Consider the following 57,671-nt stretch of genomic DNA (forward strand, 5'->3'; position numbering starts at 1 on the left):
TTTCACTTTCCCCAATAGTAATTTGTGTACCCTGTGCAGGAACAAACTTTGGTTCTGCAGTCATAATAACAGGACCCGGTGAACTCTGTGGCAGCTCGTCCAGTGCTCTTTTGCGATCTTCTTCATCTACGATATTTGGGAGCACAATTGACTCCATCATTTTTTTCACAAAAGTAGACTTTCCAACTCTGACAGGTCCTACAACACCGATATATACATCCCCATTCGTTCTCTCTGCTATTTGATGAAAGATTTCTTGGCCTATTGTAGCTCCTCCTTTACGTAATTCAGTTTATGAGATAGTGAATAATATCATGAATAAAAATTAGAAAAAGTTGTAACACTTTTTATTTCTCAAGCTCGATTTTATTCTATGTCTGTCACTTTCGAAAAATGTTACAAAAAAACTACTTTCACCCTTTCCTTTTATATTTTTTCAAGAAATTAATAAACACCTTGTCCAGTAACGGTACAAGGTGTTTTATTGGTCGATTTTTTATTTTTCTTTTTTTGTTGGGTCATACATGAAAATTGGCTCATTCTTTTCATTCACAGTATATGGTAACGAATAAGCAGGTACTACTGGATACGCATCGACTAATAGCATACGTATATCTTCACCTGGTTTTGGTGTTAGATTATTTTCCTGTATAAAAATATTTAAGTCGATTGAATAATCAACATAAATATCTCCTTCTGATGAAAGAACAAGAGGAAGTTGATTATTTGTATAGGGACTAGGGACAGTAAGTTCAGTTTTATAGCCTAATTCCTCATAATTAATCGTATAAACAAAATCTGTTATCGCTGTTTTAAACATAGGATATTTGAAAGGCAATAATCGAATGTTTAAATCACGAATTGCTTCTGCTGATCTTAGGTCAACTAATTTTACAGTTGGGTTTTCCTCTGGATCCCAAATAATATATTGAAAAATTCCTCCTTTTTCAAAGGAGTTACCCGGTGTATTCGATAAATATTTTGGGACAAGCTTTTCAAAATCGATTGGGTACTTAATAAAAATATCAGTATCCATATCACGGTTTTTAATCGGTAATACGCCCGTATCCGCTTGGTATTCCTCGATTGCTCTTTGTACCCCGTCTAATTGAACTTGATCGGGTATTTGGTTTTCAACTCTTTGATCAGCTGGATACATACAACCGGATAATAGAATTGAAAATATTATAAGTAATGCACTAACTCTCCATCTATTTTTCAACATTTTTCACCTCGAATTAATTACGCTGGCCATGTAAAGACGACAAGAGCCATTAAATACGAACCAAATAAAAATAGTACAAAAGCGAACAGTTTAAAAATTGCTGCTAGAAATCCATTTTTAATCCATTTTCTTGTCGCTGACAATATCAGTACTGAAAAAATTAATAAACCTATGGACCAAAAGGAAATCCACATTACATCTAAAGCTGGCAAATGTCCAAGTGGGCCCGTTGATGCAGAATTTAAAACAAACATTCCTGGATCAAATATAGAATTTGATTGCATATATCATGACCACCTTTCAAATTTAAAGAGTATGTATATAGTAAAATTGACACCATCAATCATTATACCCGAGAATGTTACAAAAAGAATAGGAGGTACCAATCATACCTCCTACCTTAACTTCATTTTACATTGTTATACAAAATTTTTGCGAGAGTCAAACATGATATGTTTCATAGAATGTGAAAAATTCATGAACTTTTCGACCGAATTATGGAAATTTTTTCACATTTATATTAAATTATCAATTTCTCGCTTCTTCATCCGAATCATCAGCTCATCTACAGCATCTTTCGGAACTTTTTCATTAAATAGCACATCGTACAATGCAGCGGTTAATGGCATTGGCACTTCATATTTTGTGGATAATTGATATGCCGCTTTTGTTGTACGTACACCTTCAACAACCATACCCATCTTTTCTAATACTTCATGAAGCTTCATGCCCTTACCAAGCATGTTACCCGCACGCCAGTTTCGAGAGTGTACACTCGTACAAGTTACAATTAAGTCTCCCATACCGGATAGTCCTGAAAAGGTAAATGGATTCCCACCCATCTTTACGCCTACTCGAGAAATTTCTGCTAAGCCTCTTGTAATAAGTGCGGCTTTTGCATTATCACCATAACCTAATCCATCAGAAATACCCGCAGCTAGGGCAATGACATTTTTTAATGCCCCACCAATTTCAACACCAATGACATCCGTATTTGTATAGACGCGGAAATAGCCATTCATAAATAAATCCTGTGTTTTTTCAGCGGATTTTATATTTTTACAAGCTGCTGTAATCGTAGTTGGATGATGTAATACCACTTCTTCAGCATGACTTGGTCCAGATAATACGACAATATCTTGTACTAGGTCAGAAGGTAAGCTTTGCTCTAATATTTCAGAAATTCTTAGTAATGAATCAGGCTCAATTCCCTTTGAAACATGGATAAATAATGCCTTTTCCGATAAATGATTCACTACATTTCCGCAAACCTCTCGTATTGCTTTTGTAGGCACAGCCATTACATAAATAGAGGCATGGTTCACTGCTTGCTTCATGTCGCTCGTTGCTGTTAGTAGCTCTGGAAGATTTGTTTCGGGTAAATATTTTTTATTTGTATGCTGGTCGTTTATTTCATTTGCTTGATCTTGTCGATGAGTCCAAAGAAGAGTATTGTGACCATTTTCTGCTAGCACAATCGCTAGCGCAGTTCCCCAAGATCCAGCACCAAATACTGTAACATGTTCCATTGAAAAAATCCCCTTCCCTCAATTAGTCCCTAGCGCGTGCAATCATGCGTATAGGTGTTCCTTCAAAATCAAAGGTTTCACGGATTCGGTTTTCTAGGAATCGCTCATAAGAAAAGTGCATTAATTCTGGATCATTTACAAAGGTTACAAATGTTGGCGGCTTAATCGCTACTTGTGTTGTGTAATAGATGCGTAATCGACGTCCTTTATCAGTCGGAGCTGGATTACGCGCAATAGCATCTTCGATTACTTCATTTAAAATAGAAGATTGAATTCGCATCGAATGGTTCTCACTAACTCGTTGAACAAGCGATAATATTTGATGCACCCGTTGCTTTGTTTTCGCAGATACAAAGATAATCGGCGCATAATGTAAATATAAAAAGTGCTCGCGAATTTGCTGGGTAAATAAATTCATTGTTTTATCATCTTTTTCAACAGCATCCCATTTATTTACAACGATAACAATCGCTTTGCCTGCTTCATGGGCATAGCCAGCGATTTTTTTATCCTGTTCTTGAATGCCCTCATCTGCATTAAGTACGACTAAAACAACATCCGAACGTTCAATTGCTCGCATTGCACGTAGAACAGAGTATTTTTCTGTTGATTCGTAAACTTTTCCTCTTTTACGCATCCCTGCAGTATCAATAATGACATATTCTTGCCCATCATAACTATATGGCGTATCAATTGCATCGCGTGTCGTACCAGCAATATCACTCACAATCACTCTATCTTGGCCAAGGAAAGCATTTACTAAAGAAGATTTCCCTACATTTGGTCGACCTATTAAACTAAATTTAATCGTGTCTTCTGAATATTGTTCTTCATCTTCCTTAGGGAAATGTTTAGCACATTCATCTAATAAATCTCCCAGTCCTAAACCGTGTGATCCGGAAATAGGAAATGGTTCTCCAAAACCTAGAGAATAAAAATCATAAATCATTTCCCTCATATCAGGATTATCGATTTTATTGACTGCAAGAACTACTGGTTTTTTTGTTTTGTATAAAATTTTAGCCACTTGTTCATCGGCTAGCGTCACACCTTCACGGCCATTTGTCATAAAAATAATAACATCCGCCTCTTGAATCGCGATTTCCGCTTGTGCTCGAATTTGTTCTAAAAAAGGCTCGTCGCCTATTTCAATACCACCCGTATCAATAATATTGAATTCGTGTGTTAACCAATCTGCCGAACTATAAATACGATCACGTGTTACACCTGGAATATCTTCCACGATGGAAACACGTTCACCAACAATACGGTTAAAAATTGTTGACTTCCCTACGTTCGGACGACCTACGATGGCGATTACTGGTTTTGTCATCTGTACTTCATCCTTCCAATTTCTTATCTTTTGTATTATACACGAATTCGAGTATGATATCACATTATTCACGAGAAACGTCGTGTTCTGCATTGCACTTTATGCCATATATCGATCACATATAGTATTGTCTAACACTATGGGATTATTACCAAAAGTTACATCAATACCTTTCGTTTAAGAAGTATAGGCGCTAAATGCTTCATACCTTGTTACTCAAATATGTATGGATAATAGATAAAATAAATTTAATAAAAATAAAAAAACAGGTGTGCATATTTACACACCTGTCAGATATGAAAATTAATATTATTTATTAGTAAATCCTTTTAGTTGATCTCCAATTACATCGCTTAATGAGAAGCCCGTATTTTCTTCCGGTAATTCATAATCGAATTCTTCAACCTTTTCAGGATTTTCTTGAAGTTCTTTCATACTTAGAGATAAACGTTTCTCTGCCTCGTTTACATCTAATACTTTTACTTCAACCTCTTGTCCTTCTTTTAATACCTCATGAGGAGTATTAATATGTTTATGTGAAATTTGTGATATGTGAACTAACCCCTCAATGCTTGGTAACACTTCAACAAATGCACCAAATGAAACTAAACGTTTTACTGTTCCTTTTAGAACTGAGCCTTTTGCCACACGGTCTTCAATGTTTGTCCAAGGTCCTGGCAAAGTATCTTTAATCGATAAAGAAATTCTTTCATTTGATGGGTCTACTGATAATACCTTCACTTTTACAGCTTGACCTTTCGATAATACTGTAGCAACGTCCTCTACGTGCTCATGAGCTACTTGAGAAATATGCACTAAACCATCAACGCCACCAATATCAATAAAAGCTCCAAATGGCGCGATACGTTGAACAGTACCTTCTAGTATATCGCCTTCTTTGATTCCTCCAAGTACTTGTTTCTTCTTAGAGTTCTTTTGCTCTTCTACTACAGCGCGATGGGATAAAATTAATCGACCTTTTTCTTTATCAAGTTCAGTTATTTTAAATCGTAAAGTTTTACCTTTATAGTCTTCAAAATCTTCTACAAAATAGTCTTCTACTAACGATGCAGGAACGAAGCCACGTACGCCTAAATCAACTACCAGGCCACCCTTCACAACATCCTTTACTTCAGCCTCAAAGCTTTCCCCTGATGCAAATTGTGCCTCAAGCTTATCCCACGCTTTCATTGCATCAACTTTGCGTTTTGATAAAACAAAATTTTCTTCTTCGATTTTCGTGATGACTAATTCTAATTCATCACCTACTGATACAACATCAGAGGCTTTTTCAATATGCAAGCTCGAAAGTTCGCTAATTGGTACAATACCGTCAAACGGTGCACCTTCTATTGAAACAGTTACTGCTTTGTCTTCGACTTTTGCAGCAACACCTTTCACAATATCTCCTTCTCGAAATTCTTGGCCTGCGTTTGCGTTCATTTCTTCAGACATATGTAACCCTCCTTCGCATCTTCCAATTTCTATTTTATTAAAAAACCTTCATAAAAACAAAAAATATTCCTTTTCTTTTAGAAAAACTTGGTTAATTGACGTACTTTTTTGGCGGGTAACCTTTGTTGCCCTTATGAAGATAAGAAAGAATGAATCGTTCTTATCTGCCAAAAAAATTGTATCTATATATTGAAAATACGCATGTATTCTAAAATTATTCCATTTTATCCCTTGCTAATTTTAAAATTACATCTGCAGCTTCAATGATTGATAAATTTGTTGTATCGAGATAGATCGCATCGTCTGCTTGAATGAGAGGTGAAGCTTCTCTTTCACTATCTAATTTATCACGTTTTGTAATTTCCTTTTTCAATGTTTCGATATCTGATAGTATTCCTCGTGACTCATTATCTAGCAAACGTCTTTTTGCTCTTTCCTCTACAGATGCTGACATAAATATTTTTAACTGTGCTTCTTTTAATACTTGTGTACCAATATCTCTACCATCCATTACAATACCACCGCTCGATGCTAAATCTTTTTGCATATTTACTAATATTTTTCTTATGTTCGGATGAGCTGAAACTTGTGATACATTATTTGTAACTTCATTGGAACGAATTAATTGTGATACATCTTCACCATCTACATATACAAGTTGTCCATTTTCAGAAGGCTTTAATTCAATGGAGGTGCCTAGTAACATTTCCTCTAATGCTTTAGCATCATTTAATTTTATGTTTCTCTTTAATGCTTTATACGTTACGGCACGATACATTGCCCCTGTATCGATATATGTATAACCTAGCGCTTCTGCTACGATTTTTGCGATTGTACTTTTGCCAGCCCCTGCAGGACCATCAATTGCGATTTGTATTTTGTTTGTCATAAATATCCCTACTTTCCATCAGTATTTTACCATAGAAGTTATACAGATTTCCTAATGATTGAACTTAAAACCTTATATTAGTTTAACCAATTTAGAACGACACAACTCGACTTAAAATACTTCTTAAAATAAACAAAGAAATTTGACAATATAAAAAAGCCGCTACCCGATCTAAAACCAAATTGTAACAATAAGGTGCAGCTTGGGGTAGGGCTTTTTTAATTAAACATTATTTAATTCTTTTCTGCGAATCATTAATTGTCGTTCGAAGCAGAATCGAACAATATATTGTTTATCCAAATCATCCATATCAATAAATTGAATAGAAGCTAGTCTTAATTTATTTTTGTCAAAGATTCTGACGACTAATGCCTTTGTTTTTACATATTGAATGTCTCCATTGGAGTATGGCAATACCATCGTTAAATTGATATGGTCACCATCTTGAAATGAAACCGGTTTGTTCAAAAGGTTAAGTGCTATTCCACCAGCACTTACATCTTCTGTAACAAATTGATAATATTTACCCTCAAATTCAACGGCAACATCGACTGTAGTGTTGACGCGTACAAATTCTCTTCGTTGAATTTTTATAATTTCCTCTTCCGGTGGTAACAAAAGCATAATCATGGGAATATTAGCGACTTTACGACCAACTACTTGAGTATTAAATGCATAGCTATTTTTATCTTCTGTGCTATATGTGACACGAAATTGTGAACCATCGATTAAATATGCTGTTTTGTTCGTTAATGTATTAACTGGATAATCGATAAAAATGACTCGGTCATTACGATCTACGATTTTGCAATGATATTTTTCCAAGTTTTCTGCAGTAGGAATCGGTTCTAGTGTTAAAATAGTACCTATCTTTAGTTCCAATTTATCCGCCACCTCGTACAATAATATATACTTATTATTGCACGAATTTACTTTTATTTCTATATTATTTATCACAGTATACTATTACGACATATACTCTACTTTTACGACCTCATGGGTATCTGCATCTACTACAACTCTAAATGTTTCATTGTATTTATTATCAAAACGAGCAATGACTTCGTAGCAAAGGCGTAGTTCAAATAGTTCATTTTCTGTATATATCATTTTTTCTTCTTCCACAACAGTACCTGGTCTAAAGAATTCTTTCCAATCGATTTCATTAACAGTTTGCTCTTCTTTAATATTTTCTTTTTGGACATATTCCATTGCATTTAAACCTAAAAGTTCCCCGCTATCCTTTGATACTTTTAATTGAATGCCATCAGGGTATACGAGCGCTTTTTCATCACCAACAACTCGTGCTACTGCAATGTGATATACTTCGTGATTTTCTCGGAATTCTACAAACTCAACATCATCATAGCCAGCACGATCTAAAAATTGCATCGTTAACTCACGAACATCTTGTGCTGATACATTTTTATCTTCCTGAACAGGTCGTTCTGAAAGGAAGGATAAAAGCTGACCGCCTTTAACCGTAATGTCTGCATAACCTACTCGGCTTCCTTTTACAAATTGAATATGATAGAAAGGATATGGGGCATCATCTTTACTTTTCGTTACTGTATACGCTGCATCTTTAATATCAGGTAATATAATCTCTAATGCTTCAATCGCTTGATCCTTAGTTATTTCTTTACCTTCTAGATGCTTTAAATCTCTTTTCTTTTGCCAATCGGATTCACTCGCCGTAAGTGGGAAGTCAGTCTCTGAGTATGTTTTTAAATTTTGAGCAATATTTTTAAACTGACCTTGTTCAGTTTCATTGTTTAAAGTTCTTTGCCATTTTGAATAATCTCCATCATTTTCAAAATACATAGCTGTCGCAATATTCCATTCATCTGACAGGGCTCTTAAATTCGATGACACTGTTTCCATTTTCTTTTGCCATGATTCATAATCTCCATTTTCTGCAGCTAATCTTGCCTCTTCACCGATATTTCCGACATATCTCATCCAGTTATTCGCTACTTCTCTATTTAAAGGCAAGCCACTTATCGATCCTCGTAATTGATCGCTTAGACGCCAAATATTATCTAGTTCTTGATTCAAAGCATTTTTGTCTTGGAAAAGTAATGATTGTGATACTGAAGCTTGAAGGGTCGTTAGCGTTTCAGAAGCACTTGTTAATGCGTTTGTATATTGTGCATGAATTGCTCTTTGTAAATCTTCATTTTCTCTTCTAACTTCGAATGAATAGAGTGCAAGTGCTAGAACTGCTATCGATAACAAATACACTGCATTTTTCATGGTTTCCCCTCCCTTTGTATGTTAATAGCAGAATATATGTTCACCTATTTGCTTAATTTGTGGTCTTGACCAGATCCATTTGCTTGTCGCTGTTTTTGGATTGAAATAGTATAATGCATTTTCAGTAGGATCCCATCCATTCATTGCATCAAGTACTGCTTGTTTTGCTCTTTCATTTGGTGTTAACCAAATTTGTCCATCTGCTACAGCAGTAAATGCACCTGGTTGAAAGATGATTTCAGAAATTGTGTTTGGAAAATCTGGAGATTCTAAACGGTTTAATATTACTGCTGCTACAGCAACTTGTCCTTCATAGGGCTCTCCGCGCGATTCTCCATAGACTGCGTTTGCCATCAGCTGTAAATCTCTTTCAGAATATTTTGTTGGTAATTGCACTGTTGTTGTATTATTTTGACCTGATCCACCGGAGGATCCCCGCCCACTCTTCACTTGCTGATCGAGAGGGGTTCCACCATAATAAGTAAATTCATTACCTTCTCTTATCTGCCTGTGCACCCATTCCCTATCAAATTTACTAGCTCTAACTAATACATCTCTGGATCTTTGACCTAAGATACCATCAATATCAAGTTCAAATGCCTCTTGAAAATTTCGTAATGCCCAATATGTCCCGTAACCGAAAATACCATCTATTTTGCCATTATAGTAACCTAAGTATTGTAGTCTAGCTTGTAATTCGATAACATCATCTCCAGAAGATCCACGTTCGAGAAGTCGACCAGAAAACGCATTTGCTACCTTCGTCTGGTCGATAGACGAAGCGATTCCAAGAACTAATACTGTTGTTATTAATATACTTCTTAACATCCTTTTCACTCCTTTTTCATAGCATGTTAAAAAGTGAATGTTTTATACGTTTATAAATGTAAAAAGGTACATTATTTCAATTCAATGAAACATGTACCTTTAATTGTATTTATTTTGTTCTATTAAATGTTCAACTAAATGCTGATGTGCTAGCTTTACTTTCCTTAAGGCCAGCCACCATAAAAACAACATAAAAGGCGCGACTAGATAAAACCAAACGTTTTGAAAAGATAAAATTGTATTATATGCGAGATGTAATAACAATGGGATAATAAATGCTAAAATCAAGTATTCAGTCGCATGATCATTTTTAGCGAATTTACTTTTCCCAAAATAATAACCCATTACAACACCAAACAAAGCGTGACTCGTTACTGGTAGCATAGCTCTTATAAAGGCTGTATCAATACCAAAAGATAATAAATAAAGAACATTTTCAACTGTCGCAAATCCCAGTGAAATACTAGCGCCATATAAGATTCCATCATATGGATCATCAAATTCTATATGACCATAGATTATGGCAAAAATAACAATCCATTTAAAAAACTCTTCAATTGTACTTGAAAAAACAACGTTTGCCATAAAGGGTTGTGAAAACACACCCTCTTCTTTTAATACAAATTGTATAAACATGATTGGAAACGTAATTAGCGCTCCATAAAGGAATGACTGGAACAATGTTTTGCGAGGTTCAGTTGCCATTTGATTTCTTAAATAAAAGTAACTGAATAAGGCTAAGCCTGGAGCTATCGCAGAGGATAATAATATAAACATGTCGATTTGCTCCCTTTCCAACTTATTGGAATAATTATATCATTTAAAACGCGAAAAATAAAAACAATGTTAAAACATTCCAACAGAATAGAATGTATTGTTTACGTCTTGAAATTCTAACTCATCTCTTTATTATAAGATAATAGTTAGAACATATTATATGATCATAAAATGTAGTTTAAGGAGTCTGAAAATGAAAACTATTTTACTTGTCCACACAGGTGGAACGATTTCAATGCAAATAAATAACGAAACTGGTGCTGTACAACCTTCCGATGCAAACCCATTAGTAGGCTTAAGCCAACAATTAAATCAATATGCAACAATTATTGAAACAGAAGCATTTCATCTACCCTCTCCACATATTACACCTGTAGAAATGCTTTCTTTACGGAATACCATTTTGGATTGCATAAAAAAACAACCAATAGATGGTGTGGTCATAACTCATGGAACTGATACATTAGAAGAAACAGCTTATTTTCTAGATTTAACAACAAATTTAGATATTCCTATTGTATTAACAGGCGCAATGCGTTCATCTAACGAATTAGGTGCTGACGGCGTATATAATATCGTTTCAGCGATTCGAGTAGCTTGTGATGATCAAGCACGAAACAAAGGTGTGCTTGTAGTGATGAATGATGAGGTACATCACGCATTTAATTGTACGAAAACCTCTACTTCTTCAGTTAACACTTTCCAAAGTCCCCAATACGGTCCGCTTGGTCTAATAACGAAAAAGCAAATTCATTTTCATCATACACCGATTAAAAGACGGTTTGTTGAGGTTGAGGCTATTCAAAAACGGGTAGCATTATTTAAAGTATATGCTGGGATGGAAGCAGATCTGATGGAAGCTATCAGCTATTTTAACTATGATGGTGTAGTTCTTGAAGGATTAGGACAAGGCAATGTTCCCCCAAGTGTAGGTAATGGCATAAAAAAACTAATTGAAAAGCAAATCCCAGTAATCATCGTTTCTCGTTGCTATAACGGAATTGCTGAACCAGTATATAACTACGATGGCGGAGGTAAAATGCTAGAAGATTTAGGAGCAATTTTTGCCACAGGAATAAGCGGACAAAAAGCAAGATTAAAATTGTTAATCGGGTTAAATCAAGTAAGTAATAATATTGAATTAAGAGAGTTTTTTAATTAATTTATTAAGATATAAATTAATTAATCTGCTATTCCGATTATGATATATGGAATAGCAGATTATTATTTTTGTGTGTTGTTGTTTTCCACTGAAGCAGGCTACCTAGTAAATTATGCTGTATAAAATCGGTTTGCGACTCACATATTCAATTAGCGATTCTCAATAATATGTTTCGCGATTAACCCACCATGAAATTTACCATTTTCAATAAATATTTCATTTGCATTATTTCCAGCAGCAAGTACACCTGCAATAAATAGATTTTCTACATTCGTTTCCATCGTTTCTTCATTATAAATTGGTCTACCTGTCTCTTGATCAATTTGAACACCCATTGCAGAAATGAAGCTATGGTCTGGGTGATATCCGGTCATCGCAAAAACAAAATCATTTTTCATTACTTGTTCCTTACCATCAACTGAGATAACAATATCAGATTCCCGAATTTCAACGACATGACTATTGAAAATCATGTTTACTTCTCTATTTCTTACAAGTGCTTCAAACTCTGGTAATATCCACGGCTTTACACTTGGGGAATAGGAGCTACCACGATAGGACACGGTCACTCTAGCTCCAGCTTTATTTAATTCAAGTGCTGCATCGACTGCTGAGTTTTTACCTCCAATTACAAGCACATCCGTATCGAAAAAAGGATGGGCTTCTTTAAAATAGTGAAAAACTTTTGATAAGTCTTCTCCAGGTATATTTAAGTAATTCGGGTGGTCATAATAACCAGTCGCCAAAATTACATAAGGTGTCTCATAAACTCCTTTATCTGATTTAACGATAAATTGACCATTTGCTTGTTTTGATACAGACTCTACTTTTTCAAAACGATGTACATTTAAATTTTTCATCTTTACCACTTCACGATAGTAAACGAGCGCCTGATTTCTTCTAGGTTTCCGTTCTTCAATAATAAATGGTACATCTCCAATTGCTAATTTTTCACTTGTACTAAAAAATGTTTGATGTGTCGGGTAATTATAAAGGGCATTGACAACATTCCCTTTTTCAATGATAACCGGCTTTAAACCGATATTTTGTAACTCAATAGCCGCCGATATGCCACAAGGGCCTCCCCCAACAATAATTGCATCTACATTTTGCATATATTTTACATCTCCTTAAAACAACCTATCCATATTATATCGCTAATTTTTAGCAAGTGGTTTTATTTTACATTGTAATCTTTACGTCAATTATGTGACATTGTGGTTTTGCACCAAATCTTAAAGGTAGAAGCGTAGTACCATAGCCATTACTTATTAAAACTGGTACACCTTTTTTATAGGAAAAGGACCCGTGAGGATAAATACCAAATGGACCAAGTCGAATTTGACCACCGTGTAGATGTCCTCCCATTAAAAAATCTACTTTATATTGGGTAAGTACTCCCGAAAAAACTTGCGGATTATGTGAGACGAAAAAAACAAGGTCTTTTGCTTCAGTCTTAGCAAATGTTTTGTCAAAATCGACATTATTAGTAGTTGTATCATCAATGGCATTTATCCAGATGGTATTTTTTCTGTTCGGTAATAAAATGGCATCATTTTCAATTATAGTTACGTTCGAATCAGACAAAATTTTACGAAGTCTTTCCTCCCCTACTTCTCGATCATTATTTCCCCAAATAAAATAAACAGGCCCTAGAGTGGTTAGGAATTGAATATTTTTAATTAATCGTTCAATGGGTGTTCTTTTATCAGCTAAGTCTCCGCCAATAATGACGCCATCAAAATTTCCCTTCTTATCTCCAATTTCTTCTTCTCTAATAATGCGATTATGAATATCCGAGATGAAAAATAGTTTAAACTGTTCTTCACACACACCTTTTAATTCGATGACATGGTGCAAAACATTATGTTCAAAAGCTTCTTTTATCATATATAAAAGTAAGGCAATACAGAAAATTAGTATTATAGACAAAACAATATAAATCATAATCGTCCACCCCTTTTAAGGAAAAAGAAAAAGACGAGGTAGCATTTCACACCTTGCGTCTTTTACAAAATTCAACATATTTTATGTTTTTCATTTTAATGTATTCCTAATTCAATGAAAACAAATTGCTCTTTTATGGTAGACGAATTTCTTGTCCAACATAAATATTTTCTGAGCTTAAATTGTTGATTAACATTACTTGTTCAACAGTTGTATTGTTATCTGTAGCAATACTATAAAGCGTATCCCCTACTTTTACAATATGTACATTTGAATTAGTATTTTCATTGTTATTTTCTTGCTCGCCATTATTAGTTTCAATTGGATTATTTGGGCTTGAAGAATTGTTTGGTGCTTGTCCTACATCATTTTGTTCTTCATTTTGTTGTTGATCGGTACTATCCAAAATACTTTCATTATCAGACTGTTCATTGTTTCCTGTTTGTTCACTATCGCCATTTAAATCATCAACGTTACCTTCTTCATTATTGTTGTCAGTTTCAGGTAAACCATTGTTTTCTTCAAATTCTACTGTTTCATTGCCATTTTGGACCTCTTCAGTTGTCCCTGGAGACCAAATAACTGAAAAATATATTAATACACATAACGGTATTAAAACTAGTATTATAGCTAATGTTGTTAGTAATGGATCTCGACGTTTTTTTCTTTGAACAGTAGTTCTCCCTTTTGAACGTGCTCGTCTGGAGTTCGTCTGATCTTGATCAACTTTAATTGATTGGCGATGTTCTTCAATTTTATCTCTATAGTCTTCCCTACTCATCTTGCCACCTCCGACATTACTGTATATTATGCCGAAATTTATCAAAAAAGTAAATGTCAAAACCTATTTTCGGGGATTTTGTCGAAAACATGAAATCCATCTAAAATTTTATTCATTTCCTAACAATATACTTTCAATTCGTTCTCTCCATGTAATAGGACGATAAGAAGCCTTGTCTTTTTCACGTGGTCGAATAATATCAGAAAAGGTTAGTCCACAGCCTTCACAGCAATTTTCTGGTTTTGATGCTAGTGTTTGTCCAAAATAGTGAACTATTCTTTCTCGCATACATTTTTCAGTGCGAACGATACCCATCATTTCATCAATTTCAAGTAATTTTTCCCTTTTCATTTCCGTTAGAATATGAGCAACTTGTTCCCGAGGCAGTTGGACCATCCAATAGTCTAGTACACGTAGAGCTGTTTCTGAGATTTCACCATTTTGAATCATATTTTTCACATTTTCATTTTGAGATATGTATTGGGCATATCGTTCAATATGATGCTCAGTCGGTAAATCATCTGTTGCAAGCATTCTTGCGACATCTTCATCCCCGTCAGTATATAAAATGATTGCTAACGCATGCTCACCATCGCGGCCCGCTCTTCCAATTTCCTGCATATAGCTGGCCACATTGGAAGGAATTGAAAAATGGATTACTTGTCTAACATCCTGCTTATTTACACCCATTCCAAAAGAATTTGTTGCAACGATCCAATCGAGTGAACCTTCTATGAATTGCTGCTGGATAAATTGTCGATCTAACGCATCTTTACCCGCGTGATAAGAGGCAACTGATATTCCAAGCTGGAGTAATCTTTCACTTATACTTTCCGTTTTCGAGCGAGATTGAGTATAAATAATCCCTGGCCCCTCAGTATCTTGTACGTGTTGTAATATCCATTGTAATTTATCCTCTTGATCTCGAAAGAAACGTTTTCCCAAATGGATATTTGGGCGATCAACTGAATGAATATATTTATATGGAGTCTTCATTTTCAAATATTTTTCAACATCGCCAAGAACCTTGTCTGTGGCAGTAGCTGATAATGCGAGAATAGGTGGGCGATTTTCGCGATCAAATACCTCTCCAATTCGCAAATAATCAGGACGAAAATCAAATCCCCATTGCGATATACAATGGGCTTCATCTATAACAATTAATGATAATGCCATTTGAGATAATCGGTTCTGAACATGAGCTTGTAACAACATTTCAGGTGATATGAAAATAAAGCGATATTGATGAAGATAATTTAAAGCATTTTGCTTTTGTTCTGTAGTTAAAAATGAATTAATCGCAATAACTCGTTTTTCCCCATTTTGTTTCATTTGCGTCACTTGATCCTGCATTAATGAAAGTAATGGAGAAATGATTAGCACTGGTGCTTCAAAAATATATCCGGGTAGTTGATAACATAGAGATTTCCCCATTCCAGTCGGCAATAGAGCAATAACATCCTGCCCTTTAACTAATTGCTCAATTACCTCCTTTTGACCTGGGCGAAATGACGAATAGCCGAAATATTTGTTTAATGTCGCTTCTAATTGCAATACAATCATTCCCCTCTAGCAAGCACAAGTCTAAGCTGAAAATAGCTTAAATGCGGAATTACTTCATGTAAAATTTTAAGCTTTCGTGTGTTGTAATCATGAATGGCATTTAACACTAGCTCTATGTCTGTAGGTGATATAAATTCTTCAATCGAGAAATTCGGTTCATTCATAGCGAGTTCTACAATATGATCTTCAATTGTACTGATTTTTAAGTTTCGAATGGAGCTAATTTGTTCAATCGAATACCCTTTACGAAACAAGTTTGCTGTTTGAAGTGCAGAACCAGTTAATGGAATTTCAATTCTTATATTCATTGCAATTTGATTTAATAAAGGATATTGTTCATTTTTTTGCGCGATTTCATTTAACCAATTATGTAAGCAAGAAATATATGTTAACTGTACATCCATATTCGAAACATTTTCTAACATACTTATTTGTTGCCAAGTATATCCAGGGATTTTGTACCCTGCTAACCTTTGCATAACAAATAGTTTATCTGTTTCATTACAATTAGTATTTTCTAAACTACTAATCATTTCCTCTAGCAAACTATCCTGTAATGTCCCATTTTGATAATGATTTGCTAGTAAAAAGTTTTTCACCCATTGTTGAATTTCTTCGTTTTGTTGTATAGGAATAAACTTCATGATACCTCTTTTTTGATGGGATAAGCTTTGAACAATTAAAGACAATCTTGCAAAAAATAGATGTTCATTTCCCCGATAATGCCAACCATCAAAAGAAATCGGCAGTGGCTCCTGCACTTTTTTTAAGCCCTTTTCCGTTACTTCGTAGTTCGATTCCTGTACAATTGATATGTACTCTTGTTCTATTAATTTATTAATTTCTTCATCAAATATTTTTCTACTTAGCTTAGGTAAAATTCCGAAAAATTTATGCAAGTGGAATATACCTACATCTTGAATTGTCTGCCCTGAACGTTTTCCACGAATTAAATGATAAACCGCAGAAATCGTACGTTCACTATTTAATTTGTGAAGAATTTTTAAGACTATTGATTGAAATATCAATTCAAGCACTCCAATTTCTTAGTATTTATGTTGAAAAGTAGTTTAAACCGTTTTAGAATAGTAAGGTAGCTTCTATGTAAGCTGATCGGAAAAAGGAGAGATAGAAATGCCAAAGTTCACTATTGTAGATAAAGATACATGTATAGCATGCGGTGCTTGTGGTGCGGCTGCCCCTGATATTTATGATTACGACGATGAAGGTATTGCCTTCGTTATTTTAGATGATAACACGGGGACTACAGAAGTTCCAGAAGATCTACTAGAGGATATGCAAGATGCATTTGAAGGCTGTCCAACAGATTCTATCAAAGTTGCCGATGAGTCATTTGATGGAGACCCGTTGAAATACGAATAGTAAAAAGGACATGTCACCCATGTCCTTTTTTACTTCGATTCTCTTGATTTTTTTAATATATAACTTGCTAATAAAAAGAAGCTTCCTAAACCAATCGGTGTAAAATAGGTCACTTCAAAAGCTATGCCAAATGGAGGCACTACTAGTTGAACAAGGATACTTCCTACAAAAAGTAAACCTACAATAACCCCAAATGTAATAATCGTTTTATTTGAATTTCCATTGTTCTCAAAAGCACTTTTCTTTAACACTCCCATAATCAAGAAAAGAATGAAAGATAATGATACTAATAATAGTGCAAGTGATACTGAAAATGATCCAAGATAAACGATTGGATTTTCATTTTTAATAAGTGGCACGATTCCCCAAATAACTAAAAACCATCCAAATAGAGTTAATCCTATTTCAAGTCCAAATTCCATTTTCTCTTTAAATGATGCTTCAGGTATAGATTGAACGATATCCTCCGCAAGATCTTTTGCTGATTTTCTAACTAAATCTTCAGCTCTTTCCCCTTCATTTTGCCCTTCTATTAATTGTTTCAATATTTCTAACAGCTTTTCTTCCATAGCTTTTTCATTTTTAAAGCCACTGGATCTTATATAAACAAGTAGATTACTATAATATTTTTCATTTTCAGAAGTTAATAATTGACGTTTTTTATTATTTAAATCAATCAATTGTTTTACAGAAATGCGCATAAGATTACCTCCCACAAACAAAGGGTACTATAATTCTGTTGATATTTACAGAAATAACTGTTAAAATCTTTTTAGTAGTTGGTACTAATAACTGATATTATAAAAAAGTTAAAGGGGTATCTATAATAATGGACATTTTACAATTAAAAGATAAGAATATTGTGGTAATGGGTGTAGCTAACGAGCGCAGTATCGCGTGGGGAATCGCTAAAAAATTATTAGAAGTTGGCGCAAATGTAATTTTTACATATAGAAAAGAACGTTCTAAAGGTAAAATCGAGAAGGTTTTAAATGATTACCAAGATTATAATACCGCTGTTGTAGAATGCGATGTAAATAGTGATGAAAGTATTGCAGCTGCTTTCCAACAAATTGGTGAACAGTTTGGAGTTGTGCACGGAATTGTACATTCAGTTGCATTTGCAAATGCAGAAGATTTACATAACCGTTTCGTTGAAACAACACGTGATGGCTATGCATTCGCACAGGATACAAGTGCCTATTCATTAATTGCTGTTGCAAAAGCTGCTTTACCATACATGACTGAAGGTGGCTCTATCGTAACGATGTCTTATCTAGGTGCAGAACGCGTTCTTGACGGATACAACGTTATGGGTGTTGCAAAAGCTGCTCTTGAAGCTTCAACACGTTATTTAGCAGCTGACTTAGGTGCTAAAGGAATTCGCGTCAATGCTATTTCTGCTGGTGCAATCCGTACATTAGCTGCGAAAGGTGTCCCAAGCTTTAACACGATCCTTCACCAAATTGAAGAAAAATCTCCATTAAAACGTAACATCACTCAAGAAGAAGTTGCAAACATGACAATGGTAATGTTAAGTAACCTTTCAAGTGGTGTAACAGGGGAAACAATCTATGTTGACTCTGGATATCATATTATGGGGTAAATACAGAAATAAACTGACGACACGTTTAAAAAGCACGCTCCTTCTTGGAACGTGCTTTTCATATTACTTGACTTACTATTTTAGTTAAGGATATTGTACTTCAATTTAATACGTTTTAACTTCTCACCAATAGGTTTAGTTAAAATGAGTAAGAAAATTACATTAGAAATAGCATACATTACTGTAAACGGTAACGCAGTCGTCAATGCTAATAGATAGGCTTCTAGAGAAAACAACCCTGTAATGGATAAGACGCTCCAAACATCCATTCCGATTGAATAAAACACTCCCGTTGCAACACCGAATACTATTAATGCGACCTTCCCTTCCATTTTCCCAGTCTTCCCGAGTAAGCCCGCAAAAAATCCTATCAATCCCCAAGTAAACATTTGAAATGGTGTCCAAGGTCCTTGGCCAAAAAACATATTTGAAACAATGGCACTTAAAGCACCTGTTAAAAAGCCAGCCTCTGCCCCTAAATATATACCTGTAATTGCAGTTATAGCCGCAACAGGTTTGAACCCGGGTGTTACAGCAAATAATACACGACCTGCTACAGAAATTGCTGCCATAACAGCAATCAATAAAATTTCTCTAGGCTGCGGCTTTCGCATCTCAAATCTTAAAATGAATGGTATACAAGCTAATAATATTAAAATAACTGAAATAACATAGTATTTTCGATCTTCTAATAATACGACACCACCATATAGCACCAATGGCATGAAGATAAATATAATAATTACCGTAAAAGTTAACCGGAAGCGACTTTGTCTGCTTTTTTGCATAACTTAACCACATCCTCACAGGTAATTGCATTATCAAATATCTTTCTTGTCATTCGATGGGCTGCTGTTGTATAGAAAGTATTTCCACTGTAAAATTTACGAGGAGGATCATTCGATATAATTTGACCATCAAAAAATAATGCACAACGATCGCTATATTGTGCTGAAAATTCAATATCGTGTGTAACCATTAAAATTGTGACACCATGTTTTTGCAATACTTGTAGAGTCTCTGCTAAGGATTGCTTTGCATGTGCATCTAGACCTTTTGTCGGTTCATCAAGTAATAAAATTCGTGGATTAAGTAATAATAGTTTGGCTATTGCAAGCTTCTGTTGTTCACCACCGCTTAAATCAAAAGGATGTCGCTCTAATAATCCTCCTAATCCAAATAATTCAATAATCTGCTCAATTTTCGATATAGATCCCGCCATTTTCGCCGTCGTCTGTAATTCCTGACTCACCTTTTTTTCAACAAATAACACAGTTGGGTCTTGTGGTAAAACTGCCATATTTTTTTGATATAATTCTGTATTTGTATACTTATTTATCTTTCTACCATTTAAAAAAACTTGTCCACGATATGGCTTTAATAGTCCCGATAGCACTTTTAAAGCTGTAGACTTCCCGGTTCCGTTACCACCAATGACTGATAGAAATTCACCCTCATAAACTTTTATATTGAAATACCTTAGAATATCTTGTCCATCTTTCACATACCTGAATGCTACATCCTTTGCTTCAAGAACGATTTCCTGTTTTTCGTGTAGTACTTCGTCTTCAATTCTATCATTCTCAATATCCATTTCCTGCAAATATTGTCTTCCCTCTTTAATCGTTAAAGGAGAGTCTATCATCCCCCCCAATGAATGATAAATTCTCATTGCCGAGGGTAACGCTTTAATCATCGCATGTCCATGCGGCAATCCTTGTAATAGATTTCGTGGTTTTCCATTGTAAATGACAGTACCTTTCTCCATAACAATAACGCGACTTGCCATTGGTAAAACTTCTTCTAAACGATGCTCTGCAATGAGGATTGTCAACCCAAGTTCTTCATTTAGTTTCCGGAGCATTGTCATAAATTCAGAAGCCGCTATGGGATTTAATTGGGACGTTGGTTCGTCAAGTAATAAAAGGCTTGGTTGCATTACCATAACGGATGCCAAATTTAATAGCTGCTTTTGCCCTCCAGATAAATCGATTGTACTTTGACGAAACCATTGCTGAATTCCAAAAAAGTTTGCCATTTCAGCAACACGTCTACGAATAGTATGTGTTTCTAGACCTAAGTTTTCTAATCCAAAGGCTAATTCATGCCAAACTTTATCGGTTACAATTTGGTTTTCTGGATTTTGTAGTACAATCCCAATCTCTGAGGATTTCAATTGTGCTTCTATTAAATGTATAGGTGTATCCCTATAGAAAATTTCACCTATCAATTGGCCATGTGGCGCAATTTCTCGTTTTATTTGCTTAAGTAATGTACTTTTTCCACATCCTGATTGACCTAAAAGAACGACGAATTCACCTTCATCAATTTCAAGATTAATAGAGTGTAGGGCATTATCCTTCTCTTCTGGATATGAAAAACTCAAATCTTTGATTGTAAGTACCGCCATTTGATGCCCTCCTTAACATTCGTCATAATTGGAATAGACAATAAGATCAGATAGTCAAAATAAAATAGTAAATGATCCATAGACCAATAAAGTTTCATAAATGTAGGATAATAATAATAGGTCATATAACCAGTAAAAACACCATATAAACATACTGAGATTAAAATAGTAATGTAAACGAGCATCTTGACATCTCGTTTCTCTAAGACAAACAAAGAAAAAGTAGAACGTTTTTTCACCCCATATCCCCTTGCTCTCATCGAATCTGCTGTTTCTATCGCGTTTTCTAATGCCCAGGTTATGAGTATAGACAAAATATTCATGCAACTCTTCACACGATGCAAAGGTGAACCGACTGTAAAATCCATCCCAATTGTTTTTTGTGCCTCAGAAATGACACGCAGTTGATGTTTAAAGCGTGGAATTAGCCTCATCGTGATAGAAATCGTTAAAGCCAATACGGGCGATACTTTACCAAAAAGATATAGAAACTTATCAGATGTCATGGCTATGTTATAACAACTAAACCAAAACATTATTGCAACAATTAGTAAGGCAATAGCAAACCCATATACAATTGCTTCAATCGTAATTGGATTGTCATTGATATATAAAATGACAAGCTTACCATTGTGACTAATTAGCGGGTTCACAACTGCCATTCCCAATAACAATGGGACATAATACCAGCTAGACTTCCAAAATTGACCCCTTAACCAAATCAATCGTAATATCGTTGCAAGGAAAAAGGTACTTACAATATAAACTGGATGCATAAAAAACATCGTCATACAAATTACAGAAGAAAAATAACAAAATATTACAATCGGATGATACGTTTCAAATGCTTTCATTGGTCTCCATTCCAATCATCACCTAAATCTCGACCTAAATCTACAGTATAATGCCATTCAATGACATCTCCGTCCTTTAGTATATATTGACTGCTTCCGTAATTAGGAAAATCGCCATTCACACTATACATCCAACCGCTTAATTCACCAGCGCTAAATTCATAAAGATGGTTTATACCTTCAATATAGACACTGTTGTAAATATTTTGATCTGCGCCTTGGTATTCCATTTGGATGTTATGTTCTTTTGTGGCGCGAACAAGAATATCCCATACCGTTTCATTATCACTGAGTAATTCGTATCGAGTTGGACCTAATATAATACCATTTCTCGGTACATATTGATCGCTACGTAAAGAAGGATGAAGTAAATCCATATTGTTCAAAAGTGATTTCACATAAATCCCAATCGTTACGTATCTTTTCGGTACAGCAGATTCGGTTATTTCTTTATCTTTATCTGTTTCTAAGGTATTTGCATCTTCTTTTGTCGTTGCAGAATCTTGTTTTACTAGAGTATCTTCTGTTTTTGGTACTACTGTTTCTACTGGTTTCTTTTCATTATTAGTCTCTAGATTACTAGTTTCTTTAGAGTCCTCTTTAGGTTTCTCTTCCTCGTCACTCTTTTTTTCTTCTATTTCGATTTCATCTTCCGGTTCAACCGTTAAATTATTTTCTTCTTTACTTTCCAGTTCTTCACTTTTTTCTACCTGCTCTACATCGATACTTTGCTCCTCCGATGCAAGCTTTTGGTGCTCTTCAACCGTTTCAATTTTACATCCTGCTAATATACAACTGAAAAGGATTACAATGATTAGAGGTAGCCATTTACGTATCACAAATAATTTCCTCACTTTCATTGAAACTGCTCATAAAAGTTCACAAACATTACAGATGCATGAGCACGTGTTGTATGATTCGTAGGGTTGAATAAACCGTTAGAACCTGTTGCAATTTTCAAATCATATAATAAGGTAATAGAGTTCTTTGTTTCTTTATTGTATTGTTGAATATCTGAATATGGAGCTAACTGTTTTGGTATATAAGTAGAGCCCGTTTTATATGTGTAAGCTCGACCTAACATTTGAGCTAGTTCAACTCTTGTGATTTTTTCGTTTGGATAAAATTTATCATTTTCATAGAATATAATTCCTGCTTCATAAGCAGCCGCAATCCTTCTTTGGGCGCCTTCATCTAAAGAGGTAATATCTTTATATGGTGCATCCTGAGTTGCTGTTAAATTTAGAATTTGTACTATAATTGAAGTTGCTTGTAAACGTGTCATAAATTGATTTGGTTTGAAACTTCCATCTGGGAAACCATTGAGTAAACCTAAATTTGACGCATCTTCAATGAATTGTTTTGCCCAATGGTTTGTTATGTCATTAAATTTTGTTTTGTTTTGATCATTCGGTATTTGATTATCTTCAGATTGAGACACAGTTTTTGTATCTGACATATCATAAAGTTTTGTTTTGTTTGCAATTAGGCGATGATAGGCGGCTAGTGCATAACTTGCTTGTTCTGTCGCCATACCATCAGTTTCCTGATCTAATACATGTTTAAAGCCACCAGTTGTCTTATCAAAGTAAGTTAGTAGTTGAGGTACGACATTTCTAAATCGAGCGTCCTCTAATGGATCAATACCAACACTTGTTAAAGCAACAATCACTTGAGCAACACTTTCAGAATTTGTAACACCCCAGCTTGCATAACTACCTTCAGAACCTTGAATACTTACTAATGTTTCAAGCGCACTATCAATTGCTACTTTCACTTTTGGCTCGTGACTATATGTCGATAAAGCTTGGACAGCCATACTCGTTATATCAGGATCTGCCTTTGTACCTGAGAGGGCGAATCCACCATCATCTAACTGCTTACTTAAAATATAATCAATCATCTTCTTGCGACTGTTTGAAGCCGTCGTAGGAATTTTATATCCCCAACTATCTAGAGCAATTAGTGCAAAAATAGGACCATTTATTCCTTGCAAAATCACACGATCGAAATCATATAGTTTTTCTACTAAGTTATAACTACCGACATCCGTTGCATCTTTCCCGATAGCAGATAAAGCTAACACTACCCTTGCATACTCTGTGTATTTTCTACTATGAAGATTTCCATTCATTTCTTTTACAACGTTTACTAGATTGTTATAGTATGTGTCATAGTAATTTGTAGGAACTTTATAATTTCCTCTTGCCAAAGCGATAATAAACCACTCATGTCCAAACTTTGGGTTAGGTACCGCATTGACCATATAATTTGCAACCTGATCGTAAGCCTCTTCTGAACTTATTGTGGTAGCATTAGAAGTTTCTACCGATACTGAGCTCGTTATCACTACCACTAACAGCAAACAAGTAATCCATTGTTTGAATACACGCATTTTTCCACTCCCTTTTATGGTAAAGGGGGACGCCCCATCATTTTTGAGACGACCCCTCTTCACTGAGTCAGAGCTAGGTTATCTAGCAATCAAAGTAAATTAGAAAAAATTATTCGATAACGAATCATTCGTTACTATAAACTCATTTACATTAGGTCGCCAATTTTTAAGGTACGCGTTAAAATTTTAGCCATTTGTCCGCGCGTTAACTCACCTTGCGGATCAAATGTACCATCCGCTTTCCCATTCATTATGCCTAAGCTATTTAATAAAGAGATACTTTCAGCGAATGACTCGTAGACTTGATCACTATCTTTAAATGTAAGTTCACTTGTCGTTTCTGACTTAAATGAAACATATTCTAAAACTTTTGCCATCAGTGCTGCCGCTTGTTGGCGTGTAATTTTATCTTCCGGACTAAATGTTGTTTTAGAAGTTCCTGCAGTGATTCCCGCTTCATATAAAGCTTGTATATCCTGTTCATACCATTTTCCTTCTGTATCAACGAATTGCCCTGAATTTTCAGCGTATAACCCAAGCGCATTAGAAATTAAAGCTGCAAAATGAGCGCGTGTAATTGGTTCATTTGGTGAGAATGTTCCATCTTCTCGACCTGCAACAATTCCTCGTTTTGCTAAAAACTCTACTTCTTCTTTATATGGTGAATTTGTTAGATCGCTAAACGTAACATCATCTGTTCGAACCACAAATGTCCCACCAGATTTCGTTAAAATGATTACTTGTCCATTTTCGATTTTATGTGGAACTGCACGATATTCGCCATCTTCTATTTGAAGAATGACTGCACCTTTAGGTAAGTCTGAAATAGGAGTCGTCACTTTCAAGTATTCTTTTCCTGTTTTAATAGACTCAGGAGTACTATTACGATGTTTCACTTCTAGTTCAACTATAAATGCTACAGCATCGTTTACTGCTGTGTGTTTTGCCCCTATTACAATTGTTGAATCACTTGGTAATGATAAGATATCCAAAGATGTTGGTACTTCAATTTTTGTTCCTGTTTCATCTGTGATGATAAGGTTTCCACCTTTTAAATTTTGTGTTTTTACTATCCAATCACTCAATGTAAGCTGTACTTTTGTTTCGCCATTTTGATTTTTAACTGTAATGGTTGATTCATGAGGATCTGTTTCATTTTGTTCTTCTGGAGTTTTTGAGCCACCGCCAGATCCAGAGCCTCCTCCTCCACTACTTCCATTGTTTCCAGGATTGGTTTTTGAATCATCGAACCCACCACCAATGTCATTACCTAAATCGGTTGTATATAACCATTCGATTCGATCTCCAGGTTTTACTTTAAATTTACTTGCACTAATATTCGGAAAATCCCCGTTAACTCGGTACATCCAACCACTTTTTGGACCTTTATCAAATTCATAAAGGCCGGCAATCCCCTCAACATATACGCCCATATCCGTATTGCGCGCGCTTAATTCAATATCATATTTTTTTGTCGCACGTTTTAACACTTCATATACTGTGTCACCATTCTTCACTTCAATTTCAGTAGTAGGAAGTGGTTTATTAGAGCTTGAAATGATTATAGATAATTTAACTTTTTCTATAGGTTGCGGACTACTTCCACCTGGGTTTGGATTCGATGGAACATCGTCATCTGTATCATTTCCGTTTCCAGGATTCGGATTTTCTGTTGGTTCTTCTTCTGAATTATTGAAATCTGACGGTTTTACATCCGACATATTATATAAGGCATTTTGACCATTTAATAATCGATTATATGCAGTTAATGCATATGCGGCTTGCTGTGTTGCCATACCATTTGTCGGGCCATCCTTCGGATGTGCAAATCCCCCGTCAGCTGTATAGTATTCTAGAATCGCTGTTACAATTGTCGAGCCATTTTCTTGAACAAATCTTTCATCTTTAGTTGCATCAATTCCGAGTGTTGATAACGCTACTAAAACTTGGGCTGCACTTTGAACATTTTCAGTACCCCATGATTCATAACCACCGTTATTCAACTGCATATCAGCTAATTTTACAATTGCGCGATCAATAACAGCTTTCACATCAGGTTGATTTTGATATGGTACTAATGCTTGTATCGCCATCGCAGTTATGTCAGGATCAGGAGTTTTGCCCGATAATGCAAAACCACCAGCATCTGGCTCACCGCGCTTAATTTCCTTATCTAAAATATAATTAATTAGATTTTCTCTTGTCGCTTGTACTTCGATATCATCTATCTGTGGAATTTCATACCCAAATGTATCTATAGCTATTAAAGCAAATATAGCTCCATTAATCCCTTGTCTAGTAACCTTATTAAAGTCTGCTAGTTTTTCAATTAGATTATATCCACCGACATCTCGGGAATCCTTCCCAATAGAACTCAGAGCAATAATTAAACGTGAATATTCTGTATAGGTGTTTCTAGTTAGTTCTCCATTTTTCAATTGGAGTTCAGATACTACGTTATTGTAATAAGTTTCATAGTAATCGTTTGGTATTGAATAATTAGAACGAGCTAACGTTAGGATACTCCATTCGGATCCAAATTTAGGCTCAGCACTAATTGATGCCAAATACGAAGAAGCTGTGTTTATTGCTTCGGAAATAGTTGGTGTTGTTTCATTTGAATCTTGTATAACTTTAACAGTGATAGTGGTAACAACATCTCCAGCTTTAGCTGAAATTGTAGCGCTACCTGTTGCTATTGCTGTTATTTTTCCGTTATCAACTTTTATAATGTCATTATCGCTAGAGCTCCATAAAATGGCCTTATCTTCTGTCGTATTCTCAGGTAATACAGTTGCTGTTAATTGAAGATTTTCACCAACATGAAGAGTTATTGGACTTGACTCACTTAACTCTATTTTATTAATTGGAATGTTGACTTTTTTATCTTCTTTAACCTCAACTTTTACAGAAACAGGTCGAATTATATTGTTATTGTATGTTAAATCTGAAGGGTCACTTTCATATCGATTCGCAGTGATTTCGTAGATTCCTTCTTCAGAAAAAGAAATAAAGGCTTTACCATCACTATCTGTTTTATAATCCGTTGCTTTTCCATTGATATAAATGGTAGCTCCTTCGACACTATTTGTAGCTACACCCGTGTTTATATCTATTTCATTTAATGTAAATGTAACATTTTCGTCAGTACTAACTTTTGCAGTGTCTACACTTAATTCGGTAAAGACTGTTTCTAAGTAATTAGCTGCATAGTAAATATCTATACGATCTCCAACTTCTAATGGCTCAGAAGACATACCCTCTGGTGCCCAAGTAAGGTTTTTCGTATACAACCAGCCGTCCAAACCTGATTCCATTGTAAAAGAACCGTAATCACCTATACGTTCAATAAAGATTGTTCCATTACTACCATTCTCAAAATCATCCAAAGTAATTTTACTGTTTTCTGCTTTTTCTATGGCTTGTAAGAAAGCATGTCCTACAACTGGAGTTTCTTCTTCTAACCCATACTCATCACTATCAAAAGTTTCTACGCAAATCGTTTGCAACGGGATTAATGTTTCTAACCAGCTTTCAATCCGTATCTCAATTGGTAAACAGCCGACTTCTTCCGTTTCACTTATCACATCGTTTGTTTTTACATCGGTTTCGGTTTCTTCTATTATTACGGTGTCTTGAGTAGTACTAATAGTCGGATCAGTTAATGATTCATTGTTGTCATTAACCACCATCTCATTTTCTGTTGATGTATAACTATTTCCCTTTGTTTCCACAGCTTGCACAGCTGCTGGTGCAAATAATGAAAACGTTAACAAAAATGCCAAAAATACGTTAAGCCATTTTTTCAATAAATCCACTATTTTTCCCCCTTGTATTAAATCTCTTAATTTAGTGAATTTCATGCAAGAAATAAAGGCAATAAAAATACCGCTATCTCTAAAATGAGAAATAGCGGTAAATAGGTAAGAAAAGTATAAAAGAAGTTAAAATATACCCGTTCGTCTATTTGCCGTAAATTCTCCTAACTTCCGAAGAGAGTCGTACGATCAGAGAAAGGTAGGTCTCCTGGCTTGTGCATCAGTTTACTCTAAGAGCCTTCCCATCTACTAAAAGCCTTCGCTTCATTTGACAGTGGCAAATTCTTATTTCATCAGCACTTACAGTTGCGGAAACAGCTTCGGTTTTTCACCGAATTCCCTTTTAAGCTAATTCATTAGCACCTTAATCCTGCAATTCTATTCACTTACAATAGAGTATAATCAATAATATTTCCAGAATCAAGAAGTCTTTCTACTCTTTAACACACTTAATCAAGAAAAGATGTCCCGTGTGTCTTTCTGGAAAAAAGTAAATTTCTTTGTCATACTAAACACCCTACTTAATACTCGTACGAGTTGTTTGAAGTGGGGGTCTTCTTTCAGGAAATGATAAAATTTAATCCTCCAATACATCATTCAACATTTCCTCAGTTAGTGGTCCTAATATTTGTTTCTCAAAATTTCCATTTTCATCAATAATATAGGTTGTTGGAATCGTTAATATATCATAGCTTAACGATATATCCCCTGTTTCATCTAGTAAGATTGGATAAGTGATACCATAATAATCTCTAAAATCATGAATCACATCAATTTCATAATCTTGATCGGTAATGTTTAATCCAACTAATACAACATTATGACTACTAGCTAAGTTTTCGTAGAATTTTTGTAATTCCGGAATCTCTTCCTGGCAAGGTGGGCACCAAGTTGTCCAAAAATTAATGATCACTTTTTTTCCTAAAAAATCTGTAAGTCTAACCGTTTCTCCATCCAAAGTCTTTGTTACAAATTCGGGTGCTTTCTCTTGAACTTCCATAACCTCAGTATTATTGAGAATGGGTGAATGCCCTTGCCATACATGCCCAATACCATTATTTATATTTGGAGAATTTTCTTCATCTTTAATTTGCCCTTGTTCCATTGCTTGTTGTTCGTCATCATTACGCCCTTCGTTAACATCACCAGCGACATAACTATGTTCTTCCGATTCCACAGATAACTCTTCCTCATCAAGTTCGATATCATTACTTCCTATTACAACACCTGTTTTATTAGCATTGTTTGAAAAGAATATTCCCGTGTAAATTGTCCAGCTAAAGGTACATATCACAATAGCTAAAAGACAATACGTAACCCATTTTTTTTGCACACCATCTCTCCTTTTCAAAATAAAGACTATATTCAACTCTTTATCAATATATGTTTCTATACTTTTATCATGAAGAATCAATATAGAATATGTACTATCTTGAAAGAGAACAAGTTAAATATTATATGTCTATTAACATGAGGAAGATTTTGTAAAAAAACAAGTTTATATATCATCAACCACAAAAAAAGACGCTAGAGCCTAAAGCTCTAGCATCTTAGTATTCAATCATACGTTATGATATATTAATACATTTGTAAATATTGATCGCGTTCCCATGGGTGAACTGCGATACGGAACATATCAAACTCAATTTCTTTCGCTTCTTTGTAGTTAGAGTAAATGTGATCACCTAATGCACCTTTAATTACTGCATCATTCTCTAATTCTACTAAAGCTTCCGCTAAAGAACCTGGTAAACTTTCAATACCATTTTCTTTTAATTCAGCATTGCTCATTACATAGATATTGCGATCTACTGGAGCTGGCGGTGTTAATCCGTTACGAATTCCATCTAAACCAGCTTCTAATAATACAGCCATAGCTAAGTATGGGTTAGCAGCAGGGTCAACAGAACGTACTTCGATACGAGTAGATAAACCACGTGATGCCGGAATACGGATTAATGGTGAACGGTTGCGAGCTGACCAAGCGATGTAACATGGAGCTTCATAACCAGGTACTAAACGTTTATAAGAGTTTACTAATGGGTTAGTAACAGCCGTAAATGCTTTTGCATGCTTCATGATACCAGCCATGAATTGAAGAGCAGTTTCTGATAATTGTAAATCTGCACTTTCATCCCAGAATGCATTTTTATCACCACTGAATAATGATAAGTTAGAGTGCATACCTGAACCGTTTACACCGAATAAAGGTTTTGGCATAAATGTTGCATGTAAGCCATGTTTACGTGCGATTGTTTTAACAACTAATTTAAATGTTTGAATGTTATCACATGCTTCAACTGCGTTAGCATATTTAAAGTCAATTTCGTGTTGACCAGGTGCAACCTCATGGTGAGAAGCTTCGATTTCAAAGCCCATTTCTTCAAGCTCTAGCACGATATCACGACGGCAGTTTTCTCCAAGGTCAGTTGGTGCTAGGTCGAAATAACCACCAGAATCATTTAATTCTAATGTTGGCCCGCCTTTTTCATCTAATTTGAATAAGAAGAATTCCGGCTCAGGTCCTAAGTTAAAGCTTGTAAATCCAAGATCCTCCATGTTTTTAAGAACACGTTTTAAGTTTGAACGTGGATCACCATCAAATGGTGTACCATCAGGATTTGTAATGTCACAAATAAGACGTGCAACTTTCCCTTTTTCAGCTGTCCAAGGGAAAATTACGAATGTATCTAAATCCGGTTTTAAGTACATGTCAGATTCTTCGATACGTACGAAACCTTCGATTGAAGATCCATCAAACATCATTTTGTCGTCTAATGCTTTATCTAATTGGCTTAAAGGAATTTCTACGTTTTTAATAGTCCCTAAAATGTCAGTAAATTGTAAACGAATATACTTTACATTTTCTTCTTGCACGATTCTTTTAATATCTTCTTTTGTGTACTTACTCATTTTTTTCCACACTCCTAAAAATTTTTTAGAAAATAGTTTAAAAAATATAATCTACTCACTTTTCATAGGAAAAAAGCGAGATAAATCCCCCTGTCGTAATGATGATTTTTGCATAATTTGCGCTTGTTGCATTTCTTCTCTTAATATTGATCTAAGTTCAGCATCTGATATCGATAAGTTGTTAGAACTCTTTACATTGTTTGTTTTTCGCATATCAAATACTTTTTTGATTCCTGCCATGTTAATACCTTGGTCAAGAAGTTCACGAATTTCTAACAATGCATCAACATCATCTAAGGAAAACATTCTACGATTGCCTTCCGATCTTGCTGGCTCTATTAGTTTATGCTCTTCATAGTATCGAATTTGTCTTGCAGTTAGCTCCGTTAATTGCATTACCATGCTAATAGGGAGTAACGGCATAGCTCTTCGAAACTCTCGACTCATCGACATCTCCTCCCTTTCATAGCCTTATTTTAAACTATGTAACCTCTAATAGCAATACCATGTTAGAAAAAATAACATACACATTTTAGATATTATTAATCTCAAAAAAAGATGAAAAAACAATTTCTTTAGGATATAAAAAAAGCCAACACCCTTTAAAGTGTTGGCTTTTCTAACATTTATATTAAATATTGTGATCTTTGATTTTCAATCCATGTTTTCATTGTTCTGAATAAGACAATCGCAATAGCCATTAATAAAATTCCTTTAATAACATTGAATGGTAATATACCTAGTACGATTGTTTCATACATATCAAATGTTCCCCAACCTAATAAATAAGTGTACATTGGAAGGAAAGCAAAGTAATTTAACACGCTCATTCCAACTGACATAATAATTGTACCAATTACTAGGCCAACAGCTAGACCTTTTAACGTGTTGAATTTTTTATAAATATAGTACGCAGGTAAAATAAATAAGATTCCGGTTGCAAAATTTGCCATATGTCCAACAGGCACTCCCGTTGGTGCACCGGAGAAAATCCAGTCTAATATATTTTTAACCAATTCTACTAATATACCTGCTACTGGTCCCATTGTAATGGCAGCAATTAATGCCGGAACATCACTAAAATCAATTTGTAAAAATGTAGGGAACCATGGTAGTGGGAAATTTAATAGCATTAATAAGAAAGAAATGCTACTTAGCATGGCGATCGTTACGAAAGAACGTAACTTCAAGTTTTGCTTACGCATAAATGAATCTCTCCTCTTTGCTGATTCAAACTCGCAAGAAGAAAGGACAGTCCTAAATTCGTTTACTAAAATGAAAACCCCCTATGCAATAGAAGCATAAGGGGAGAATAGGCACAATTAAATAAGCGTCTATTTACTAAAGAATTGTACGTTAAATGAGAGTAATTCAATTAAGAATACTCAAATAAAGGTTTCTATGCTTTACATTAAAACCTTTAAACGCACAAGTCCGTTTCATTACGTAAAACGAAGACGACCGTACCTTCACCTTCTCCCATCCAGACTATACTGTCGGCTTTGGAATCGCACCAAATCCTGCTCAAAAATCAAGCTCGCGGGCTAAAGAAGCTTTTTACAACATCCTCCAAAAAATGGTCAGAAATTGCAACTTCTATCACCGCCGATCGGGAATTTCACCCTGCCCCGAAGATGAATCAATATTTAATTTTAATTACGATTTCATTATATCTTTTGTACGAATTAATGTAAAGATAGTTGCTTGGATTTAATTTTAGCAGTTTTAAATTTCAGATGCTTATGTTTTACCTTTATAAAAAAAGAACCCGCCATCATTTTAGCGGATTCTTCATAAAAATCGAATGTTTATTGAGTTAGAATCAACGGAACCTTATTTGCGCCAACTGGAATTGGTAGTGGATTTGCAAAGTTGAATCCTCCCCATTGTTCCTGAACAATGTTTTCAAACTTAACTTGCATATCAAATCTTGCAGCTGTTAATAACATACCTTCAATCATTTGCATCGCATCCATTTGATCTTCATTCATTAAATCAACCTGTGTCGTAAATTGGACAGTTACTGTGTTACCATCGACAGAAGTTGTATAGTCAATATTTGGTAAAATAACCGATTTATAAATATCATTAGTTTCTATTTTCATCGCGTCCAATGCTTCTTCCACAGTAGCAAATGTTTCTCTATTATTCGGCGCTAAATACTCTGACCCATCATTTTGTGCAATTAAGAAATAGCTATAGTGGGTAGTTTCACCTTGTAATGCTAAAGGTTTTCTTTCCATCCCCTCTTCGTCAAATATAATTGGTGTACCTTCTTCAGTAAGAAATACTGCTTCATCGTATGAAGGGAAGGTATCTATTAATGAATCATCATAAATTTCTCGCGTTGCAGATGACATATCGTAGGGATGATTATTCGCAATCCTGTGAATGACTTGATTTCCTTCTTCTGTAATCGTTCCAACATATGGATGATAATCTGTAAAACCGAGGGCACTTTCATCAATTCGCGGTGCATAGTAGTTATATAATTCAACACTTGAAGGGTTTGATTTCCCCAAATCTTCTACAATTTGTTCATTCGGAATTAATAACGTTACTGGAATGCTCGTTGCCATATCACTTTCAAGACCAAGCGTAAAGAGTGTATACCCTTCTAAATCTTCAGGATAAACAGCTGTTTTTCCATTACCTAGCCGTTGATCACCCATTAAGCTCATATTTGACTGATCATTTGCACTGTTTTCACTTTCTTCTATGTTAAAAAGGCTCATTTCAGCAGCTTCTTCGGTACCTGAAGTACTCATAGCTGCTTCCTCATTATTGTGGTTCATTTGATTCATCAACGAAGGAATCATAATCGCCAATAACGCAATTGCAGCAATTGTAATGAGTGGAGGCATCCAATTATATTTCTTTTTCTTTTTTGGCTGTTGCTGTTTAGGTGTATCAGAAGGCTCTTCATCAAAAACGCCGTCATCTTTTAATCTTTGCAGGATATCTTCTTTCGAACGAGTGTCTTTTACTTTAGGGAAATTTGATAATAGTTCTTCGATTTTATTTTCATCCCACTTATCGTGACTCATAATGACTTCGCCTCCTTTTCGTTATTATTAGTTAGTATATCCCGTAAATGTTTTATTGCTCTATGCTGGGTCGTTTTTACTTTCCCTTCCGTCCAGTTTAATATTTCAGCAGTTTCAGCAATAGATAATTCTTGAAAATATCTCATAATAATGACCATCTTTTGATCGCCAGTACATTTCTCTAATGCTTCTAACAACTGCTTCATATCATCATTTAACTCGATTAATGCTTCTGGTGACTTCGTTGGGGAAACGAGCTGATTTGTCTCCCAATCAAAAGCAGTAAAAGTATGTGATGAACGTACGGAATTTTTACGAAAATAATCAATCGCCACATTTTTTGCAATGGCGAATAGCCAAGTCTTTTCAGAGCTTTTCCCTTCAAAGCGTTCATAAGATTTTAGTACTCGAACATACACTTCATGTGATAAATCTTCAGCTACAGACCTATTTTTGACTAAGTAGATCAAAAATTGAAAAACGTCCTGATGGTAAGTATCATATAAACGATGGAAAATGGATTCATTCATCCATATCACTCCCATTTCTAATAAATTTGTCGTTTCAAATTCAAAATAGTTTCACATAACATTATTTTGTTAAAAAGGCAGGGAAAATTACTCCCTGCCTATTGTAAACTATTTACTTATAATGGTAAATAAAAAGTAAATGTTGTTCCTTCACCTACGACGCTATCTACTTTAATATTTCCTTTATGTGCTTCTACAATGTTTTTTGCAATGGCAAGTCCAAGGCCTGTACCACCTTTTGAGCGAGTTCTTGCTTTATCTGCTTTATAAAAACGTTCAAACACAAATGGTAAATCTTCTTTAGGAATTCCTTCTCCAGTGTCGGAAACTGTAATTTTTGCATAGGACAGCTCATTATCTAGTGAAACTGTTACATTTCCCTCTTCTGGAGTATGGCGGATTGCATTATCGATTAAATTCGTTAATACTTGCTCAATTCGATCTTCATCTAAACTCATGATTAAATCGTCTGATAAAGTACATTTGAATTCTAAGTGTACATGTTTTTCCTTGGCAACTTGTGCAAACTTCTGAGTAATTCGTTCAATTACGTGAACAATTGGTAGATCATCCTTGAACAACGTCATATGACCAGATTCCATTCGAGCTAAATCTAATAGGTCTGTTACTAGTCTACCCATTCGTTGCGATTCATCATAAATAATCCGAATCATTTCTTTTCTTTCTTCTTCACTTGAAACAACGTCATCTAGAATGGCTTCTGAATAACCTTGAAGCATCGCAATTGGTGTTCTTAATTCATGGGATACATTAGCTATAAAATCAGAACGTAATTTATCTAATCTTTTTTGTTCAGTCATATCGCGAATTACTGCAACGGCACCACGTATTGATTGGCCACTATTCTTCAAAGGACTTATCGTTAAACTATAGTCGGATCCATTAATTTCTAAATCCTCTTCAATTTTATCTTCAAATTCAAGAACATGGTCTAACATATGATAGATTGCGGCAGGTATTGGACTATCACTATTAGGTTCCTGATTGATATACCATTTTTGAAGCAATCGTTCTGCAGGAGGATTACTAACTAAAATTGTCCGATCTCTGTTAAATGTGATTACTGCATCTGTCATTGATGTTAAAATACTCGATAATTGTTCTTTCTCTTGATTAATTACTTCTAAATGATGCTTTAATTGACGTCCCATTTGGTTAAATGCCACCGCAAGCTGTCCAATTTCGTCATTTTGAGTAGACGGCAACTGTTCATCAAATTTCCCTTTCGCTAATTCAAAAGCATGCTCACGCATTTTTCTAAGTGGAGATGTAATCTTACTTGATAAGAAAAAGGCGAAGAACGTTGTTAATAAAAAGGCGATGAATGCTGATAAGAAAACAATTTTTGTAGTTTGGTTTGTTGTTTTATGAATGGCATCTGGGTTTTGATAAATAAAGATAGCACCGTGCATTTGATCATCACTTTTTAACGGATACGCCAAAACAACATAGGATTCTAATTTATCTTTTTCTTTTTGAGAAGGTAGAATCATTTCTTCAATCACTTGATTATTCGTTTCAAATACTTTATTAAACCCAGTATTACTTAAAATGCTTTCACGTATTTCTTCTTGGTTAATACCTGTTTGGAAAGAAGACTTCACTTCACTCGGATTTATTGCAATAAATGCATTTGTATCCTCATTTAAAAAATCATTGATAATTTCATCCGATAATTGTTCTAAATCGTAATTATCAACTATGCTTGCAATGGTAGAAGCTGTCTGACTGATTGATGATCTTGCTTGTTCGTTATGATAATTATCAAGAAATTCAAGCATAAGAACCGTGAAGATAAACAATACAAATGAAACGAGAAGCAATATGGTTGCCCATAGCTTCCCGACAATACTATTCCATATTCTAGTCATTGACGACCTCAAATTTATATCCTACGCCCCAAACCGTGACAATCATTTTTGCCGCGTTTTCAGAAACACGGTTTAATTTTTCACGTAATCGTTTGACGTGTGTGTCTACTGTTCGTAAATCTCCGAAGAAATCGTAATGCCATACTTCTTTTAATAATTGTTCACGGTCAAATACTTTGTCTGGTGATTTTGCCAAGAAATAAAGTAACTCATATTCTTTTGGTGTCAGATTTACCTCAGTACCATCCGCTGTTACACGGTGCGCATCATGATCGATCGTCAAATGAGGAAATACAACTAAATCTTTTGATGAAGTAGTATTGGACACCGGTGAATAAGCTACTGAACGTCTTAAAATTGCTTTCACTCGTAAAACGACTTCACGCGGACTAAATGGTTTTACAATATAATCATCTGCACCTAATTCGAAGCCTTGTACACGATTTGCTTCTTCGCCTTTTGCAGTCAATAATATAATCGGTGTAGCTTTCTTTTCACGAAGCTCTTGGCATACTTGAAGGCCATCTTTTTCCGGCATCATGATGTCTAATAGAATACAACTATAATCTTTTTCAAATGCTTTTGAGAGAGCTACTTCTCCATTTTCAGCTTCCTCAACTTCATATCCTTCACGTTCTAAATACATTTTTAATAAACGACGAATTCTATCTTCATCATCTACAACTAATACAGAAATATTTTCAGACATAGGTTTTACCCCTCTCATTCTTCTCTATTATTATTGTACTATTTCACACAAAAAATGAAAAGATAAGGATAAGAAAAGATAAGAAAGCTTCTCCTAAGATATGGAGGAAGGTTTTATAAATTGTAATATTTCCAATACAAAAAAACTGGAATCAAACTCAAATTTCTTTAAGAGTTTGATTCCAGTTTGAAGTGAAGGTACCAAATACCTTCCTATCTATACTAAGTAAATATATTAAGCATATGAGTGTAGCCCTGCAATTACAAGGTTTACTACTACTAAGTTAAATATAATAATTGCAAAACCGATCAATGCAAGCCATGCGCTTTTACGCCCTTCCCAGCCTTTTGACAAACGCAAATGAAGGAAAGCTGCGTAAAATAACCATGTGATTAAAGCCCATACTTCTTTTGGATCCCAGCCCCAGAAGCGGCCCCATGCTTCCTGAGCCCAAATCATCGCAAATACTAACGCCCCTAATGAAAACACTGGGAAACCGATTAATACAGAACGATAGCCAATTTCATCAAGTAATGATAAATTTAATTTTTTCACTAATGGTTGTAACATCGCAAGGATTCGTTTTCTAAATATTAATCGAATGATTAAATAAAGAATTGTACCAGCAATTATAGACCAAACAACAGTCGTTAATTTTACACCATGAAGAATTGGAGGTACATTGAATAACGGTTCCATTGCTCCTTCAGTTAATAGCTCTGATTCATTCATTCCGATAATGGCCGGTAAATTGTAAGTAATTTCTTTTTGTAAACCATCTTTATCAACATAAGCAAATTGTGCTTCATAGCCAGCCATTCTAAAGCCAACTGTTATTGCTATGAAACCAACAATAACAACTAAGAAATAAAGTACTGCTTCTAGCCAGAAACGTTCTTTTCCTTTTTTCTTATCATCTACTACCTTTAATAAATAAAGCAAGCCTGCCACTGCACTAATCGCTAAAATCGATTGACCTAATGCAGCAGTAATAACGTGAATTGTTAACCAATGACTTTGTAAAGAAGGTACTAAAGGTGTTACTTCACGAGGGAACATCGCTGCCCAACCAATGATTAACAATGCGATTGGTAAAGCAACTAAGCCTAGAGCCGTAACACGATACATAAAGTAAATTAAGATAAATGATCCTACTAAGAACATGCCAAATGCTGTTGTAAATTCAAACATATTACTAACAGGTGCATGTCCTGAATAAGCCCATCGTGTAATGAAATATGATAAATGACAAATGAAACCAACTATTGTCACGATGATAGCGAGTTGTCCCCATCTATTTGCACGTTTTACAGCACCATCTTCCTTAGCGCCTTTAATTGACCCTCCAATTAGGAAGGTAGCAACTAAGTATGCGATAAATGCTGCAAACAATAAATTACCACTCAATTGAATTAAACTCATAAGGTGTTGTCACCTTCCTTTTCCATTTGTGCTTTTTCATCATCATCTGTATCTAACTGGTCTATATATTTTGGTAATTTTGCATATTCTGATACAGCATCTAAATCTTTTTTCATTCCGAACCAGTTTTTGTTTGTATGAGCAGCTAAACGGATTCGTCCATCTTCCAATTGTTCAATCCATAGTCGACGGTGGTTCCAATAAGAACCAATCGCCACACCTAAAAGGAAGATAAAGCCACCAACAAATAAAATCGGAATCGTACTATCTTTTCGAATCGTTAAACCAGACATATTAACTGTTTCCACACTTGTAAATTCCATTTTATATTTATTATCCCCAGCTGGTACTGTTTGTTGGATCGCAACAAAACTAATTTCACCATCTGGTCTATCAGGAGTAATCATATTAAAAATGAAAGCTGGATTATTCGGATTAGGTGTGGCTGTTTGAGGTTCACCTTCATCATTAAATCCTGAGAAATCAGGGAAATACCCCATCAATTTTACTTTTGTATTGTCATCGATGATATATTCCTTTTGAGGATTTCTTAAATCAATTGCTACTTCTCCAAGAGCCTCTCCAGTTTCCAAATTTGTTAATGTAAATGTCATTTCCTTTAATTCATTTAATCGAAAATCCATTTGATAGATTGCATAACCGTCATGTTTTAATGGATGATTTACACGAATAGAATAATCCTGTACAAGCTCTAGATTATCAGTTTGTCCAGGAAGTGCATCTTCAGACTGCTTATATAATAAAACATTTGTCTGATAGTTTTTTGCAACTGCATTAACACCTTGTTGAATCTGTGCAGTTGTTGGATCATTATCATGTGTTTCGAAGATGAATTCTTCATTCTTTAGAAAGTAACCATCCATTCCAGGAATGGCGCGAGTTTCACCTTCACGAATCCACATCGAATCATCTACATATATTCCTGGTATTTGGTGTAGCATAACACCTACTAAAAATATAATTAAACCTACATGATTTATGTAAGGACCGTAACGTGCGAATCTTCCTTTTTCAAAAAGAAGTGCATTACCATCACGTTTTACTTTATAGTTTAATTTTTTCATTTTCTCTTCAACTTTAGCAAGAGTTTCTGAAGAGTTGCCTTCAGTTATTGCTCCTTCAGCAATTATCCTTTGGCGTTTCATAAAACTTTCGTGACGTTTAACTCTTTGATTTTTTAATGATTTGTGTAAAGGTAATCCCCTATCAATACTTGCAACGATAATTGAAATTGCAAGCATTCCAACAAGAACTTGGAACCACCATGAACTATAAAGATCCGCCAAGCCTAACTGGTAATACAGTTTTCCAAGGGAACCATAATTCGTTTCATAGTATAGCGCTCTTTCTAAATCCGTCCCTGCAGATACGTAAAATTCTTGAGGGAAAATTGTACCGATAGAAGCAACTACTAAAAGAATGATAATTAAGGATACTCCGACTTTCACACTAGAGAAAAAATTCCATACTTTATCAATAATGGATTTGTTATATGTTTTTGATCGAATAGCAGATCCATCATATTTCATATCTAGTACTTTTTGTGATTTTGCTTCCTCAGTCAGTGGTCTACCACATTTCCCACAAATTTTTGTACCAAAAGGGTTTTCATGACCACATGAACATGTGACTTTTTCCATATTAAAAACTCCTATTCTGGCTTAATAGACTCCATAAATGCTGCGATTTTCTTTTCATTCATCTCACCAGTAATAATATCTTTAACAGTTCCATCCGGACTAATCAAAACTGTTGTTGGTAATGGTTGAACATTATAAGCAGTCATTACACTTTTCGTTTTATCGATAGCTACCGGGAAAGATACTCCAAGATTATTTAAGAAGCTTTCAACTTCAAACTCAGATTGTGCGATATTGATAGTAAGTAAATTGACGCCTTGATCTTTATAAATTGCATACTGGCGATCCATAGCAGGCATTTCTCTTTTACATGGTTCACACCAAGTTCCCCAGAAGTTTAAAAATACACCTTCGCCTTTTAAATCAGATAAGCGATATGTCTTTCCATCTAAACCAACCAGTTCAAAGTTTGGTGCATGATCGCCTTTTTGTAATACTTCAACCTTTTCCTTCGTTACCGAACTATAGATTGTATATCCGATCGCAACTACTAATACGCCTAATATAATTCCACGAATAATAGAGCGCTTTCTTTTTTTATCCATAAGAGTACTGCCCCCCCAATTACATTAAACCTACTCCATTATAGCAAATATTGTGAATTGGCTTTTTCCTGATTTTGAATGATTTTTGAACATTTTCACTACAGACTTAGTGTTAATCAATCTTACCCGTTTCCGCTAACACTCTAAGTAGCTTCACTTCATGTTTTGTTAGCTCTCTGTATTCACCCGGATTTAAGCCTGTCAAATCTAAAAATGCAAATCTTTCACGTTTTAGTTTTACAACTGGAGTACCAATGGCTTCAAACATACGACGAACTTGACGATTACGGCCTTCATGAATTGTTATTTCACAAATCGCTTTATTTGCACTTGTATCAAAGGAAGTCATGCTCACTTGTGCTGGTGCTGTTTTTCCGTCTTCTAGCTTAATTCCGCGCTGTAGTTTTTTTAACCCATCAATTGTTGGTATACCTTTTAAACGTGCGATATACGTTTTATCGATTTTAAATTTTGGATGAGTCATTTGATAAGCAAATTCTCCATCGTTTGTAAGCAGCAGTAATCCTGAAGTATCATAATCTAAACGACCAACAGGGAAAATTCTTTCAGGCACATGCTTTTTAAATATATCCGTTACTGTCTTGCGTCCCTTATCATCTGTAACGGCGGAAATGACACCTCTAGGCTTATATAGTAAAAAGTAGACTTTATCTTCTTTTTCTAGTTTAATCCCGTTTACTTCAATTACGTCTGAATTCGATACCTTCGTACCTAGCTCCTTAACTACTTTTCCATTTACTTTTACTTTACCTTCTAATATTAACTCTTCAGCTTTACGCCTTGAAGCAATCCCTGCATAGGCAATTACTTTTTGCAATCTTTCCATCATGTTTTCACTCCGTCTGTTTATATGCTAGCGCTTTTGCACTTTGTGAAAAAGTAACCAATTGTCTGTTGAAAATTATGTCACATTTTGTAGTATTATTAAAGGAAAATAGCTTATTCCAATTGATTCAAAATGCATTTACTGTGTTTAATTCGTCATAAAAATTTAACAAACAACCATGTATATTCCTTTTTCACTGTTTCCAATACAAAAAATAAGACTGCATCCGCAGTCTATCAAAATACAAATATTTACTTATTCAATACCCTTTTACCTTAATTTAGGTCTACTCGTGTATTGAAAATACTACGATCTCCTAAAAAGACATGCCATACTCCAAAAACATTTTGCTTTCTAGAAAGATATAATACATTTCTCAACTGGTCTTCCTCATTTTTATTTAAAAGTAATTGAATAGGTTCCTGAAGCTCTATTGAAATGTCGTTACTTACGTCATACTTTCCTTTATCAGCAATTGTCACAATTTTGTATTCATCAAATGCTTTTTTTGCAAGATACTTATGAACTTGCCAGTCATTTGATTCATTTAAAGTAACAACAATCACTTTCTTCCCATTTTCCTCAAAGTACGTTGCAAGTGTTCTACCTGCAACCTTTGTAAAGCCTGTCTTACCTGCAATTGCACCAACTTTTTCTCTTAATAATCGATGCTTATTTAACCAATTCGTTCCGTTGGTAAGCTTACCACTTGAATTATAAGTAATCGTAGTTGCGATTTCACGAAACGCCTCATTTTCCATCGCATATCTTAACATTTGTGCTGTTTCGTATGCGGTAGATATATGATAATCGTGATGTAACCCCGAAGGATTTGTAAAGTACGTAGATTCTAGACCATAATATAATGCCTTTTCATTCATTAAATCTACAAACCCTTCAACAGAACCACCTACACTTTCGGCAATAGAATAGGCTGCGTCATTACCAGAGCGTAGCATTAAACCATATAAAAGGGTTTCTAACTTAACTTTTTCACCTGGCTCTAAATAAATGGATGAACCTTCTGCTGCGGCAGCCGCATCTGAAACCGTTATCTCCATATCCAAATCACCATTTTCAATCGCAACTAATGCAGTCCACATTTTTGTAAGACTTGCAATGGGCATCTTTGCATGGGGATTGCTACCGTATAAAAGCCTACCAGTATCAGCATCTACCACAGCATATGATGCATTAGCTGCATGAGCGGTTGTAAAATAAACAGTTAATGAAAATGCAAAAACAAAGAATAGTTTAGCAAGTTTTTTCAACTAGACACTCCCTTTTTCACTATTTATCCCTTATTTTGAACTTTTACTGTGTTATTCATTCGTAAATGTCTCTTGGAATTTTGTCATGAATAGGTCTGTATCTTGGTCTTCATCCTTTAACACTTCTTCAGGAAGTGGTGGGAGATCATTAATATGATTTAATCCAAAATAATTTAAAAATTCTTTTGTAGTACCATATAAAATTGCTCGCCCAGTACCTTCAGCTCGTCCTACTTCTTGGATTAACCCACGGGAAACAAGCGTTTGAATAGGACGATCACTTTTTACTCCTCGTAAATCTTCAATTTCTACACGAGTAATAGGTTGTTTATAGGCAATAATGGCAAGCACTTCTAAAGATGCTGATGATAAAACGTTACTAGTAGGGTTTTCCACTAATTTCTTTATCGTATCTGCCATATCCGTTTTTGTCGTAAGCTGATATGTACCTGCTAAGTTTTTTAAGGTGACACCACGAATTTCGCTTTCATCATAATTTGATTTTAATTCGCTTAGTGCTGCTTCTATTTCCATAGCATCAATATCAAGAAGCTGCTCTAATTGTTTGACTGTCAATCCTTCGTCCCCTACAACAAACAGAAGTGCTTCAATTCTGCTCATCAAAATGTTCGAGTTCATCTAGGGGTTCCTCCTTATGTAATATCACAAATAGTTCTTCGAAATTATTTTGTTGTTCTACTGAAACTACTTGACGTTTCATTAATTCTAAAATTGATAAAAATGTTACGATAATTGTTGATTTGTCTTCATAAGGAAATAATTCATCGAATGAAGATTTCCCACCTCTACCTTTTAAAGTATCCACAACTGCAAACATTTGATCCTTAACGGAAATTTCCTGCCTTGCAATTCTAGTAGTAAGTGGTTTTTTCAGCTGCTTCCGTCGAAGTATTTTTTGCAAAGCACCTAACATGTCATAGACATTCACATTTGTATCAAATAATGCTAGCTGCTCATCAGGCGCATATTCTGATAAATCACTTGGAGGACGTGTAAATACTAAAGCTCGATCGGATTCTAAATTTTTCAGTTCATAAGCAGCTTCTTTATATCGTTTATATTCAATAAGCTTGTTTACTAATTCTTCACGAGGGTCTGGTCCGTCCACCTCAAACTCCGCATCTTCCATTTCACCTTCATGAATGGGTAGTAGCATACGACTTTTGATCGCCAGTAATGTTGCAGCCATCACTAAATATTCGCTTGCTTCATTTAACTCAAGCTCTTGCATTGCATGAATATGATCAATATATTGCGCCGTTAATTCTGCCATTGGAATATCATATATATCAATTTCCAAACGATGTATTAAATGTAATAATAAATCGAGAGGCCCCGTAAAGGCATCTAATTTAACTTCATAGGACATAAATGTACCACCTGATATATTATTGTAAATAGCGTACTATTCGTTTTTACTTTAGTTTAGTGTTTATTATTCATATATTAAGTGCTTATTTTTAGAAACTTGTATATCTAAGCTTATAACATAATTTAGTATAAAGGAAAGAGGAATTCGATGCATTCGTTGTTTCATCCGTTATTTGTACAATATTTCACCTATTTTAATGGTAATAAAGATTATTTTGAATGTCATGAAGTGTTAGAGGAGTACTGGAAAATACTAGCCCCTGGTGACAAAAAACACTCATTAGTAGGATATATACAATTAGCTACTGGTATGTATCATTGGCGTAGAAATAATCAGAAAGGTGCCTTAAAGATTTTTAAAAAAGCTTATAGAAACCTTGAATTAAATAAAAGCTCCATTTTTGTTCAATGTATTGATTCAGAAGATTTACAATTGAAATGTAGAAATTGTATTTCTCAAATGGAGCAAGGACTTCCATTCACATCATTTCAAATCGTCCTTTTAAATAATGACCTACAAAAACTCGTAGACAAACAAATTGAAAATCTACCAACCTATTCGTATGACTTTTTACTTAATAAACATATGCTGCGTGATCGCTCAGATATTCTAAAAGAGCGAGATTTAAAAAAGGCTAGGAAAAAAGATTTTTAATCTACCATCTTCCATATAAAAAGCAGACGTACATTATTCTGTACCGTCTGCCTCTTCTAATAATGGTAAACATTTTTGAATAAAAGGTGCCGTTGTCTCATTTGCTAAAAGTTTATCAAATTGCCTTGAAAGTTCTCTTAGCATCGCAAATGCAATACCTTCACCTCTATGGGAAGGAATTACTGTGATATGTTGAATTGTTGCTTCATTATTTTCGACGATTATGCCTACAATGCCAATGTATTCTTCATCTTTTTTCCATAAAAACAAATGCCAAGTATCCTCTTGCTCATACTTGTGAATGGTTTCCATTAAATGCTTTACGTCCTTTTCATGAGGCATGAACGAAAGCAATCCCATTGCAATTTTTTCAAGTGCTTTTTTATAGCGAACTAACATGAATAACATTCCCTCTTTTATCATGACTCATCTATACATAATCTTTACATATCCTACACGATTTGTCTAAAGTTATCAATAGATTACACAAGTAATATACGATTTGTAATTATTATATTGATGAGTTTGGAATGATGATATATAAATACACTAATGCCCAAATAAGACAAGCAATAACTAGAAATCCTAGTAGCCACCATTTTGAATTTCTTCTCATTTTACACTCACCTTATTTAAAGTAAAAGGTAAATCATTTTGCACTAAATCTTCATAGCTTTCTCTTTGAATCACTAATTGATGTTCTCCAGATTCAACAAAAACTACTGCTGGACGTGGGATACGATTATAATTTGAAGCCATTGAATATCCATATGCCCCGGTACAAAAGATAGCTAGCAAATCACCAGACTCTGCATTTTGAAGAGCGGCGTCCACAATTAACTTATCACCAGACTCACATAGTTTACCTGCTACAGTATATGTAAAGTCTCTTTGTTCGTTCGCTTTATTTGCAATAACCGCTTCATATTTCGCATCATAAAGTGCCGGACGAATATTATCACTCATCCCACCATCAACTGCAATATATTGACGAACATTAGGAACTTCTTTTTGAGAACCTACAGTATAGATAGATGTACCTGCGTCCCCTACAAGTGAACGACCTGGTTCGATCCAAATCTCAGGCATTGATAATTTATACGCTTGCACATTTTCTAGTACAGTTTTAATCATTTCTTCTACATAGATTTGTGGCTCTAGTGGTTGATCTTCATTTGTGTAACGAATACCAAAACCTCCACCTAAATTAAGAACCGTACATTCGAATTGATGCTCTTCTTTCCAATCACTAATTTTCTTCATTAACTTTCCTGCTGCCAAACTAAATCCGTCTGTTTCAAAAATTTGAGATCCAATATGACAATGTAAGCCTAACAACTGAAGATATGGATGATTAGCAACCTTTTTAAATGCCTCATCTGCCTGCCCATTATTTAAGTCAAAGCCAAATTTCGAATCCGCTTGACCCGTTGTAATAAAATCATGTGTATGTGCTTCAACACCAGGCGTTACACGTAGTAAAATCCGCATCGGTTGTTGTTTTGTCTCTGAAATTTGTTTTAATAACTCAATTTCATAGAAATTATCAACTACGATACAACCAATTTTCGTATCAAATGCTAGCTCTAGTTCAGCAACTGATTTATTATTGCCATGGAAATGAATTCGCTCTGCTGGGAAACCAGATTTAATAGCTGTATAAAGCTCTCCACCAGATACTACATCTAAAGACAAATGCTCTTCTGCTGCAAGTTGATAGATTGCGATACATGAAAATGCTTTTGATGCATAGGCAACTTCTGCATTTACACCTAATTTTCGAAAAGTATCTATAAATCCTCTTGCACGTTTTCTTATTAAATCAATATCATACACGAATAGTGGAGTACCGTAGACTTTTGCTAAATCTACTGTATCTACTCCACCAATCGTTAAATGACCATTTTTTGAAATGTCCTGAGTTCCATATAAATGCATAAACGATCTCTCCTTAAGTTCACCGAAAAATGAATTGATTCCTTTTCGATTTACAAAACGTATATGTGAACTTTAACATAGGAAACATCGTTTACGCAATGGCACAATCATGAACGTTTTCGATATTTTGCACCAACAATATATGGTCTGAGTGCATCATCTGCCATCGGATATCGGATAAAGACACGTGAAAATGCTGTTGGAAAGAATGGTACTAGTGGCCACATATAAGGTACATTCATCGGTCTTAAGTGACAGAAGTATGAGAATGTAATAAATAGCGCAATAAAGAATCCATTTGCCCCCCATAAGGCAGTTAAAATAACAATAAAGAACTGGAAATATTTTAATGCTGAACTTAATTCGTAGGTTGGTATTGCAAACGAAAATATCGCAACAACTGCTGAGTAGAGAACAACTTCACCTGAGAACAACCCTACTTCAATCGCAATTTGACCGATGATGACACCAGCTACTAACCCCATTGCGGTTGAAAGCGGTGTAGGGGTGTGAATCGCTGCAATTCGCAAATATTCTAAACCTAGGCTAGCGATAATGATTTGTAGAAATAATGGAATATGTGATTCCTCTTTAACACCAATAAAGGAAAGTTGTTCTGGCAGATGGTAATCGTTTGTTGCCAACAAATACCATATCGGCAATAATGTTAAGCTAAAAATCGCTGCAAAATAACGAAGTAATCTAACAGCTGTACCTACAAATGGCGCTTGTCTATATTCCTCTGCATGTTGAAGTAAATGGAACATCGATACTGGAACAATGATAACAGATGGCGATGTATCCACAATAATTGCAATATGTCCCTCAAGTAAATGGGCAGCAATAATATCCGGTCTTTCCGAATACCTAACAAATGGCATTGGATGAAACTTTTGTTTGAACAACCATTCTTCCAAAGATTTATCAGTCATCGTAAGGCCATCATGTTTGATTTGTCCTAACCTTTTTTTAATCCACTCCAAATGTTTATCGTTCACGATATCATTCATATAAGCAATAGCTACATCTGTTTGACCTAAGTCAGAAAGCTTATGGAGTTCTAATCGTAACTGAGGGCTTCTGATACGACGGCGGATAAGCCCCGCATTGATAATAATATTTTCTGCAAAGCCATCTCGGGAACCCCGGATTACTTTTTCATTATCGGGTTCTTCAGGAGTACGTCCTGGATAGTTACGTAATTCCAATGTGTAAGCAAAACCATGTAACGTAATGATTCCTACTGTTCCACTTAATACTCCTAATACAAATTCATCTCTGTCCTTTGGCTCCGATTTTCCAAAGAAGTTAAGATGCTCATCTAAATAAGCATCTTCATTTTCAATATGATCCTCAAATTCAAATTTTTGATCATACTCACGTTCATATAATAGTGGTGTTAGTTGAATCGTTAACGTATTCGAATCTATGAGCCCACTAACGTATACAAGTAGTACTGGTAAGCTTCTTACATAAACTTCTTTAAAACAAACATCAAATGATTCGTCTTTACCAAATTGACTGTATAAAAAATCTTTTGCCTCATCTATAGATGTAAAAATTTGATTCGTCATTTATTCACCGTCTTTTTAGTCGATCGTGATGTATTGTTGGTATCCATCCACTGTTTAAGTTGTGCTAAAATCTTCTTTTCTAACCTTGAAACTTGAACTTGAGAAATACCAAGCCTTTCTGCAATATCTGTTTGCGTTAAATCTAAATAATATCGCAAGTAAATAATGGCTTGTTCTCTCTTGTCAAGCTTCGCTAGCACTTCTTTTAACGGTACATATTGGAAGGGAAGCTCCGATTTTTCATCTTTCATTTGATCCATTAATGTAATGGAGTCCCCTTCACTTTCGAATAATTGTTCATGTAATGAGGCAGGGTCTCTCATTGCATCTGTTGCAACCAGTACCTCATCAGTAGTTACACCTAGCATATCTGCTAATTCGGAGATTGAAGGCGGTTTTTCGTTAGTCTTTAAAAATTCGTCCGTAGCATGACGAATTTTATAGTTCAATTCCCGTATGGAGCGACTAACCTTTACCATTCCATCATCACGTAAGAAACGTTGGATTTCTCCAATAATCATTGGAACAGCATAAGTCGAGAACTTAACATCATAGGATAGATCAAACTTATCCACAGATTTCATAAGTCCAATACACCCAATTTGAAATAAATCTTCTAGTTCTACTCCACGAGAAGCAAAACGTTGAACAATCGACCAAACGAGCCGTGTATTACCTTCAATCATTTGTTTTCTTGCTTCAACATCACCAGCTTGTGCAAGAGCAATTAGCTCCCGCATCTCCTCCTGTGTCAACAAAACATTGGACGGCTGTTCGATTGTCCTCATCCCCCTTACTTTCAAATACGTTTGACCGTATTCGCGCCCAATTTAAGATATTTGCGGCATTTTTACAGATTGAAATTTTTTTGAAAATGTCACAACTGTACCAACACCAGGTTCAGATTCAACTTGTAAATTGTCTGAAAAGCTCTCCATGATGGTGAAGCCCATACCAGAGCGCTCCATATCTGCTTTTGAGGTAAATAAAGGTTCCATTGCCTTATTCAAATCTGGAATTCCTTTCCCCTCATCTTTAACAGCAACCGAAATGACATCTCCTTCTCGCACAGCCCTTACTGTAACAAGTCCTTTGCCATCTTCGTCATAGCCATGAATAATTGCATTGGAAACAGCCTCTGATACAATGGTTTTAAATTCCGAAAGTTCATCAATTGTTGGATCAAGCTGAGCAACAAAACTTGTTACTGCTATCCTCGCTAAGCTCTCATTTTCACTTAAAGCTAAAAATGAAAGTGTCATTTCGTTATCCATTCACAATCCCCCTTGCATGCATTATTGCGTCTGCTTCACTACCATCCATCATGTACGAAGCAAGACCTGAAAATTGAAATATTTTTTTCATCGTATTGGATGGATTTAATATAATTGTTTGTCCATTTACTGCACGCATTTCTCTCATTCGACCTAAAATTAAGCCGATTCCAGAACTGTCCATAAAATTTAATCTTTCAAGATTCCAAATGATTGTATGAAGGTTCCCTTGTAAAATTGTTCTGGAAATGTGTTCGCGAATTTTTTCGGTTTCATGATGATCAAGCTCACCAAATAATCGAATTATTGCGATAGTATTCATGTGCATGTTAATTTCATAATTCATGAATGGTATTCGCCTCCTCTTAGCTTTGCTATTCCACATTTTGTTCGAAATTCCTTTTCGTCTGACAATAGTAGAAGTAATTCGCTGAAACTAGTGAAAATACGACAAAGGGTAAAAGGCATATAATAATAATTTCATTCAAGAATTTATTAAAGGGCTGTTCATCTCGTTTCAAGGGCAACTAGTAATGAAAGAAACATCATAACTTAGTTCAAAAAAATCGGTTGAAAGAAACTCGTTGTTTTGGCGCTTCAATCAATTTAGGAATCAAGAAGTTTCAAAACTCAGGTAGCTGTAGTTGCCTGCATATGTAAGATGAGCAATGAAAAAACTTCACATCATTTAGTATGGAAAAATAGGAAGATTTTTAAACACAATGTGAAAGTGAAAATGGGGTTTTTTTCGGAGATAAAGATTCTTTTTAAAACTTCATTTTAGCTGTAAAGCAAAAAAAATCTGCTTTTTTAAAATGCAGCTTTGAAAGCAACTTTTTAAAATAAGCAGATTTTTATCGAATTTATTTTTCAGGTTTTATAACTAGAAATGTATTTCATTGGGTTTCGTTTTCCATAGATTTAGCATTTGTATTCATATAAACGGACTCTCAAAAAACTATATTTTATAATTCACCACTTAATTTTACTAATATTTTCGCTTGAGATTTATCGTTTGTTAATGCTTCAAAACCTTTTTCTACAATATCATCCAGTTCAATTTGAGAAGTAATGATGCTTTGTGGTTGTAATTGACCTGAGCCCATTAAATCGACTGTTTGCTGGAATGAAGTAGGTGTATATGCAATACTGGATGTGATTTTAACACCTGTATTTGTTAATTGGAGTGGATTCCATTCAATCGAATGGGCAAAAATTGACACAATAACTACAGTACCTCTTGGACGAGTAACATCAATTGCAGATTTGAACGTTGGTGCTACACCTGCAACTTCAAAAGTTTTATCAACTCCATAAGGGGCGTATTGCTTAACTGCTTCAACCGGATTAACTTCAGCCGAATTAAATACTGCTGTTGCCCCAAGTTCCTTTGCTTTTTCTAGGCGGGATTCAGATAAGTCAAATACAATAATATTGCTTGCACCTGCTGCTTTTGCTGCAATTATTGTTAATAAACCAATTGGCCCTGCTCCAAAGATCGCAACGTTATCTCCAAATAACAAACCGCTCTCTTTTACTGCTTGAACAGCTACTGCAGTCGGTTCCACCAACGCGCCATCCTGCAATGACAATGTTTCAGGTAATTTATAAATATTTTTCTCTGGTGCGTTTGTGAAAGTAGTAAAACCACCATCAGTATGTAATCCAATAAAACTGAAGCCATCATAGCAATCAACATCTTCTGGTTTGTTGCCATAAGTTAAAGTTGGGTTCACGACAACACGATCACCAACTTTATATTTTGTCACATTTTCTCCAACTTTTTCGACAATACCTGAAAATTCATGTCCCATAATAACAGGCGCTACTTGTCCAGTTAATTTGTCTGGTGCACCAACAGGTATAAATACTGGTCCTTCTTGATACTCGTGTAAATCCGAACCACAAATACCTGCCCATGCTACACGAACAGTAACTTCATTGTCCTTTAACGGTTTTAATTCTTTTTCTTCAATTCGAATATCCTTTTTGCCATACCATACAGCTGCTTTCACTACCATCACTCCTTGTATTTTCATACAATTATCATAACATTATTATCCATATTATATTTATTTTGGTAGTGAATTTTTTGTTAAATCTTCTCCTTGATTAACCGGGACTTTTACTAAATCTTTACATTCTCTAAAGGCGAAATGTTTACAACCGATACAAGCATTTCGATTAAGGCATCCAATTGCTCGATTTATAGCTTCACCCGTATGAATGAAGAAATTTTGTTCCCCAATTTCCGTTGTAAGTCCATTTTTGTCCAATGTATTTTTCAAGTTTGATTGAACACCTGTAACGAACAAAGTACCTCCCCGACCTTTAAAATCACGAACAATGTTTCGGAAGTATTCTTCGCCAGTTGTGTCAATAAAGGGCACTTTCCCCATTCGCAAAATCAAAACGGCTGGTTTATAATGAACCGTTGACAATATTGACTGTTCGAAGGTTTGTGCAGCACCAAAAAACAATGGACCTTCTACAGTGTAAATACTGATTTGTGGACAATCATGCGTTGGATTCACAACATGAGGTAGTACTTTCCCATCTGCATTTTGATGATCTGGAAGTACTTTTGAAACAACTAACATTTCACTCATCCGCTTTGCAAATAACACGACTGCCAATAATAAACCGACCTCAACTGCAAAGGTTAAGCTTGTAAACACTGTTAATAAAAATGTTATCAATAATACGAGGGAATCCCCCGATTTCAATTTTAAAATATGAGCAAAATGTTTTCGTTCACTCATATTCCAAGCAACCATCATTAACACCGGTGCTAAACTAGCTAAGGGAATATGAACAGCTAGAGGTGCTAATAAAAGCAATGTACATAAAACAAACAAGCCATGAATTACACCTGACATAGGTGAGACAGCACCTGACTTAATATTCGTTGCAGTACGTGCGATCGCTCCGGTTGCTGGAATACCGCCGAAAAATGGCGTAACAATATTGGCGATTCCTTGCCCTATTAATTCTTTATTACTGTTATGCTTACTATTTGTCATGCCATCAGCAACAACTGCTGATAATAACGATTCAATCCCACCAAGCATTGCGATTACAAATGCAGGACCTAACAGCATATATATTTTTTCAAAAGTAATTTCAGGCAAGTGAAATTCAGGTAATGTGCTTGGAATTGCACCATATGTTGAGCCGATAGTCTGTATTTGATCACTAAAAAAAACCGCTGCAATAATCGAAGAAACAACGATTCCAACTAATGCACCTGGCACTTTTGGTAATACCTTTGGAGTAAGTAGCTGAATTGCTAAACATAATACCGCAATTAATACACTATATAAACTAATCGTATGGAAATGTGTTGCAATTTCTTGGATATTATCGATGAAATATTCATGAGACTGCATACCAGAAAGTCCAAAGAAATTCCCTATTTGACCAGTAAAAATAATCACCGCAATCCCTGCTGTAAAACCGATTGTCACTGGTCTAGGAATAAATTTTATCAATGCCCCTAGCTTAAAAATCCCCATTAGCACAAGCATAACCCCTGCCATTAAGCCAGCTATTAATAAATTTTCATAACCATAAGCAATAACAATCCCTAATAATATCGGGACAAAGGCTCCAGTTGGTCCTCCAATTTGAAACTTAGATCCGCCAAATAATGAAATTAAAATCCCTGCTATAATCGCAGTATAAATTCCATATTCAGGCTTTACTCCTGAAGCAATTGCAAAGGACATTGCAAGTGGAATTGCAACAATACCAACAATGATTCCTGATAATAAATCCTTCTTAAAATAATTAATTGTATAACCTTCAAATCTCCCCATATTATCCCTTCTTTTAGTTAATGGCAACATTTTCTCTTTTACACATTGAATAATCTCGAAAAATTCAATATTTGTGAAATTATCCTTATTCTAACATATTTATTAAAAAAACAAAGAAAAAGTTAGCAACATATAATAATTTTTATACGCTACTAACTAATAAAATTCGTCTATATTGATGCTACCTGGGTAAGTATCTTAAGGCGGATTTCATTCAAATAATAGCTTAAAACCAATCGTTTATATCTATTATTTTGAAACACGAACTTATATTACCACCAACTATGTTTAAGGGCAACCCCAACACTAAAAAATTATTCTGTTATGATTTTTTTAATTAGCTGTGGAGCATCAGTTTTTTCTTTTGTTATTTCAATATGAGAATAAAGTTTTTGAATAATATCATCTATGTCTAATTTGTTTGTATGGATTGTCACTAATTGATCGCCGATTTCAACTGTATCTCCAACTTTTTTATGAAGTACAAGACCAACAGACAAATCAATTTCTGACTCCTTTGTTGCTCTTCCAGCTCCAAGTAGCATTGCACAAATGCCTATATCATCAGCTTCTATCTTACTAATATACCCAGATTCTTTAGCTGCCACTTTAATCTTATATTTTGCTTGTGGTAATCGAGTTGGATCATCGACAACCGAGTCGTCTCCACCTTGTGCTGCGATAAATTGTTTAAATATATTAAGTGCAGCACCACTCGTTACTGCTTCTTTTAACATCGCTCGAGCTTCATCGATGGAAGATGCTTTACCACCTAGAACAACCATTTGAGATCCAAGTGTATAGCATAATTCCTGTAAATCCTCTGGTCCTTCTCCTCTTAAAGTATCAATGGCTTCTTTCACCTCAAGTGCATTACCAATAGCAAATCCTAAAGGCTGACTCATATCAGAAATGATCGCCATTGTTTTTCGCCCTACATTATTCCCGATTTTCACCATCGCGTGGGCAAGTTCTTCTGCATCTTCAAGCGTTTTCATAAATGCACCGTCACCTGTCTTAACATCCAACACGATGGAATCTGCACCTGCAGCGATTTTTTTGGACATAATAGAGCTTGCAATTAAAGGAATACTAGGGACTGTTCCAGTAACATCTCTTAGGGCATATAATTTTTTATCTGCCGGTGTTAAATTCCCGCTTTGGCCGATAACCGCCATTTTAATGTCGTTTACCTGTTTGACGAATTGTTCTGTTGATAATTCGACATGAAAGCCCGAAATGGATTCTAATTTATCAATTGTTCCACCAGTGTGACCAAGACCACGACCGCTCATTTTCGCAACCGGCACTCCGCAGGCAGCTACCATTGCTGCCAATGAAAGCGTCGTTGTGTCACCTACACCACCTGTAGAATGTTTATCAACCTTTATTCCTTCGATTTTAGATAAATCAATTTGATCACCTGATTGAACCATTGCCATTGTTAAATCAGCACGTTCACGCTCGTTCATATCTTGAAAATAAATCGCCATCATTAAAGCACTGACTTGATAATCTGGAATTTCACCAGCTGTATAGCCTTGAATGATAAATTGAATTTCCTCAGTTGATAATTCTTCTCCGTTACGTTTTTTCTCAATAATATCAACCATTCTCATTGTTGATGTTCCTCCTCGCTTTCCTATTCATACAATAGGTAAAAATACTTCGTCCAACTGTTTCAAGTTATACCTAATTTATTTCAATTCAGATAAAAAGCTTGTACCAAATGGCGGTGCGCTAACTCCAAAATTTTCTGCAATCGTTGCAGCAATATCTGCAAAAGTATTGCGAAGAGGCAGTTCTTTTCCTTCAACAAATCTAGGCGAATATACAAGTAAAGGCACATATTCACGTGTATGATCTGTTCCTGGGAAGGTTGGGTCATTCCCATGATCTGCTGTAATAATTAATAAATCATCTTCGTCTAATTGTGTTAATACTTCAGGCAATCGTCGGTCAAATTCTTCTAATGCTTCACCATAACCAATTGGATCGCGTCGGTGGCCATAGTTTGCATCAAAGTCAACTAAATTTAAAAAACTTATACCATGGAATTCACGTTTCACTACATTTACAAGCTGGTCCATTCCATCTGTATTATTTTTTGTACGTATTGCTTCTGTCACACCTTCACCGTTATAAATATCAGAAATTTTCCCGATAGCGATTACATCAAATCCTGTATCCTTTAATTCATTCATTGTTGTACGGCCAAAGGGTTTTAATGCATAATCATGTCGGTTAGATGTACGAGTGAAATTGCCTGGTGTACCAATGAATGGTCGGGCAATGACTCTCCCTACTAAAAATTCTGGGTCAAGTGTTAGTTCACGAGCAATTTCACAAATTTTATATAGCTCTTCTAATGGAACAATTTCTTCATGAGCTGCAATTTGAAGTACAGGATCTGCAGATGTATAGACAATAATAGCCCCATTTTCCATATGCTCTTTCCCTAATTCTTCGATAATCTCAGTTCCACTAGCTGGTTTATTTCCTATTACTTTACGGCCTGTTTTTTCCTCTAATAGTGCTATTAGCTTTGCAGGAAATCCTTCAGGATATACTTTAAATGGTTTATCAATATTTAACCCCATAATTTCCCAATGCCCAGTCATTGTATCTTTCCCAACGGAAGCTTCTTGCATTTTTCCATAAAAGGCTTTTGGTGTATCGAATTTTTTAATCCCTTTTATTTCTCTTATATTTGATAGGCCTAAAGCCTCCAAATTTGGCATTGTAAGACCTTTCATCTCTTCAGCGATATGTCCAAGTGTATCTGCACCAACATCTCCAAATTTTTGAGCATCTGGTGCTTCACCTATACCAACTGAATCCATAACGATTAAATGTACTTTTTTAAAGGGTTTCATAATTTTTTTCCTCCTAAATAAATAAACAAAAAACTAAAGCTATAAAATTTGTTTCAGGTTAAAATTCCATTATCATCTTTAACAAACAAATCTCTCATAATACAGCTTTCTAATGTTACAACGAAAATAAGCATTATGCACGTGGATGAAACTGTTTATATACTTCTGAAAGTCTTGTTTTACTAATATGTGTATAAATTTGCGTTGTTGAAATATCTGCATGTCCAAGCATTTCTTGAACTGCACGTAGATCTGCACCATTTTCTATTAAATGTGTAGCAAAGCTATGTCTTAATGTATGGGGCGTAATTTCCTTTTTAATATTCGCTTTTTCGGCATGTTCTTTGAGTAGCTTCCAACAGCCCTGTCTTGTTAAGCGTTTCCCTCTCTGGTTAATAAAAAACGCATCAGTTTTCGGATATTTCCCTTGCAAACGGTCTCTAGCAATTTGTAAATACGTATCACAGGCCTTCAGCGCACTTTTACCAAGTGGAACAATTCGTTCTTTGCCCCCTTTCCCAAATACACGCACAAATCCCATCGTTAAATGAACATCACTTAAATCTAAATTAATACATTCGCTAATCCGCATACCTGATCCATAAAGTAACTCAAGCATGGCAATATCCCGAATCCCTTGTGGTTTACTACGATCTGGGGCTGCTATTAGTGCATCAATTTCTTCTATAGATAATACCTTTGGAAGCTTTTGATCAATTTGCGGCATATCCAAATGAACAGTTGGATCTGTATCTGTTATTTTTTCTCTTAATAAAAATTGATGGAAGGAACGTATGGAAGAAATATGACGAGCAATGGACCGAGCCGCTATCCCATTTACACGTAAGGAATCCAAATGTACTAAAATGTTTGAACGTCCTACATCCTTTAAATTTTCAATTCCCTGTACTTTATGTAAATGTTCGATATAACTTTCTAAATCTCTTCTATAGGAAGCTAACGTATTTTTTGAAAGCTGACGTTCAACCTGTAAAAAATGTATGTAATCTAGCACCGCATCTTTTGTTTTATTCACCGTAATCACCTAACCTTCTTACTATCCATGATAGTTTTTTTCAATAAAGTGTACAAGATT

The 57,671-nt window shown here is 35.1% G+C and carries 52 protein-coding genes, 1 pseudogene and 2 riboswitches; of the genes and pseudogenes, 4 read left to right on the forward strand and 49 right to left on the reverse strand.

Annotated elements, in window-relative coordinates; all coding sequences use genetic code 11:
* The 11 genes and pseudogenes from CD30_RS19825 to prsW all read right to left on the reverse strand — a co-directional run.
* Positions 1-265, reverse strand: a pseudogene (locus tag CD30_RS19825) (stage IV sporulation protein A); the annotation flags it as partial.
* A 231-nt stretch (positions 266-496) separates the two neighbouring features.
* The gene (locus CD30_RS11360) at positions 497-1,225 is read right to left on the reverse strand and encodes a hypothetical protein (RefSeq protein WP_036176961.1); all 729 of its coding nucleotides are present in this window, start codon (positions 1,223-1,225) and stop codon (positions 497-499) included.
* A gap of 17 nt (positions 1,226-1,242) precedes the next feature.
* Positions 1,243-1,509: a DUF2768 domain-containing protein gene (locus tag CD30_RS11365; protein WP_084077836.1), complete on the reverse strand. Its 267-nt coding sequence runs from the start codon at positions 1,507-1,509 to the stop codon at positions 1,243-1,245.
* Positions 1,510-1,740: 231 nt separating this feature from the next.
* Positions 1,741-2,754 (reverse strand): NAD(P)H-dependent glycerol-3-phosphate dehydrogenase, encoded by a 1,014-nt coding sequence (locus CD30_RS11370; RefSeq protein ID WP_036176962.1) that lies wholly within the window; start codon positions 2,752-2,754, stop codon positions 1,741-1,743.
* A 22-nt stretch (positions 2,755-2,776) separates the two neighbouring features.
* Positions 2,777-4,087 carry a ribosome biogenesis GTPase Der gene (gene der, locus CD30_RS11375; protein WP_036176963.1) on the reverse strand — a complete coding sequence of 437 codons (1,311 nt, stop codon included), beginning with the start codon at positions 4,085-4,087 and terminating at the stop codon, positions 2,777-2,779.
* Positions 4,088-4,396: 309 nt separating this feature from the next.
* The gene (rpsA, locus tag CD30_RS11380) at positions 4,397-5,542 is read right to left on the reverse strand and encodes a 30S ribosomal protein S1 (protein ID WP_036176966.1); all 1,146 of its coding nucleotides are present in this window, start codon (positions 5,540-5,542) and stop codon (positions 4,397-4,399) included.
* Positions 5,543-5,756: 214 nt separating this feature from the next.
* Positions 5,757-6,431, reverse strand: coding sequence for a (d)CMP kinase (cmk, locus tag CD30_RS11385; RefSeq protein ID WP_036176969.1), 675 nt, complete (start codon positions 6,429-6,431; stop codon positions 5,757-5,759).
* A 222-nt stretch (positions 6,432-6,653) separates the two neighbouring features.
* On the reverse strand, positions 6,654-7,313 hold the full coding sequence (locus CD30_RS11390; protein WP_036176972.1) for a flagellar brake protein: 660 nt from the start codon (positions 7,311-7,313) through the stop codon (positions 6,654-6,656).
* 84 nt (positions 7,314-7,397) lie between these two features.
* Positions 7,398-8,687 carry a PepSY1/2 domain-containing protein gene (locus CD30_RS11395; RefSeq protein WP_036176974.1) on the reverse strand — a complete coding sequence of 430 codons (1,290 nt, stop codon included), beginning with the start codon at positions 8,685-8,687 and terminating at the stop codon, positions 7,398-7,400.
* A gap of 21 nt (positions 8,688-8,708) precedes the next feature.
* Positions 8,709-9,515, reverse strand: coding sequence for a spore cortex-lytic enzyme (gene sleB / locus CD30_RS11400; RefSeq protein ID WP_036176977.1), 807 nt, complete (start codon positions 9,513-9,515; stop codon positions 8,709-8,711).
* Between the two features lie 99 nt (positions 9,516-9,614).
* Positions 9,615-10,292: a glutamic-type intramembrane protease PrsW gene (gene prsW, locus CD30_RS11405; RefSeq protein ID WP_036176980.1), complete on the reverse strand. Its 678-nt coding sequence runs from the start codon at positions 10,290-10,292 to the stop codon at positions 9,615-9,617.
* A 193-nt stretch (positions 10,293-10,485) separates the two neighbouring features.
* On the opposite strand from prsW, the gene CD30_RS11410 reads away from it, so the two are divergent.
* Positions 10,486-11,454, forward strand: a complete 969-nt coding sequence (locus CD30_RS11410; protein ID WP_036176983.1) for an asparaginase — start codon at positions 10,486-10,488, stop codon at positions 11,452-11,454.
* A gap of 149 nt (positions 11,455-11,603) precedes the next feature.
* Here the strand turns inward: CD30_RS11410 and CD30_RS11415 are convergent, their stop codons facing one another.
* From CD30_RS11415 to CD30_RS11435, 5 genes are all read right to left on the reverse strand, one after another.
* A complete protein-coding gene (locus CD30_RS11415; protein ID WP_036176985.1) occupies positions 11,604-12,569 on the reverse strand; it encodes a YpdA family putative bacillithiol disulfide reductase in 966 nt (321 codons plus the stop codon).
* Between the two features lie 67 nt (positions 12,570-12,636).
* Positions 12,637-13,401, reverse strand: a complete 765-nt coding sequence (locus tag CD30_RS11420) for a metallophosphoesterase (protein ID WP_036176987.1) — start codon at positions 13,399-13,401, stop codon at positions 12,637-12,639.
* A 133-nt stretch (positions 13,402-13,534) separates the two neighbouring features.
* Positions 13,535-14,182, reverse strand: a complete 648-nt coding sequence (locus CD30_RS11425; RefSeq protein WP_036176989.1) for a LysM peptidoglycan-binding domain-containing protein — start codon at positions 14,180-14,182, stop codon at positions 13,535-13,537.
* A 108-nt stretch (positions 14,183-14,290) separates the two neighbouring features.
* Positions 14,291-15,745 carry a RecQ family ATP-dependent DNA helicase gene (locus CD30_RS11430; RefSeq protein ID WP_235802051.1) on the reverse strand — a complete coding sequence of 485 codons (1,455 nt, stop codon included), beginning with the start codon at positions 15,743-15,745 and terminating at the stop codon, positions 14,291-14,293.
* Positions 15,742-16,782 carry a YpbB family protein gene (locus CD30_RS11435; protein WP_235802052.1) on the reverse strand — a complete coding sequence of 347 codons (1,041 nt, stop codon included), beginning with the start codon at positions 16,780-16,782 and terminating at the stop codon, positions 15,742-15,744. The genes CD30_RS11430 and CD30_RS11435 overlap by 4 nt, the downstream gene beginning before the upstream one ends.
* A 97-nt stretch (positions 16,783-16,879) precedes the next feature.
* On the opposite strand from CD30_RS11435, the gene CD30_RS11440 reads away from it, so the two are divergent.
* Complete coding sequence (locus tag CD30_RS11440; RefSeq protein WP_036176992.1) at positions 16,880-17,128, forward strand: ferredoxin; 249 nt, start codon at positions 16,880-16,882, stop codon at positions 17,126-17,128.
* 29 nt (positions 17,129-17,157) lie between these two features.
* On the opposite strand, the gene CD30_RS11445 is transcribed toward CD30_RS11440, so the two are convergent.
* Entirely contained in the window at positions 17,158-17,829 is a 672-nt protein-coding gene (locus CD30_RS11445) for a DUF1129 family protein (RefSeq protein ID WP_036176994.1), read from the reverse strand.
* Positions 17,830-17,954: 125 nt separating this feature from the next.
* On the opposite strand from CD30_RS11445, the gene fabI reads away from it, so the two are divergent.
* Entirely contained in the window at positions 17,955-18,734 is a 780-nt protein-coding gene (gene fabI, locus CD30_RS11450) for an enoyl-ACP reductase FabI (RefSeq protein WP_328286135.1), read from the forward strand.
* Positions 18,735-18,814: 80 nt separating this feature from the next.
* Here the strand turns inward: fabI and CD30_RS11455 are convergent, their stop codons facing one another.
* From CD30_RS11455 to CD30_RS11555, 21 genes are all read right to left on the reverse strand, one after another.
* Entirely contained in the window at positions 18,815-19,522 is a 708-nt protein-coding gene (locus CD30_RS11455) for an ECF transporter S component (protein WP_036176999.1), read from the reverse strand.
* Complete coding sequence (locus tag CD30_RS11460; protein WP_036177001.1) at positions 19,489-21,144, reverse strand: ABC transporter ATP-binding protein; 1,656 nt, start codon at positions 21,142-21,144, stop codon at positions 19,489-19,491. The genes CD30_RS11455 and CD30_RS11460 overlap by 34 nt, the downstream gene beginning before the upstream one ends.
* A complete protein-coding gene (locus CD30_RS11465; protein WP_036177002.1) occupies positions 21,117-21,998 on the reverse strand; it encodes an energy-coupling factor transporter transmembrane component T in 882 nt (293 codons plus the stop codon). The genes CD30_RS11460 and CD30_RS11465 overlap by 28 nt, the downstream gene beginning before the upstream one ends.
* Positions 21,995-22,837, reverse strand: a complete 843-nt coding sequence (locus tag CD30_RS19525; RefSeq protein WP_170215832.1) for a DUF4430 domain-containing protein — start codon at positions 22,835-22,837, stop codon at positions 21,995-21,997. The genes CD30_RS11465 and CD30_RS19525 overlap by 4 nt, the downstream gene beginning before the upstream one ends.
* 17 nt (positions 22,838-22,854) lie before the next feature.
* Positions 22,855-24,393 carry an S-layer homology domain-containing protein gene (locus CD30_RS19530; RefSeq protein ID WP_052126171.1) on the reverse strand — a complete coding sequence of 513 codons (1,539 nt, stop codon included), beginning with the start codon at positions 24,391-24,393 and terminating at the stop codon, positions 22,855-22,857.
* A gap of 146 nt (positions 24,394-24,539) precedes the next feature.
* Positions 24,540-28,211: an S-layer homology domain-containing protein gene (locus tag CD30_RS19535; protein ID WP_052126172.1), complete on the reverse strand. Its 3,672-nt coding sequence runs from the start codon at positions 28,209-28,211 to the stop codon at positions 24,540-24,542.
* 181 nt (positions 28,212-28,392) lie between these two features.
* Positions 28,393-28,593: riboswitch (cobalamin riboswitch) on the reverse strand.
* A gap of 195 nt (positions 28,594-28,788) precedes the next feature.
* Entirely contained in the window at positions 28,789-29,544 is a 756-nt protein-coding gene (locus CD30_RS19540; RefSeq protein WP_052126173.1) for a TlpA family protein disulfide reductase, read from the reverse strand.
* A gap of 245 nt (positions 29,545-29,789) precedes the next feature.
* Positions 29,790-31,124, reverse strand: a complete 1,335-nt coding sequence (gene glnA / locus CD30_RS11490; protein WP_036177003.1) for a type I glutamate--ammonia ligase — start codon at positions 31,122-31,124, stop codon at positions 29,790-29,792.
* Between the two features lie 51 nt (positions 31,125-31,175).
* Positions 31,176-31,571 (reverse strand): MerR family transcriptional regulator, encoded by a 396-nt coding sequence (locus CD30_RS11495; RefSeq protein WP_036177004.1) that lies wholly within the window; start codon positions 31,569-31,571, stop codon positions 31,176-31,178.
* A gap of 179 nt (positions 31,572-31,750) precedes the next feature.
* Entirely contained in the window at positions 31,751-32,329 is a 579-nt protein-coding gene (locus CD30_RS11500; protein ID WP_036177005.1) for an ECF transporter S component, read from the reverse strand.
* Between the two features lie 262 nt (positions 32,330-32,591).
* Positions 32,592-32,764, reverse strand: a riboswitch (FMN riboswitch).
* A 168-nt stretch (positions 32,765-32,932) separates the two neighbouring features.
* Positions 32,933-34,171 (reverse strand): hypothetical protein, encoded by a 1,239-nt coding sequence (locus tag CD30_RS11505; protein WP_036177006.1) that lies wholly within the window; start codon positions 34,169-34,171, stop codon positions 32,933-32,935.
* Positions 34,168-34,701 (reverse strand): RNA polymerase sigma factor SigX, encoded by a 534-nt coding sequence (gene sigX / locus CD30_RS11510; protein WP_036177007.1) that lies wholly within the window; start codon positions 34,699-34,701, stop codon positions 34,168-34,170. The genes CD30_RS11505 and sigX overlap by 4 nt, the downstream gene beginning before the upstream one ends.
* Positions 34,702-34,817: 116 nt before the next feature.
* Positions 34,818-36,593 carry an ATP-binding protein gene (locus CD30_RS11515; protein ID WP_036177008.1) on the reverse strand — a complete coding sequence of 592 codons (1,776 nt, stop codon included), beginning with the start codon at positions 36,591-36,593 and terminating at the stop codon, positions 34,818-34,820.
* On the reverse strand, positions 36,586-37,302 hold the full coding sequence (locus CD30_RS11520) for a response regulator transcription factor (protein WP_036177014.1): 717 nt from the start codon (positions 37,300-37,302) through the stop codon (positions 36,586-36,588). The genes CD30_RS11515 and CD30_RS11520 overlap by 8 nt, the downstream gene beginning before the upstream one ends.
* 234 nt (positions 37,303-37,536) lie before the next feature.
* Entirely contained in the window at positions 37,537-38,724 is a 1,188-nt protein-coding gene (gene ccsB / locus CD30_RS11525) for a c-type cytochrome biogenesis protein CcsB (protein WP_036177016.1), read from the reverse strand.
* Entirely contained in the window at positions 38,721-40,385 is a 1,665-nt protein-coding gene (locus tag CD30_RS11530; RefSeq protein WP_036177018.1) for a cytochrome c biogenesis protein ResB, read from the reverse strand. Before CD30_RS11530 ends, ccsB begins: the two co-directional genes overlap by 4 nt.
* A gap of 11 nt (positions 40,386-40,396) precedes the next feature.
* Entirely contained in the window at positions 40,397-40,930 is a 534-nt protein-coding gene (gene resA, locus CD30_RS11535; protein ID WP_036177020.1) for a thiol-disulfide oxidoreductase ResA, read from the reverse strand.
* 112 nt (positions 40,931-41,042) lie between these two features.
* Positions 41,043-41,777, reverse strand: a complete 735-nt coding sequence (locus CD30_RS11540; protein ID WP_036177084.1) for a pseudouridine synthase — start codon at positions 41,775-41,777, stop codon at positions 41,043-41,045.
* Positions 41,778-42,052: 275 nt separating this feature from the next.
* Positions 42,053-43,048, reverse strand: a complete 996-nt coding sequence (locus tag CD30_RS11545; protein ID WP_036177023.1) for a D-alanyl-D-alanine carboxypeptidase family protein — start codon at positions 43,046-43,048, stop codon at positions 42,053-42,055.
* A gap of 51 nt (positions 43,049-43,099) precedes the next feature.
* Positions 43,100-43,687 carry an SMC-Scp complex subunit ScpB gene (scpB, locus tag CD30_RS11550; RefSeq protein ID WP_036177025.1) on the reverse strand — a complete coding sequence of 196 codons (588 nt, stop codon included), beginning with the start codon at positions 43,685-43,687 and terminating at the stop codon, positions 43,100-43,102.
* A complete protein-coding gene (locus tag CD30_RS11555; protein WP_036177026.1) occupies positions 43,656-44,438 on the reverse strand; it encodes a segregation/condensation protein A in 783 nt (260 codons plus the stop codon). Before CD30_RS11555 ends, scpB begins: the two co-directional genes overlap by 32 nt.
* Before the next feature lie 150 nt (positions 44,439-44,588).
* On the opposite strand from CD30_RS11555, the gene CD30_RS11560 reads away from it, so the two are divergent.
* Positions 44,589-45,095, forward strand: a complete 507-nt coding sequence (locus tag CD30_RS11560; protein ID WP_036177028.1) for a DUF309 domain-containing protein — start codon at positions 44,589-44,591, stop codon at positions 45,093-45,095.
* Between the two features lie 33 nt (positions 45,096-45,128).
* Here the strand turns inward: CD30_RS11560 and CD30_RS11565 are convergent, their stop codons facing one another.
* The 11 genes from CD30_RS11565 to xerD form a co-directional block, all read right to left on the reverse strand.
* The gene (locus tag CD30_RS11565; RefSeq protein WP_036177030.1) at positions 45,129-45,494 is read right to left on the reverse strand and encodes a GNAT family N-acetyltransferase; all 366 of its coding nucleotides are present in this window, start codon (positions 45,492-45,494) and stop codon (positions 45,129-45,131) included.
* 213 nt (positions 45,495-45,707) lie between these two features.
* Positions 45,708-47,033, reverse strand: coding sequence for a diaminopimelate decarboxylase (gene lysA / locus CD30_RS11570; RefSeq protein WP_036177032.1), 1,326 nt, complete (start codon positions 47,031-47,033; stop codon positions 45,708-45,710).
* 107 nt (positions 47,034-47,140) lie between these two features.
* Positions 47,141-48,607: a spore germination protein gene (locus CD30_RS11575; protein ID WP_036177034.1), complete on the reverse strand. Its 1,467-nt coding sequence runs from the start codon at positions 48,605-48,607 to the stop codon at positions 47,141-47,143.
* Positions 48,604-49,395 carry a SigF/SigG family RNA polymerase sporulation sigma factor gene (locus CD30_RS11580; protein WP_036177036.1) on the reverse strand — a complete coding sequence of 264 codons (792 nt, stop codon included), beginning with the start codon at positions 49,393-49,395 and terminating at the stop codon, positions 48,604-48,606. The genes CD30_RS11575 and CD30_RS11580 overlap by 4 nt, the downstream gene beginning before the upstream one ends.
* Before the next feature lie 42 nt (positions 49,396-49,437).
* The gene (gene spoIIAB, locus CD30_RS11585) at positions 49,438-49,881 is read right to left on the reverse strand and encodes an anti-sigma F factor (protein ID WP_036177038.1); all 444 of its coding nucleotides are present in this window, start codon (positions 49,879-49,881) and stop codon (positions 49,438-49,440) included.
* A complete protein-coding gene (locus CD30_RS11590; RefSeq protein ID WP_036177040.1) occupies positions 49,874-50,227 on the reverse strand; it encodes an STAS domain-containing protein in 354 nt (117 codons plus the stop codon). The genes spoIIAB and CD30_RS11590 overlap by 8 nt, the downstream gene beginning before the upstream one ends.
* Before the next feature lie 619 nt (positions 50,228-50,846).
* Positions 50,847-51,896: a 2,3-butanediol dehydrogenase gene (locus CD30_RS11595; RefSeq protein ID WP_036177042.1), complete on the reverse strand. Its 1,050-nt coding sequence runs from the start codon at positions 51,894-51,896 to the stop codon at positions 50,847-50,849.
* A 57-nt stretch (positions 51,897-51,953) separates the two neighbouring features.
* Complete coding sequence (locus CD30_RS11600; protein ID WP_036177044.1) at positions 51,954-53,699, reverse strand: SulP family inorganic anion transporter; 1,746 nt, start codon at positions 53,697-53,699, stop codon at positions 51,954-51,956.
* A gap of 314 nt (positions 53,700-54,013) precedes the next feature.
* Positions 54,014-55,318, reverse strand: a complete 1,305-nt coding sequence (locus CD30_RS11605; protein ID WP_036177046.1) for a pyrimidine-nucleoside phosphorylase — start codon at positions 55,316-55,318, stop codon at positions 54,014-54,016.
* Positions 55,319-55,396: 78 nt separating this feature from the next.
* Entirely contained in the window at positions 55,397-56,575 is a 1,179-nt protein-coding gene (gene deoB / locus CD30_RS11610) for a phosphopentomutase (RefSeq protein ID WP_036177048.1), read from the reverse strand.
* Positions 56,576-56,708: 133 nt separating this feature from the next.
* Entirely contained in the window at positions 56,709-57,611 is a 903-nt protein-coding gene (xerD, locus tag CD30_RS11615) for a site-specific tyrosine recombinase XerD (protein ID WP_036177051.1), read from the reverse strand.
* Between the last annotated feature and the right edge of the window lie 60 nt (positions 57,612-57,671).

It is taken from the genome of Ureibacillus massiliensis 4400831 = CIP 108448 = CCUG 49529 (assembly GCF_000772965.1).
In the GTDB taxonomy this organism is placed as follows: Bacteria; Bacillota; Bacilli; order Bacillales_A; family Planococcaceae; genus Ureibacillus; species Ureibacillus massiliensis.

Bases quoted from the DNA above. Each gene is read 5' to 3' on its own strand.
- CD30_RS11455 (WP_036176999.1), bottom strand. From the start codon at position 19,522: ATGCAAAAAAGCAGACAAAGTCGCTTCCGGTTAACTTTTACGGTAATT.
- sleB (WP_036176977.1), bottom strand. From the start codon at position 9,515: ATGTTAAGAAGTATATTAATAACAACAGTATTAGTTCTTGGAATCGCT.
- CD30_RS11410 (WP_036176983.1), top strand. From the start codon at position 10,486: ATGAAAACTATTTTACTTGTCCACACAGGTGGAACGATTTCAATGCAA.
- glnA (WP_036177003.1), bottom strand. From the start codon at position 31,124: ATGAGTAAGTACACAAAAGAAGATATTAAAAGAATCGTGCAAGAAGAA.
- CD30_RS11465 (WP_036177002.1), bottom strand. From the start codon at position 21,998: ATGAAAGCATTTGAAACGTATCATCCGATTGTAATATTTTGTTATTTT.
- CD30_RS11395 (WP_036176974.1), bottom strand. From the start codon at position 8,687: ATGAAAAATGCAGTGTATTTGTTATCGATAGCAGTTCTAGCACTTGCA.
- CD30_RS11460 (WP_036177001.1), bottom strand. From the start codon at position 21,144: ATGGCGGTACTTACAATCAAAGATTTGAGTTTTTCATATCCAGAAGAG.
- CD30_RS11555 (WP_036177026.1), bottom strand. From the start codon at position 44,438: ATGTCCTATGAAGTTAAATTAGATGCCTTTACGGGGCCTCTCGATTTA.
- CD30_RS11605 (WP_036177046.1), bottom strand. From the start codon at position 55,318: ATGAGAATGGTTGATATTATTGAGAAAAAACGTAACGGAGAAGAATTA.
- CD30_RS11530 (WP_036177018.1), bottom strand. From the start codon at position 40,385: ATGGAAAAAGTCACATGTTCATGTGGTCATGAAAACCCTTTTGGTACA.
- spoIIAB (WP_036177038.1), bottom strand. From the start codon at position 49,881: ATGGATAACGAAATGACACTTTCATTTTTAGCTTTAAGTGAAAATGAG.
- resA (WP_036177020.1), bottom strand. From the start codon at position 40,930: ATGGATAAAAAAAGAAAGCGCTCTATTATTCGTGGAATTATATTAGGC.
- CD30_RS11495 (WP_036177004.1), bottom strand. From the start codon at position 31,571: ATGAGTCGAGAGTTTCGAAGAGCTATGCCGTTACTCCCTATTAGCATG.
- prsW (WP_036176980.1), bottom strand. From the start codon at position 10,292: ATGTTTATATTATTATCCTCTGCGATAGCTCCAGGCTTAGCCTTATTC.
- scpB (WP_036177025.1), bottom strand. From the start codon at position 43,687: ATGAACTCGAACATTTTGATGAGCAGAATTGAAGCACTTCTGTTTGTT.
- CD30_RS11580 (WP_036177036.1), bottom strand. From the start codon at position 49,395: ATGAGGACAATCGAACAGCCGTCCAATGTTTTGTTGACACAGGAGGAG.
- CD30_RS11505 (WP_036177006.1), bottom strand. From the start codon at position 34,171: ATGAGTCACGATAAGTGGGATGAAAATAAAATCGAAGAACTATTATCA.
- cmk (WP_036176969.1), bottom strand. From the start codon at position 6,431: ATGACAAACAAAATACAAATCGCAATTGATGGTCCTGCAGGGGCTGGC.
- CD30_RS11430 (WP_235802051.1), bottom strand. From the start codon at position 15,745: ATGATTGTATTGCAATTAGAAGCGACATTAAACAAATATTTCGGCTAT.
- CD30_RS11560 (WP_036177028.1), top strand. From the start codon at position 44,589: ATGCATTCGTTGTTTCATCCGTTATTTGTACAATATTTCACCTATTTT.
- CD30_RS11370 (WP_036176962.1), bottom strand. From the start codon at position 2,754: ATGGAACATGTTACAGTATTTGGTGCTGGATCTTGGGGAACTGCGCTA.
- CD30_RS11590 (WP_036177040.1), bottom strand. From the start codon at position 50,227: ATGAATTATGAAATTAACATGCACATGAATACTATCGCAATAATTCGA.
- rpsA (WP_036176966.1), bottom strand. From the start codon at position 5,542: ATGTCTGAAGAAATGAACGCAAACGCAGGCCAAGAATTTCGAGAAGGA.
- der (WP_036176963.1), bottom strand. From the start codon at position 4,087: ATGACAAAACCAGTAATCGCCATCGTAGGTCGTCCGAACGTAGGGAAG.
- CD30_RS11515 (WP_036177008.1), bottom strand. From the start codon at position 36,593: ATGACTAGAATATGGAATAGTATTGTCGGGAAGCTATGGGCAACCATA.
- CD30_RS11440 (WP_036176992.1), top strand. From the start codon at position 16,880: ATGCCAAAGTTCACTATTGTAGATAAAGATACATGTATAGCATGCGGT.
- CD30_RS11365 (WP_084077836.1), bottom strand. From the start codon at position 1,509: ATGCAATCAAATTCTATATTTGATCCAGGAATGTTTGTTTTAAATTCT.
- CD30_RS11520 (WP_036177014.1), bottom strand. From the start codon at position 37,302: ATGTCTGAAAATATTTCTGTATTAGTTGTAGATGATGAAGATAGAATT.
- CD30_RS11575 (WP_036177034.1), bottom strand. From the start codon at position 48,607: ATGACGAATCAAATTTTTACATCTATAGATGAGGCAAAAGATTTTTTA.
- CD30_RS11565 (WP_036177030.1), bottom strand. From the start codon at position 45,494: ATGTTAGTTCGCTATAAAAAAGCACTTGAAAAAATTGCAATGGGATTG.
- CD30_RS11420 (WP_036176987.1), bottom strand. From the start codon at position 13,401: ATGATTTATATTGTTTTGTCTATAATACTAATTTTCTGTATTGCCTTA.
- CD30_RS11360 (WP_036176961.1), bottom strand. From the start codon at position 1,225: ATGTTGAAAAATAGATGGAGAGTTAGTGCATTACTTATAATATTTTCA.
- CD30_RS19530 (WP_052126171.1), bottom strand. From the start codon at position 24,393: ATGCGTGTATTCAAACAATGGATTACTTGTTTGCTGTTAGTGGTAGTG.
- CD30_RS11540 (WP_036177084.1), bottom strand. From the start codon at position 41,777: ATGGAAAGATTGCAAAAAGTAATTGCCTATGCAGGGATTGCTTCAAGG.
- CD30_RS11415 (WP_036176985.1), bottom strand. From the start codon at position 12,569: ATGCAAAATGTAGATGCAATTATTGTTGGGGGAGGCCCTTGTGGCATA.
- CD30_RS11500 (WP_036177005.1), bottom strand. From the start codon at position 32,329: ATGCGTAAGCAAAACTTGAAGTTACGTTCTTTCGTAACGATCGCCATG.
- CD30_RS11425 (WP_036176989.1), bottom strand. From the start codon at position 14,182: ATGAGTAGGGAAGACTATAGAGATAAAATTGAAGAACATCGCCAATCA.
- deoB (WP_036177048.1), bottom strand. From the start codon at position 56,575: ATGAAACCCTTTAAAAAAGTACATTTAATCGTTATGGATTCAGTTGGT.
- ccsB (WP_036177016.1), bottom strand. From the start codon at position 38,724: ATGAGTTTAATTCAATTGAGTGGTAATTTATTGTTTGCAGCATTTATC.
- sigX (WP_036177007.1), bottom strand. From the start codon at position 34,701: ATGAATGAATCCATTTTCCATCGTTTATATGATACTTACCATCAGGAC.
- lysA (WP_036177032.1), bottom strand. From the start codon at position 47,033: ATGCATTTATATGGAACTCAGGACATTTCAAAAAATGGTCATTTAACG.
- CD30_RS11445 (WP_036176994.1), bottom strand. From the start codon at position 17,829: ATGCGCATTTCTGTAAAACAATTGATTGATTTAAATAATAAAAAACGT.
- CD30_RS11600 (WP_036177044.1), bottom strand. From the start codon at position 53,699: ATGGGGAGATTTGAAGGTTATACAATTAATTATTTTAAGAAGGATTTA.